The sequence below is a fragment of the Pseudokineococcus sp. 5B2Z-1 genome (assembly GCF_037482305.1).
Lineage (GTDB): Bacteria > Actinomycetota > Actinomycetes > Actinomycetales > Quadrisphaeraceae > Pseudokineococcus.
Genome location: NZ_JBBHZG010000002.1, coordinates 327,534 through 385,204, shown reverse-complemented (window position 1 = coordinate 385,204; position 57,671 = coordinate 327,534). Strand labels below are relative to the sequence as shown.

48 protein-coding genes (1 of these 48 only partly in view) are annotated in these 57,671 nt (G+C 77.4%); 24 read left to right on the top strand and 24 right to left on the bottom strand.

Features of this window, described 5'->3' with window-relative positions; all coding sequences use genetic code 11:
• Positions 1 to 172: the 3' portion of a rhodanese-like domain-containing protein gene (locus WDV85_RS05945; RefSeq protein ID WP_171204053.1), read on the top strand. Its footprint begins 155 nt before the window's first position; 172 of the gene's 327 nt are visible here — the last part of the coding sequence; its start codon lies beyond the left edge, outside the window; it ends in the stop codon at positions 170 to 172.
• Positions 173 to 391: 219 nt separating this feature from the next.
• The gene (locus tag WDV85_RS05940; protein WP_339569767.1) at positions 392 to 1,624 is read left to right on the top strand and encodes an ATP-binding protein; all 1,233 of its coding nucleotides are present in this window, start codon (positions 392 to 394) and stop codon (positions 1,622 to 1,624) included.
• A gap of 10 nt (positions 1,625 to 1,634) precedes the next feature.
• On the opposite strand, the gene WDV85_RS05935 is transcribed toward WDV85_RS05940, so the two are convergent.
• The 8 genes from WDV85_RS05935 to WDV85_RS05900 all read right to left on the bottom strand — a co-directional run bounded on the left by WDV85_RS05935 (position 1,635) and on the right by WDV85_RS05900 (position 13,367).
• Entirely contained in the window at positions 1,635 to 1,916 is a 282-nt protein-coding gene (locus tag WDV85_RS05935) for a hypothetical protein (protein ID WP_339569766.1), read from the bottom strand.
• Positions 1,917 to 2,015: 99 nt separating this feature from the next.
• On the bottom strand, positions 2,016 to 5,534 hold the full coding sequence (locus tag WDV85_RS05930) for a GH36-type glycosyl hydrolase domain-containing protein (RefSeq protein ID WP_339569765.1): 3,519 nt from the start codon (positions 5,532 to 5,534) through the stop codon (positions 2,016 to 2,018).
• A gap of 202 nt (positions 5,535 to 5,736) precedes the next feature.
• Positions 5,737 to 6,708, bottom strand: a complete 972-nt coding sequence (locus WDV85_RS05925; RefSeq protein WP_339569764.1) for an alpha/beta fold hydrolase — start codon at positions 6,706 to 6,708, stop codon at positions 5,737 to 5,739.
• The gene (locus tag WDV85_RS05920) at positions 6,705 to 8,405 is read right to left on the bottom strand and encodes an ABC transporter ATP-binding protein (protein WP_339569763.1); all 1,701 of its coding nucleotides are present in this window, start codon (positions 8,403 to 8,405) and stop codon (positions 6,705 to 6,707) included. Before WDV85_RS05920 ends, WDV85_RS05925 begins: the two co-directional genes overlap by 4 nt.
• The gene (locus WDV85_RS05915; RefSeq protein WP_339569762.1) at positions 8,402 to 9,367 is read right to left on the bottom strand and encodes an ABC transporter permease; all 966 of its coding nucleotides are present in this window, start codon (positions 9,365 to 9,367) and stop codon (positions 8,402 to 8,404) included. The genes WDV85_RS05920 and WDV85_RS05915 overlap by 4 nt, the downstream gene beginning before the upstream one ends.
• A complete protein-coding gene (locus WDV85_RS05910; protein WP_298802528.1) occupies positions 9,364 to 10,344 on the bottom strand; it encodes an ABC transporter permease in 981 nt (326 codons plus the stop codon). Before WDV85_RS05910 ends, WDV85_RS05915 begins: the two co-directional genes overlap by 4 nt.
• Before the next feature lie 94 nt (positions 10,345 to 10,438).
• The gene (locus WDV85_RS05905; RefSeq protein WP_339569761.1) at positions 10,439 to 12,097 is read right to left on the bottom strand and encodes an ABC transporter substrate-binding protein; all 1,659 of its coding nucleotides are present in this window, start codon (positions 12,095 to 12,097) and stop codon (positions 10,439 to 10,441) included.
• A 148-nt stretch (positions 12,098 to 12,245) separates the two neighbouring features.
• Positions 12,246 to 13,367 carry a LacI family DNA-binding transcriptional regulator gene (locus WDV85_RS05900; RefSeq protein ID WP_339569760.1) on the bottom strand — a complete coding sequence of 374 codons (1,122 nt, stop codon included), beginning with the start codon at positions 13,365 to 13,367 and terminating at the stop codon, positions 12,246 to 12,248.
• Between the two features lie 114 nt (positions 13,368 to 13,481).
• Here WDV85_RS05900 and WDV85_RS05895 point away from each other — a divergent pair, with 114 nt between their 5' ends.
• Both WDV85_RS05895 and WDV85_RS05890 read left to right on the top strand, forming a co-directional pair.
• Complete coding sequence (locus WDV85_RS05895) at positions 13,482 to 14,972, top strand: sulfatase family protein (RefSeq protein WP_339569759.1); 1,491 nt, start codon at positions 13,482 to 13,484, stop codon at positions 14,970 to 14,972.
• Between the two features lies 1 nt (position 14,973).
• A complete protein-coding gene (locus tag WDV85_RS05890; RefSeq protein WP_339569758.1) occupies positions 14,974 to 16,050 on the top strand; it encodes a glycoside hydrolase family 172 protein in 1,077 nt (358 codons plus the stop codon).
• Positions 16,051 to 16,137: 87 nt separating this feature from the next.
• On the opposite strand, the gene WDV85_RS05885 is transcribed toward WDV85_RS05890, so the two are convergent.
• From WDV85_RS05885 to WDV85_RS05875, 3 genes are all read right to left on the bottom strand, one after another.
• A complete protein-coding gene (locus WDV85_RS05885; protein ID WP_339569757.1) occupies positions 16,138 to 16,461 on the bottom strand; it encodes a hypothetical protein in 324 nt (107 codons plus the stop codon).
• Between the two features lie 251 nt (positions 16,462 to 16,712).
• Positions 16,713 to 17,357, bottom strand: coding sequence for a methylated-DNA--[protein]-cysteine S-methyltransferase (locus tag WDV85_RS05880; protein WP_339569756.1), 645 nt, complete (start codon positions 17,355 to 17,357; stop codon positions 16,713 to 16,715).
• 14 nt (positions 17,358 to 17,371) lie between these two features.
• Positions 17,372 to 17,884 (bottom strand): RNA polymerase sigma factor, encoded by a 513-nt coding sequence (locus tag WDV85_RS05875; protein ID WP_339569755.1) that lies wholly within the window; start codon positions 17,882 to 17,884, stop codon positions 17,372 to 17,374.
• Between the two features lie 254 nt (positions 17,885 to 18,138).
• Here WDV85_RS05875 and WDV85_RS05870 point away from each other — a divergent pair, with 254 nt between their 5' ends.
• Positions 18,139 to 18,606 carry an ATP-binding protein gene (locus WDV85_RS05870; protein ID WP_445263206.1) on the top strand — a complete coding sequence of 156 codons (468 nt, stop codon included), beginning with the start codon at positions 18,139 to 18,141 and terminating at the stop codon, positions 18,604 to 18,606.
• Between the two features lie 89 nt (positions 18,607 to 18,695).
• Positions 18,696 to 19,652, top strand: a complete 957-nt coding sequence (locus WDV85_RS05865; protein WP_339569753.1) for a DUF5926 family protein — start codon at positions 18,696 to 18,698, stop codon at positions 19,650 to 19,652.
• A gap of 178 nt (positions 19,653 to 19,830) precedes the next feature.
• Here the strand turns inward: WDV85_RS05865 and WDV85_RS05860 are convergent, their stop codons facing one another.
• From WDV85_RS05860 to WDV85_RS05850, 3 genes are read right to left on the bottom strand one after another with little or no spacing between them, the layout of a single operon-like run.
• Positions 19,831 to 21,075: an arginine deiminase gene (locus tag WDV85_RS05860; protein WP_339569752.1), complete on the bottom strand. Its 1,245-nt coding sequence runs from the start codon at positions 21,073 to 21,075 to the stop codon at positions 19,831 to 19,833.
• A gap of 37 nt (positions 21,076 to 21,112) precedes the next feature.
• Complete coding sequence (locus WDV85_RS05855) at positions 21,113 to 22,459, bottom strand: MFS transporter (RefSeq protein WP_339569751.1); 1,347 nt, start codon at positions 22,457 to 22,459, stop codon at positions 21,113 to 21,115.
• On the bottom strand, positions 22,456 to 23,187 hold the full coding sequence (locus tag WDV85_RS05850) for a siderophore-interacting protein (RefSeq protein WP_339569750.1): 732 nt from the start codon (positions 23,185 to 23,187) through the stop codon (positions 22,456 to 22,458). The genes WDV85_RS05855 and WDV85_RS05850 overlap by 4 nt, the downstream gene beginning before the upstream one ends.
• A 267-nt stretch (positions 23,188 to 23,454) precedes the next feature.
• On the opposite strand from WDV85_RS05850, the gene WDV85_RS05845 reads away from it, so the two are divergent.
• From WDV85_RS05845 to WDV85_RS05815, 7 genes are read left to right on the top strand one after another with little or no spacing between them, the layout of a single operon-like run.
• On the top strand, positions 23,455 to 24,909 hold the full coding sequence (locus tag WDV85_RS05845; RefSeq protein WP_445263238.1) for a pyridoxal phosphate-dependent decarboxylase family protein: 1,455 nt from the start codon (positions 23,455 to 23,457) through the stop codon (positions 24,907 to 24,909).
• Complete coding sequence (locus WDV85_RS05840; protein WP_339569748.1) at positions 24,906 to 26,309, top strand: lysine N(6)-hydroxylase/L-ornithine N(5)-oxygenase family protein; 1,404 nt, start codon at positions 24,906 to 24,908, stop codon at positions 26,307 to 26,309. Before WDV85_RS05845 ends, WDV85_RS05840 begins: the two co-directional genes overlap by 4 nt.
• A complete protein-coding gene (locus WDV85_RS05835; RefSeq protein ID WP_339569747.1) occupies positions 26,306 to 26,932 on the top strand; it encodes a GNAT family N-acetyltransferase in 627 nt (208 codons plus the stop codon). Before WDV85_RS05840 ends, WDV85_RS05835 begins: the two co-directional genes overlap by 4 nt.
• Entirely contained in the window at positions 26,929 to 28,872 is a 1,944-nt protein-coding gene (locus WDV85_RS05830; RefSeq protein WP_339569746.1) for an IucA/IucC family protein, read from the top strand. The genes WDV85_RS05835 and WDV85_RS05830 overlap by 4 nt, the downstream gene beginning before the upstream one ends.
• The gene (locus tag WDV85_RS05825; protein WP_339569745.1) at positions 28,869 to 31,175 is read left to right on the top strand and encodes a penicillin acylase family protein; all 2,307 of its coding nucleotides are present in this window, start codon (positions 28,869 to 28,871) and stop codon (positions 31,173 to 31,175) included. The genes WDV85_RS05830 and WDV85_RS05825 overlap by 4 nt, the downstream gene beginning before the upstream one ends.
• Entirely contained in the window at positions 31,172 to 31,807 is a 636-nt protein-coding gene (locus WDV85_RS05820; RefSeq protein ID WP_339569744.1) for a GNAT family N-acetyltransferase, read from the top strand. Before WDV85_RS05825 ends, WDV85_RS05820 begins: the two co-directional genes overlap by 4 nt.
• Positions 31,808 to 31,855: 48 nt before the next feature.
• Positions 31,856 to 32,614: a glycosyltransferase gene (locus WDV85_RS05815; RefSeq protein ID WP_339569743.1), complete on the top strand. Its 759-nt coding sequence runs from the start codon at positions 31,856 to 31,858 to the stop codon at positions 32,612 to 32,614.
• Between the two features lie 13 nt (positions 32,615 to 32,627).
• Here WDV85_RS05815 and WDV85_RS05810 read toward each other — a convergent pair whose 3' ends face one another.
• Positions 32,628 to 34,949 carry a hypothetical protein gene (locus WDV85_RS05810; protein ID WP_339569742.1) on the bottom strand — a complete coding sequence of 774 codons (2,322 nt, stop codon included), beginning with the start codon at positions 34,947 to 34,949 and terminating at the stop codon, positions 32,628 to 32,630.
• Between the two features lie 278 nt (positions 34,950 to 35,227).
• On the opposite strand from WDV85_RS05810, the gene WDV85_RS05805 reads away from it, so the two are divergent.
• Entirely contained in the window at positions 35,228 to 35,824 is a 597-nt protein-coding gene (locus WDV85_RS05805) for a TMEM165/GDT1 family protein (protein ID WP_339569741.1), read from the top strand.
• Between the two features lie 16 nt (positions 35,825 to 35,840).
• On the opposite strand, the gene WDV85_RS05800 is transcribed toward WDV85_RS05805, so the two are convergent.
• Entirely contained in the window at positions 35,841 to 36,611 is a 771-nt protein-coding gene (locus WDV85_RS05800; protein ID WP_339569740.1) for a tryptophan-rich sensory protein, read from the bottom strand.
• 93 nt (positions 36,612 to 36,704) lie between these two features.
• Between WDV85_RS05800 and WDV85_RS05795 the strand changes: the two genes are divergently transcribed.
• The 4 genes from WDV85_RS05795 to WDV85_RS05780 all read left to right on the top strand — a co-directional run bounded on the left by WDV85_RS05795 (position 36,705) and on the right by WDV85_RS05780 (position 42,182).
• Positions 36,705 to 37,190, top strand: a complete 486-nt coding sequence (locus WDV85_RS05795; protein WP_339569739.1) for a MarR family winged helix-turn-helix transcriptional regulator — start codon at positions 36,705 to 36,707, stop codon at positions 37,188 to 37,190.
• A 171-nt stretch (positions 37,191 to 37,361) separates the two neighbouring features.
• Positions 37,362 to 38,969 carry a flotillin family protein gene (locus WDV85_RS05790; RefSeq protein ID WP_339569738.1) on the top strand — a complete coding sequence of 536 codons (1,608 nt, stop codon included), beginning with the start codon at positions 37,362 to 37,364 and terminating at the stop codon, positions 38,967 to 38,969.
• On the top strand, positions 38,966 to 39,943 hold the full coding sequence (gene pheA / locus WDV85_RS05785; protein WP_339569737.1) for a prephenate dehydratase: 978 nt from the start codon (positions 38,966 to 38,968) through the stop codon (positions 39,941 to 39,943). The genes WDV85_RS05790 and pheA overlap by 4 nt, the downstream gene beginning before the upstream one ends.
• Positions 39,944 to 40,052: 109 nt before the next feature.
• On the top strand, positions 40,053 to 42,182 hold the full coding sequence (locus tag WDV85_RS05780) for a SpoIIE family protein phosphatase (protein WP_339569736.1): 2,130 nt from the start codon (positions 40,053 to 40,055) through the stop codon (positions 42,180 to 42,182).
• Between the two features lie 60 nt (positions 42,183 to 42,242).
• Here the strand turns inward: WDV85_RS05780 and WDV85_RS05775 are convergent, their stop codons facing one another.
• Together WDV85_RS05775 and WDV85_RS05770 are read right to left on the bottom strand one after the other, a co-directional pair.
• Positions 42,243 to 43,985 (bottom strand): putative bifunctional diguanylate cyclase/phosphodiesterase, encoded by a 1,743-nt coding sequence (locus tag WDV85_RS05775; RefSeq protein WP_339569735.1) that lies wholly within the window; start codon positions 43,983 to 43,985, stop codon positions 42,243 to 42,245.
• A gap of 448 nt (positions 43,986 to 44,433) precedes the next feature.
• Positions 44,434 to 45,231, bottom strand: a complete 798-nt coding sequence (locus WDV85_RS05770; protein ID WP_339569734.1) for a CPBP family intramembrane glutamic endopeptidase — start codon at positions 45,229 to 45,231, stop codon at positions 44,434 to 44,436.
• Between the two features lie 204 nt (positions 45,232 to 45,435).
• On the opposite strand from WDV85_RS05770, the gene WDV85_RS05765 reads away from it, so the two are divergent.
• Complete coding sequence (locus tag WDV85_RS05765; protein WP_339569733.1) at positions 45,436 to 47,088, top strand: gluconokinase; 1,653 nt, start codon at positions 45,436 to 45,438, stop codon at positions 47,086 to 47,088.
• Positions 47,089 to 47,101: 13 nt separating this feature from the next.
• On the opposite strand, the gene WDV85_RS05760 is transcribed toward WDV85_RS05765, so the two are convergent.
• Positions 47,102 to 48,259: a 3-dehydroquinate synthase family protein gene (locus WDV85_RS05760; protein ID WP_339569732.1), complete on the bottom strand. Its 1,158-nt coding sequence runs from the start codon at positions 48,257 to 48,259 to the stop codon at positions 47,102 to 47,104.
• Positions 48,260 to 48,387: 128 nt separating this feature from the next.
• On the bottom strand, positions 48,388 to 49,161 hold the full coding sequence (gene ddaH / locus WDV85_RS05755; protein WP_445263237.1) for a dimethylargininase: 774 nt from the start codon (positions 49,159 to 49,161) through the stop codon (positions 48,388 to 48,390).
• A 366-nt stretch (positions 49,162 to 49,527) separates the two neighbouring features.
• Here ddaH and WDV85_RS05750 point away from each other — a divergent pair, with 366 nt between their 5' ends.
• The 3 genes from WDV85_RS05750 (at position 49,528) to WDV85_RS05740 (ending at position 51,287) form a co-directional block, all read left to right on the top strand.
• Entirely contained in the window at positions 49,528 to 49,983 is a 456-nt protein-coding gene (locus WDV85_RS05750) for an Lrp/AsnC family transcriptional regulator (RefSeq protein ID WP_339569730.1), read from the top strand.
• Between the two features lie 45 nt (positions 49,984 to 50,028).
• Positions 50,029 to 50,610 carry a hypothetical protein gene (locus WDV85_RS05745; RefSeq protein ID WP_339569729.1) on the top strand — a complete coding sequence of 194 codons (582 nt, stop codon included), beginning with the start codon at positions 50,029 to 50,031 and terminating at the stop codon, positions 50,608 to 50,610.
• Positions 50,611 to 50,693: 83 nt separating this feature from the next.
• A complete protein-coding gene (locus WDV85_RS05740; protein WP_339569728.1) occupies positions 50,694 to 51,287 on the top strand; it encodes a GNAT family N-acetyltransferase in 594 nt (197 codons plus the stop codon).
• Here WDV85_RS05740 and WDV85_RS05735 read toward each other — a convergent pair.
• Both WDV85_RS05735 and WDV85_RS05730 read right to left on the bottom strand, forming a co-directional pair.
• The gene (locus WDV85_RS05735) at positions 51,268 to 51,732 is read right to left on the bottom strand and encodes an acyl-CoA thioesterase (protein WP_339569727.1); all 465 of its coding nucleotides are present in this window, start codon (positions 51,730 to 51,732) and stop codon (positions 51,268 to 51,270) included. The genes WDV85_RS05740 and WDV85_RS05735 overlap by 20 nt on opposite strands.
• 270 nt (positions 51,733 to 52,002) lie before the next feature.
• Positions 52,003 to 53,439: a cation:dicarboxylate symporter family transporter gene (locus WDV85_RS05730; protein ID WP_339569726.1), complete on the bottom strand. Its 1,437-nt coding sequence runs from the start codon at positions 53,437 to 53,439 to the stop codon at positions 52,003 to 52,005.
• Positions 53,440 to 53,575: 136 nt separating this feature from the next.
• On the opposite strand from WDV85_RS05730, the gene WDV85_RS05725 reads away from it, so the two are divergent.
• Positions 53,576 to 55,345, top strand: a complete 1,770-nt coding sequence (locus WDV85_RS05725; RefSeq protein ID WP_339569725.1) for a sensor histidine kinase — start codon at positions 53,576 to 53,578, stop codon at positions 55,343 to 55,345.
• Positions 55,342 to 56,076: a response regulator gene (locus tag WDV85_RS05720; RefSeq protein WP_339569724.1), complete on the top strand. Its 735-nt coding sequence runs from the start codon at positions 55,342 to 55,344 to the stop codon at positions 56,074 to 56,076. Before WDV85_RS05725 ends, WDV85_RS05720 begins: the two co-directional genes overlap by 4 nt.
• Before the next feature lie 88 nt (positions 56,077 to 56,164).
• Here WDV85_RS05720 and WDV85_RS05715 read toward each other — a convergent pair whose 3' ends face one another.
• The gene (locus tag WDV85_RS05715) at positions 56,165 to 56,545 is read right to left on the bottom strand and encodes a hypothetical protein (RefSeq protein ID WP_339569723.1); all 381 of its coding nucleotides are present in this window, start codon (positions 56,543 to 56,545) and stop codon (positions 56,165 to 56,167) included.
• A 62-nt stretch (positions 56,546 to 56,607) separates the two neighbouring features.
• Positions 56,608 to 57,645 carry a PfkB family carbohydrate kinase gene (locus tag WDV85_RS05710; RefSeq protein ID WP_339569722.1) on the bottom strand — a complete coding sequence of 346 codons (1,038 nt, stop codon included), beginning with the start codon at positions 57,643 to 57,645 and terminating at the stop codon, positions 56,608 to 56,610.
• Positions 57,646 to 57,671: the final 26 nt, after the last annotated feature.

Below are 57,671 nucleotides of genomic sequence, written 5' to 3'. Positions count from 1 at the left end.
CGAGGGCGACGTCCACGTCGTCTGCCGCTCCGGCGGGCGCTCCGCCCGCGCCGCGGCGTGGCTGCAGCAGAACGGCGTCGACGCCGTCGACGTCGCCGGCGGCATGGGCGCCTGGTACGAGGCCGAGCGCCCGATGGTCAGCGAGTCCGGCCAGGAGCCCCGCGTCCTCTGACCTCTCCCCCGGCGGTGGAGGTGACGCCTCCTCCACCTCCGCGGGCCTCACCCGCGGAGGTGACGCCCCCTTCACGTCCGGGGACCTCCTCCGCGCGAAGGGGGCGTCACCTCCGCGTCGGAGACGGGGTCGGGGAGGGCGTCTGGCCCCGTCTGGCGACACGCCTAGACGGGTCCAGACGTCCCGGGGGCGGCCGCGCGGCGCGGCTACCGTCCGCCCGTGGACCCCGTGCGCAACCCCTACGCCCCCGGCGCCGGGCAGCGCCCGCCCGAGCTCGCCGGACGCGACCGCGAGCTCGAGTCCTTCGACGTCGTCCTCGAGCGGCTCGCGCGGGGGCGCCCGGAGCGCTCCGTCGTCCTCACCGGGCTGCGCGGCGTCGGCAAGACCGTGCTGCTCGGAGCCCTGCGCTCGGCGGCCGTCCGACGCGGGTGGGGCACCGGGAAGCTCGAGGCCCGCCCCGACCAGCCGCTGCGCCGCCCCCTGGCCGCCGCGCTGCACCAGGCCGTCCGCGAGCTCTCGGGGCGCAACCCCGACGAGGCCGCCGAGGTGCTCGGCGTCGTCAAGGCCTTCGCGCTGCGCGCCACCGCCGAGCCCGTCACCGCGGGCAGCGGAGCCCGCTCGGCCCGCAGCGCGCCGAAGATGCGCGACCGCTGGCAGCCGGGGATCGACGTCCCGGCCGCGGTGGGTCGCGCCGACTCGGGCGACATCGAGATCGACCTCGTCGAGCTCCTCACCGACGTCGCCGGCCTGGCCGCCAGCACGGGCCGCGGCATCGCCGTCTGCATCGACGAGATGCAGGACCTCGGCCCCGAGGACGTCTCCGGGCTCTGCGCCGCCTGCCACGAGCTGAGCCAGCAGGGGCTGCCGCTCCTCGTCGTCGGCGCCGGGCTGCCGCACCTCCCGGCTGTGCTGTCGGCGTCGAAGTCCTACAGCGAGAGGCTCTTCCGCTACGTCCGCATCGGGGCGCTCGAGCGCGAGCAGGCTGACCGCGCGCTGCGGACGCCCGCGCAGGAGGAGGACGCCGACTTCACGCCCGAGGCCCTCGAGGCGCTGCACGTGGCCACCGACGGCTACCCGTACTTCGTGCAGTCCTACGGCAAGGCCGTCTGGGACGTGGCGACGGCGTCGCCCATCACGGCCGAGGACGTCGCCGTCGCCGCCCCGCAGGCGGAGGCCGAGCTCGCCGTCGGCTTCTTCGGCTCGCGCTACGAGCGGGCGACGCCGGCCGAGCGCGAGTACATGCGCGCGATGGCCGACCTCGGCGCCGAGGCGGGTGACGGCGCCGTCGCGACCTCGGAGGTCGCCGCCCGGCTCGGCCGCAAGCCGCAGTCCCTCTCCCCCGCCCGCGACGCCCTGATGAAGAAGGGCCTCGTCTGGAGCGCTGAGCGGGGCCGGATCGCCTTCACCGTCCCCCACTTCGGCCGGTACCTGCGCCAGCACGCCGGGGACTGAGGGGACCTCCTCAGCGCGGCAGGCGGCGCCCGAGGCGCACACCGAGCCCGACACCGGCGACGACGAGCCCGAGCACCACGAGCCCGGCGCCCACGAGCTGCTGCCCGCCGAGCAGCAGCGGCAGGGGGACCAGCGGGGCGCCGTCCGCCAGCGACGGCGGCTCGTAGACCTCCTCCGACAGCGGGGCGTGGGCGAACCAGCCGAAGGAGGCGGTGGGGGCCGTGGCGGCGACCGACGACCCCGCCACCACGAGCAGGACCGCCACCACGACCAGCACCCGCACCACCGCCACCTCCACATCCTGCGGGCTCGCCGCGGGCCGGCGCAGGAGACCGGGGACGTCGGGCCGGGCGACCACCCGCCCGGCGCACGGCCCGGCGTCCCCGGTCGCTCAGCGGCGAGCCGCCACCGCCGTGTCAGGCGTCCCGCCCCGCCCGGCGGGCAGCACGACCTCCAGCACCCGGGCCCCCGCGATCGCCGCCCCGTCGACGAGCAGCCCCCCGCGCCGGTAGGGGTTGTCGAGCTCGGCGCCGGCCACCTCGCGGCCGTCGGCGAGCAGGCGCACCGGGCCCGCGGGAGCCTCCGCCGGGCCGACGACGCGGTAGCGCAGCTCCCTCGGCTCCCCGAGCACGTCGAGCTCGACGACGAGGCCGTCGTCCTCGCGCGCCAGCACCGGGTCGAGCACGACGGCGCCCGCCCGCTCGACGACGCCGAGCACGCCCTGCACGAGCTGGCGCACGAAGATGCCGGGACCGCTGGAGTAGACGCGCCAGCCGCCCCGCACCGGCACCCGCCCGGTCCGCAGCTCCTCGAAGCGCTCGGCCGCCTCGTAGCGGTCGTCGAAGGCCGCGTCGGAGGAGGAGTAGTAGCAGTTGCGCTGCTTGGGCTCCGCCGCGGGCAGCCGGCGGCGCTGCTCGACGGGGCTGGTGCGCAGCAGCTCCTCGACGACGCGCTCGCGGCCGAGGACGGCGAGCGCCTCGACGTACCGCAGGTGCGCGTGCGTGTACATGAGCCCGACCTCGCGGCCGAAGAACGCCGACTGCTCGGCCCGTCGGAAGACGTGCGTGACGCCGTCGTCGTACGGCGCCGGGGCGTCCATGAGGCGCACGCCGTCGGGGAAGTGCAGGTGCCGCTCGACGAGCGTCTCGTGCGCCACCGCCTGCTCCGGCGTCAGCAGTCCCGCGAGGACCGCCTGCGTCATGGGGATGAGCCGGTGGGAGGCGGGCGAGACGTCGTCGCGCGGGTGGAGCACGGGGCGCGGGCGCTCGCCGGAGCCCGGGGGCGGCACGACGAGGTAGCCGGCGAGCTCCCCGTCGAGGAGCAGGTGCTCGGCGAGCTCCGCGGCGACGAGGTCGGCCTCGCGGCCGAGCTCCGCGCCGAGGTCGGCGTGCGACGTCCCCGCGAGGAGGCGGGAGGCGCCCCGGGCCGCCTGGTGCCAGAGCGCCACCGTCCACGACGACGTCATCCGCTCCCGCATCGACGCCTCGGCGGGCTGGAGCGTGTCGTCCCAGTCGCCGTGGCCGTAGGCGAGCAGCTGCGTGCCGGGCGCGCGGTGGGCGCGGGCGTGCTCGAGGGTGCGGCGGACGTGGTCGGCGACCGTCGCGGGCTCGTCCGCCGGACGGCGGCGGGCGGTGTCCCAGAAGGGCACCACCTCGTCGAGGACGGCGAGGTCGCCCGAGGCCCCGAGGTACTCCACGAGCGCCACGAGCGGCCAGACGGGCACGTCGCCGTGCGCGTCGTCCGCCGACCGCTCCGCGTAGGCGTCCGGCATGAACCACTGCGGCAGCTCGCCCGCCGCGTCCTGGCGCGCGAGGACGGCGAGGACGAGGTGGCGCGCGACGTCGTGCCGGCCGACCGCGAGCATGAGCTCGAGCGGGCCCTGGCAGACGTCGCGCGTGCCCCACGCGGCGCCCGTGTACTGCTCGAGGCCGTGCGGCACGTGCAGGTGCACCATCGCGTTCTGGGCGTACCAGGGCACGAGCAGGTCGAGCTCGGCGAACCGCCCGCCGCTGCGCACGCGCAGGTGGTTGACGAGGGACGCCAGGTGCTCGCGGTGTCGCGCGAGGTGGTCCTCGACGTCCAGGCCCGCCATCTGCTCGCGCGCCAGGCCCAGCGCCCGCTCGCGCTCGTGGAGGTCGGCCGTGACGAGGAGCGCACCGCTCGTCCCCCCGCCCGGCCCGGAGCCCGCCTCCAGGGCGGCCGTGAGCACGCGCGTGCCGCGGGAGACCCCGTCGGCGAGGAGGGGGGCGTCGTCGCCGAGCCGGCCGGTGGTGGCGACGACGTGCGCGAGCCCCGGGCAGTGGTCGGCCACGTCGCTGCCGGCGGACGGCGTCACCAGGAGCGCCCGGCCCGCCAGCCCCTCGTCGTCCTCGACCGGCGCGAGGTCCCACGCCCCGTCGAGGTCGGCCGTCAGCAGCACCTCGAGGGGGCGCTCGGCGTCCACGCGCACCTCGAGGCCGGCCGCGTCGGCCCGCACGGTCGTGCGCACGTCGACGAGCCCGAGGTCCGAGGCGTACCGCCACCGCACGCCGCCGAGGTCGAGGACGAGCGCCGAGGGCACGCCGAGGAGCCGCCAGCCGCCGCCGGGCTCGCGCACGAGGGCCCGCACGCCGGCGGAGCGCAGCAGGCCGAGGGCCGAGCGGTGCACCGACACGAGCGTGTTGGCCGCGGTGTTGCCCATGACGACGTGCGAGGCGAGCACGCCCGCGGCGTACGCGGTCGCCGAGAGGACGCCCTCGGTCGGCGCCACGTCGTCCCCCGCCCGCAGCACGAGCCCGTGCGGGCGCTCGACCTCGAGCTCGGCCGCGCGGGAGACCACGTAGGCGGCCGTGCCGGTGAAGTAGGAGCGCAGCGCCCCGTCGTCGCCCCGCTCGGGCGAGCGCGCCGAGGACGCGTCGACCCCGCCGAGGGCGAGCAGCTCCGCCTCGGTGAGGTCGCGCGCGGCGAGCAGCGGGGCCGTGGCCAGCAGGGAGCGCACGGGCTGCTCGCCCGCCGGGGCGTCCGCGAGGGCCTCGTGCGTGCGCGCCGCCAGGGCCACGGCGTCGTCGAGCAGGCCGGGGACGGCGGCCGGCGCGCCTCGCAGGTCGCCGCGGTGGTCGGGGACGAGCGCCGTCACGGCGTGGACGGCGCGCGGCTCGGCGAGGTCCAGCAGGGGCCCGAGCAGCGTCGGCATCGCCGTCTCGTGCTGCCGGGCACCGCTGGCCCACTCGGGCGCGTCCAGCGCGGCGGACCGTCCCCCGCCCCGGGCGGCCGGCCCGTGGACGGCCACGGCGTCGACGTGGTGGCCGCGGGCGCCCTCGACGAGCGCGGTGAGGGCCAGGGGCAGCACCGGCGCGCACGCCATGGTCTGGCGGCTCGCGACGACGACCCCGGCGCGGGCGTCCGGGACCACCCGGTGGGCCACGTAGTGGGAGGTGTAGGCCTCGTTGGCCCGGACGACGCCCTCGGGCGCCAGCGCCAGGTCCTGCGCCACGACGACGTCGTAGCGGTCCTCCGGCTCCGGGCCGTCGCCCTCGGCCGCCGCCAGGTCCACCCGCCACACGAACGAGCGCCCGTCCTCCGCCAGGGAGAGCACCGCCGTCCAGCGCGCCCCGAGCGCCTCGCCCGCCCACCGGGCCCATGTCGGCCCCGTCGCCAGGGCGGACGGCGAGGCGGAGCCCGCGAGGGCCACCCGCTCCACCTGCCCGGCGCGGTGGCGGCGCAGGACGACGCCCGCGACGGCGGCGTCGTGCCGCGAGGGCAGGTGGAGGTTGACGAGCAGGTCACCGCTGCGGATCGCGCGGACGTCCCCCGCGCCGGTGAGGTGGACGCGCAGGTCGCCCGCCGCCAGGACGGCGCCGCCGTCGCGGTCGGGGGCGGCGGGCCCGGCGGCGGGACCGGGGGTCGCGGTGGCGGGGGCGGTGGTGGTCACGGGGTCCTCCGGGAGGGCGGTGCGGTGGGGCGGCGACCGGGTCGGTCGGCGGGTCGGTCGGCCGGGTGGGCACGGCGGGACGCGGTGGGGACGGTGGGACGCGGTGGGGACGGTGGCGGGGCGTCGGCCGGCGGCGGGCGGCGCCCGGCGGCGCCGACGGCGCGGGAGGAGCTGCTCGCGGGCGGGTCGCCCGGCCGGCGGCTCAGGGCGTGCCGGCGCCCCAGAAGTCGTCGAGCAGGGCGGCCGTGGCACCGGGGTTCTCGGCGTTCGGCAGGTGCCCGGCGCCGGGGACGACCTCGTGGCGGGCGCTGAGCCGTGCGGCCATGGCGCGCTGCCAGGCCTGCGGCCAGGCGTCGTCGTCCTCCCCGTGGGCGACGAGCACAGGGAGCCCCGTCCCCGCGAGTTCCTCGGTGGGGTCGGCCGTGTCGGCCAGGACGGCGACCGCGCCCAGCAGCGCGGCGGTCGACGTGCGCTCCGAGCGCTCCCGCAGGAAGGCGTCGAGCGGATCGAGGTCGCGCGGGTCCTGCTCGGCGAGCCCGGGGTTGTCGAGGGCCCACAGGCTGCGGCCGCCCGCCGCGGCGAGCCGCGGTGGCAGGTCGGCCTTGCGGCCCAGCCAGCCGTGCGGTCCCGAGCACAGCAGCACGAGGTCGGCCAGCAGCTCGGGGGCCGCCAGCGCGGCCGCCCGCGCCACGACACCGCCGAAGCTGTGGCCGAGCAGGTGGACGCCGGGGCGGGCTCCGCCCGGCGCCCCGGCGCCCTCGGGCGGTCGGGCGCCACCGACGAGGCGGACCACCTCGACGGCGTCGGCCGCGAGGTCGGCGAGCAGGTAACCGGTGCCCCGGCCCGCCCCCGCGTCGTCGGGGCTGCGCGCCGAGTCGGCCTGGCCGCGCTGGGAGTACGCCCACGCGTCCCAGCCGCGGGCCGCGAGCAGCGGCAGCAGCGCGAGGAAGTCCTCCTTCGAGCCGGTGAAGCCGGGCACGAGCACCGCCGTCCCCCGCGCCGGCGCCGGGCGGCCGTCCTCGTCCCGCGGCCGGGCGCGCAGCGCCGTGAGCCGGCCGACGGCGACCTCGAGGACGAGCGGCTCGACGCCGTCCGGCAGGGGCAGCCCCCCGAAGGGCGCGCCGGGGCCGACGCCGTCGGGCAGGTCCGCAGACCCGCCGCCGGGCGCGCTCACGCCGCCCCCTCCGCGCGGCTCGGCTGCGGCACGGCGTCCAGCAGCTCGACCGTGTACGGGTCCTGCGGGAAGCGGAGCACCTGCGAGGTCTCGCCCCGCTCGACGACCCGCCCGTCGTGCAGGACGAGGATCTGGTCGGTCACCACGCGCGCCGACAGCAGGTCGTGGGTGATGTAGAGCATCGACACCCCGTGCTGGGCCCTCAGGTCCTCCAGCAGCGCGAGGACGCCCGCGCGCAGCGACACGTCCAGCATCGAGACGGGCTCGTCGGCGACGATGATCTGCGGGTCGCTCGCCAGCGCCCGGGCGATGACGACGCGCTGGCGCTGGCCGCCCGAGAGCTGGTGCGGGAGCTTGGCCGCGAACTGCTCGACGGGGGTCAGGCCCACCGTGTCCAGGAGCTCGAGCACCCGTGCCCGCGCCTCGCGGCGGCTGCGGCCGGTGTAGTTCACGACCGGCCGCGTGAGCGTGTACTCCACGGTGTGCAGCGGGTTGAGGGCCGCGTACGGGTCCTGGAAGACCATCTGCACGTCGCGGCGCAGCTCGCGCAGGCCGCGCCGCCGCAGCCGGTCGACCCGCACGTCGCCGACGGAGACCGTGCCGGCGGTGGGCCGCACGACGCCCGTGATGAGCTGCGCCAGCGTCGACTTCCCCGACCCGCTGGCCCCCACGAGCGCGAGGGACTGCCCGGGCTCGAGGCGCATCGAGACGTCGTCGAGGGCCGTGACCGGGGCGGCGCCCCGTCGCGGCGGCGGGTAGACCTTGCTGACCCCCTCGACGACGACCGGCGCGGTGGCCCGGCGGCCGGCGCCGGGCGAGCCGCCGGAGCCGCGGGCGCTGCGCTCGGCGGCCGTGCCCGACGACGTCACGAGCTCTCCGCCGCGGGCCGCGAGGCCGGGCAGCTCGACGACCTCCGCGCGCGGGTCGCCGTAGTGGCTCAGCAGCATCTTCGTGTAGTCGTCCTGCGGGTCGCGCAGCACGTCCCGGCTCGGGGCGTCCTCGACGACGACGCCCTCGTGCATGACCATCACGCGGGACGTCGACTCGAGCACGACGCCCAGGTCGTGGCTGATGAGCAGGGCTGTGAACCCCTCCGAGGCCTGCAGCTCCCGGATGGTGCCCATGACGGCGTGCTGGACGAGGACGTCGAGGGCCGTCGTCGGCTCGTCGAAGACCATGAGCTGCGGCTCGAGCGCCAGGGCCAGCGCGATGGACACGCGCTGGCGCATGCCGCCGGACAGCTCGCCGGGGTAGCGCCCCAGCACCGTGGGCGCGAGCTCGACCTTCTCGACGAGCTCGCGCGCCCGCGCGGCGCGCCGCTCGCGCGGCACGTGGCCGTGGGCGGCGAAGACGTCGTCGAAGTGGTGGCCCACCGTGCGCACCGGGTTGAGGGCGTTCATCCCCGACTGCAGGACCATGGCGAAGCCGCCGCGCCGCTGCGCCCGCAGCTCCTCGTCCTCCAGGGCCGCGACGTCCGCGCCGTCGAAGAGGATGCGCCCCGACGAGATCCGGGCCGGCGGCTTGGACAGGCGCGTCAGCGCGAAGCCGAGCGTCGACTTCCCGGAGCCCGACTCGCCGACGAGGCCGACGAACTCGCCCCTCTCGAGGGTGAAGGAGACGTCGCGCACGGCGTGCGTCGCGGGCGCGTCCGACGGCTCGTAGACGACGGACAGGTCCTGGACCTCGAGCAGGCTCATCGACCGCTCCCCTCGCGCAGGCGGGGGTTGGACAGTCCGTCCACCCCGAAGTTGACGAGGCTGAGAGACGTCGCCAGCAGGGCGATGCACAGGCCGGGCGCCAGCAGCAGGACCCACTGGCCCGTGAGCAGCGCGTTGGAGTTCTGCGCCCAGAACAGCATGGTCCCCCAGCTCACCTGGGTCGTGTCGCCGAGGCCCAGGAAGGACAGGCCGGACTCGGCGATGATCGCCGCCGTCGCCGCGCCGAAGAAGCTGCTGGCGATGATCGACGTCATGTTCGGGAGGACCTCCCGGAAGACGACGCGCCAGGAGCGCTCGCCGGAGAACTGCGCGGCGGTGACGAAGTCGCGCCCCCGCAGGGACTGGGTCTGCGAGCGCAGCACCCGCGCGCCCCAGGCCCAGCCGGTGAGGACGACGACGAAGATGATCATGCCGAGCCCGCTGTTCTGCAGGTACGCGGCGATGACGATCATCAGCGGCAGGCCGGGGATGACGAGGAAGAGGTTGGTGACGAAGTTGACGACCTCCGCCAGCGGCCCCCGGACGTAGCCCCACGAGAGGCCGACGAGCACGGCCACGAGCGTGGAGAGCGCACCCGCGACGAAGCCGACGAGCAGCGAGATGCGGGCGCCGAAGATGACCTGCGAGAGCACGTCCTCCCCCGCCGCCGTCGTGCCGAAGGGGTGGGCAGCGCTCGGCCCGGCCCCGCGCGCGAAGTCGTTGGCGGTGGGCCCGTAGGGCGCGATGAGCGGCGCGAGCACCGCGACGAGGACGAAGAAGGCCAGCACGAGCAGGCCCAGGCGGGCCTTGCGGTTGGCCCACACCGTGCCGGCCCCGCGGGTGACCACGCGCCAGCGCGGCGGCGCCGCCGTCGGCAGGTCCGGGGGCGCGGCGTCCGGTGCGCCGGCGGGGTGCTCGGACTCCGAGCCGCCGGGGTCGGGGAGCGTCGTGGGCGTGGTCATCGGCGAGTCCTCGGGTCGAGGATCCCGTAGAGCGTGTCGACGACGAAGTTGGCGACGAGGACGCTCAACGTGATCATCAGGAACAGGGCCTGCATGAGCGGGTAGTCCTGGTTCGTCACGGCGTTGTAGAGCAGGTAGCCCACGCCGGGGTAGGCGAAGACCTGCTCGACGAGGAGCGACCCGCCGACGACGCCGCCGAGCGCGAGCCCGAAGCCGGTCAGGTTGGGCAGGATCGCGTTGCGGGCGGCGTAGCGGAGCGCGACGGTGCGCGAGCGCAGGCCGTTCGCCTCGGCGAAGGTCACGTAGTCCTCGCCGAGCGTGCCGATCATCGCGTTGCGCATGCCGAGGATCCACCCGCCGAGGGAGGTGAGGAGGATCGTCACGGCCGGCAGCACGGCGTGGGCGACGGCGTCCGCGAGGAAGGGCCCGTTGAGCCCGGGCGTCGTGTACGGGCTGTAGGCGCCGGACGTGGGGAAGAGCCGGAAGGTGTAGCCGAGGAAGAACAGGAGCAGCAGCGCCGTCCAGAAGTACGGGAAGGCGGCGAGGAAGCTCCCGGTCAGCGTCGGGAGCGCGTCGAGCCTCGTCCCCCGGCGCCAGGCCGCGAGGACCCCGACGAGCGTCCCGATGACGAAGGCCGCGACGGTGACGAGCCCCACGAGCACCAGCGTGAACGGCAGGGCGCTGCCCACGAGCGAGGCCACCGTCGACGGGAAGAACGTGTAGGAGACGCCGAAGTCCAGGGTCACGACGTTGCCCAGGTAGTCCCAGTACTGGCTGAGCACGCTGCCGGTGGGGACGCCGAGCTGGGCCTCCACGGCGGCGCGCGTCGCGGCGTCGACGGGGCCGTTCTGGGAGAGCCGCGCGATGGCGGCGTCGGCGGGCGAGCCGGGCATGAGCCGCGGCAGGAGGAAGTTCAGCGTGATCGCGGCCCACGCGGTGAGCGCGAAGAGGCCGAGGCGGCGCAGGAAGTAGCGCACACGGACCACCTCTCTCGGTGAGGACCTCCCGCAGGAGGGGTCGGGAGGGCCCGCGCGGACGGCCGGTCGTGGCCGGCCGCGCGGGCCGGGGTGGTCAGCTGCCCGCGCGCTCGAGGTTGGTGTCGATGAGCAGGACGTTGGAGTCGTAGGTGATCGGCGTCGCGTAGGGGTCGTCCTCGGAGGGCCACCCGGTGAACTTCGCGTCGCTGAACAGGCCCCACAGCCCGCCGTAGTACATGGAGATGACGGGCACCTGCTCGTACATCACCTGCTGCAGCTGGCCGGCCAGCTCCTCCTGCTCGGCGGGGTCCGTGGCGGCCTGGTACCGGGCGAGGAGCTCGTCCACCGCCGGGTCCGAGAAGCGCTGGTAGTTCGACGACGCGGCGGTGCCGACCGGGACGGCGAACTCGCTGTTCAGCAGCTGGTTCATGTCGCGGTAGAAGGAGCCCGTGCCGCCGAAGCCGCCCATCGCGAGCTGGAAGTCGCCGTTGTTGACGGCCTGCTGGTAGGCGGCCGGCTGCGGCTGCTCGATGGTCACGGCGATGCCGACGGCCTGCAGCTGGCGCTGCACCTCCTGCACGCCCCGCAGCCAGTCGGTGTAGCCGTTGGCCGTGGTGATCGAGAGGGTCGCCTGCTGGCCGTCGGGGCCCACGAGCTGGTCCCCCTGCTGGGTGTAGCCCGCCTGGGCGAAGGCGGCGAGCGCCGCGTCGACGTCCTGCGCCACCTCGCCGCCCTCGGGCACGTCCTCGTCCAGCAGCTCCTCCTGACCCGGGAGGATGAGCCCCGACTGCGGCGCGGCGTCGGTGTAGCCGCGCGTCGCGGCCTCCGAGACCGCCTCGCGGTCCAGCGCGAGCGACAGGCCGCGCCGGAAGTCCACGCTGTCGAAGGGCGCCTCGGTGAGGTTGGGCAGCAGGGAGATGGTGCCGCCCGGCGGGAACCAGTACGTGTTGCCCTCGTTCGCCGTGACCCAGGTGTCCTCGACGTCCTCGATGTAGGCGTAGGCCCAGTCGTAGCCGTTGTTCACGAGGTCGAGCTGCTCGTTGGAGGCGGGGATGACGAGCTCGTCCGCCGCCACCGCGTCGGCCTGCCAGTAGTCGGGGTTCTTCTCGAGCGTGTACTGGGTGTCCGTGTACGTGCCCAGGGTGAAGGGCCCGGTGCCCACCGGGTCCTCGTCCGCGTAGGACACCGGGTCGTCGACGTCGGCCCACAGGTGCTCGGGGACGATGACGGTCCCGCCCACGATCTCCGTGGCCGGGACGTCGGGCTCGCTGAAGCGCACGGTCACGTCCATGCCGTCCGCCTCCACCGAGTCCAGGCGCTGCCAGACGCCGTCGAGGTCGAGCGCCGGGTTGTCCTTCAGCATCTGGAAGGTGAAGGTCACGTCGTCGGCGGTGAAGGGCTCGCCGTCGGTCCACGTGACGCCCTCGCGCAGCGTGAACACCGCCGTCTGCGGGTCCACCTGCTCGACCGACTCGGCGAGGAAGGGCGTCGACTCGCCGTCCACCGTGTTGAGCACCGTGAGGGGCTCGTAGATGTGGAAGGCGCCCTTGCGCCCCGTGGGGTTGTAGGGGTTGAAGTTCCGGGTGAAGCCGGGCGAGCCGTTGTCGCCGGCGAACAGCATGGTCCCCGCGGCGTCGCCGCCCTCGGCGCCCTGCGGCGCCTGCGCGCCCGTGCAGCCGCTCACCACCAGCGCCGCGGCGAGGCAGACGCCGGTCGCCGTCGCGACCCGTCCCCGACGGTCGGTCGTCCTCATGGCTGTCTCCTCCGTGTCGTCGTCGTCACGCGGGCCGGGATGCCCTCGTCGGCGTCCCCGGGCGTAGCCTGAATGTATGCGCTTACATCGTCGGGGTGCAACAACGGGTCGGGGCGGGCCGCCCGCTCGCCGGGACGGATCGGGCGTCTCAGGCGCGGCCGCAGCCGCAGCTCTCCCTCAGGAGCACCTGGACGGGCAGGACGCGCGTGGTCGGCGGCGCGCCGGGCTCCGCCAGCCGCTGCAGCAGCACGTCGACGGAGACGCGCCCGAGCTCGACCATCGGCTGGTGCACCGTCGTGAGGCGGGGCCGGGAGCGGCCGGCGGCGTCGATGCCGTCGAAGCCGGTGAGCACGAGGTCCTCCGGCACCCGGACGCCGGCTCCGAGGAGCACGTCGAGGACGCCGAGCGCGGTCTGGTCGTTGGCGCAGACGAGCGCCCCGGGCAGGTCTCCGGCGTCGACCAGACGGCGCGCCAGGTCCCGGCCCCGGGCCTGGGTGAAGTCGCCGCGCAGCAAGGGGGCCTCGGGCGCCGGCAGCCCGGCCGCGCGCAGCGCCGCGCGGAAGCCGTCGAAGCGGTCGCGGTCGTCCGAGACGTCGGCGGCGCCGCCCGCGAAGGCCAGGTCGCGCAGGCCGTGGACGTGCAGCAGGTGCTCGGTGAGCACCCGCATGCCCGGGCCGTTCGCCGTGCCCACGTGGTCGTGGTCGTCGCCGTCGCGGTGCCCCGCGACGACCACCACGGGCGTGCTCCGGCCGATGCGGGCCAGCACGTCCGCCGGGACGGTGCCGCCGAGGACGACGAGGCCGTCGACCCGACCGGCGAGGTCGTCGAGGACGGCCTCCTTGCGGGCGCCGCGGGCGACGGCCACCGTCACGGAGAGGCTGTGGCGCCACGCCTCGATCTCGACGCCGCGCATCACCTCGCCCATGTAGAGGTTGGTGACGGGCTCGGCGCCGCCCGGTGGGTCCGGGCGCACGGTGACGGGCTCGTCCGACAGGCAGACGGGGTCGATCTCCTCGACGTCGTCGAAGTCGGGGAAGACGAGCCCCACGGCCCCCGAGCGACGAGCGGCGAGGCCGCGCGCGCTACCGCTCGGGACGTACCCCAGCTCCCGGACGGCGTCGAGGACGCGCTGGGTCGTCGCCCGCGACACGGCCTCGGGGCGGCGCAGCACGCGCGAGACGGTCGCGATGGAGACGCCGGCGCGCTCGGCCACGTCGTAGACCGTCGCCCGGGAGCGCTCCGGGACGCCGGTCGGGGAGACCACCACCACGTCGGCCTCCTCCCGCTCTCGGCGTCCGTCCGCCAGGGAGTGTGCCGCGCCGCCCCGGCGCGCGCGCCACCGGGCCGCCCGTCCCCGCCCCACCCGTCTCGACGAGGAGATGCCATGACCGAGCCCGACCGTCCCACCCGCGGCGCTCCGCCGCACCGCCCGAACGTCGTCCTGGTCCTCACCGACGACCACGCCTCGCACGCCGTCGGCGCGTACGGCTCCGTGGTGAACACGACCCCCCGGATCGACGAGATCGCCCGCGCCGGAGCGCTGCTCGAGAACTGCTTCTGCACGAACTCGATCTGCACGCCGAGCCGAGCCTCGATCCTCACCGGCACCTACAGCCACGTGAACGGCGTCACGACGCTGTCGACGCCGATCGACGCGAGCCAGCCCACCTTCGTCTCCCGGCTGCGCGCCGCCGGGTACCGCACCGCGGTGTTCGGCAAGTGGCACCTCGGCCACGGCGAGGGCCACGACCCCCAGGGCTTCGACCGCTGGGAGGTGCTCGTCGACCAGGGCGAGTACTTCGACCCCCGCTTCCTCACGCCCGAGGGCCTGGTCACCCGACCCGGGTACGCCACCGACGTCATCACGGACCTCGCGCTCGAGTGGCTGGAGGGTCTCGAGGGCGACGCGCCCTGGTGCGTGCTGGTGCACCACAAGGCCCCGCACCGCTCGTGGTTCCCGGACGAGGGGCACGCCGGCATGTACGCCGACCCGATCCCGGTGCCCTCGACGTTCCACGACGGCGACACGGGCTGGGCGACGAGGTCCCTCGCGGCGCGCCACCAGGCCATGACGATCGCCGACCACCTGCACCCCGTGGACCTCAAGCAGGACCCGCCGGAGGGCCTGGAGGGCGAGGAGCTCGCCCTCTGGAAGTACCAGCGCTACATGGAGGACTACCTGGCGTGCGTCGCGTCCGTCGACGACAACGTCGGGCGCGTCACGGACTGGCTGCGCGAGCGCGACCTCTTCGACGACACGCTGCTGGTGTACACCTCCGACCAGGGCTTCTTCCTCGGCGACCACGGCTGGTACGACAAGCGCTTCATGTACGAGGAGTCCCTGCGGATGCCGTTCGTGCTGAGCTACCCGCGCGCGGTCCCGGCGGGGACGGTGCACCCGGGCACGGTCACGAACGTCGACCTCGCGCAGACGATCCTCGCGGCGGCGGGCGTGGACGCCCACCCCCGGATGCACGGGCGCAGCTTCTGGCCCGACCTCACCGGCGGCACCCCCGAGCCCGAGGTCGACGGCATGTACTACCGCTACTACGAGAACGACGACCCGATCCACCACGCGCTGGCGCACTACGGGTTCCGCACCGAGCGCTACAAGCTCATCTACTTCTACAACGACGGCATGGGCCTGCCCGGCAGCGGCCCGGGGACCTTCCCGCCCGAGTGGGAGCTCTACGACCTCGCCGAGGACCCCGACGAGGTGCGCAACGTGGCCGACGACCCGGCCTACGCCGAGGTCCGCCGCGACCTCGAGGTCCGCATGTGGCGGCGCCAGCACGAGCTGGGCGACGTCCCCCACCCCAGCCAGCCCGCCCCCGCCGGGATCGCCGACGGGCGCACCGACGAGAGGAGCAGCTGACATGACGACCGCACACGGAGGCTACGGGGACTTCGGGAGCAGCCTGCGCGACCTGCCGCGGCTGCGGACCTCGCGCCGTCGCCGCGCGTCGAGCTGGGACCGCACCGGCGGCAACGACGACCGCGTGACCGTGCGCCCCGGCGAGACCGTCACGCTCGCCGACATCGCCGGCGCCGGATCGATCCACCACATCTGGATGACCGTCGCCCCCGCCGGGTTCGACGCCGGCACGGACGCCGACCACCTGCGCCGTCTCGTGCTGCGCATCACGTGGGACGGCGCGGAGCACCCCAGCGTGCTGGTGCCGCTCGGCGACTTCTTCGGCGTCGGGCACGCCCGGACGACGAACTTCGTCTCGGCGCCGTTGCAGATGAGCCCGCAGGACGGCAAGGGCTTCAACTCCTGGTTCCACATGCCCTTCTCCGACGGCGCCCGCGTCGAGCTCCTCAGCGAGTGCGAGCAACGGGACATGTGGGTCTACTACTACGTCGACTACGACGAGCTGGACCACCTCGAGGAGGGGCTGGGCCGCTTCCACGCGCAGTTCCGGCGGGTCAACCCCACCCCCGGGATCTCCGAGGACGGGCTGAGCAACGACGAGTTCCAGTTCGGCGGGACCAACCTCACCGGCGCGGAGAACTACACGGTCCTCGAGGCGTCCGGGCGCGGCCACTACGTGGGATGCGTGCTCAGCATCACGAACCTGCGCGAGACCGACGAGGGCAACTGGTACGGCGAGGGCGACGACATGATCTTCGTCGACGACGAGCCCTTCCCGCCGTCCCTGCACGGCACGGGCACCGAGGACTACGTGAACACGGCCTGGTGCCCCTCGGAGCCCTACAGCGCGCCGTACCACGGCATCACGCTGCCCGGCGGGCCCAACTGGGCGGGGCAGGTCTCGGTCTACCGGTTCCACGTCGAGGACCCGGTGCCCTTCACCCGCTCGATCCGGGTGAGCATCGAGCACGGCCACGCCAACCGCCGCAGCGACGACCTGTCGTCCGTGGCGTACTGGTACCAGGAGCTGCCGCACGCGCCCTTCGGCATCCCGCCGGTGGCCGAGCGCCTGCCCTGACCGACGGGGGACGCGGGGCCGTGCGAGGGGCCGTCCCGCGCACGGCCGCGCGTCCCCGGTCGTGGCCGGCCGGCGCTGCCGGGGGCGTCAGCGGGCCCCCGGCACGCCCCCGTCGTCGCCCCCGCGGCGGGTCGTCACCGAGAAGCTCGTCGCGCCGCTCGCCTCGGCGCGGCTGCGCGCCTCCTCGTAGGCGTCCACGCCGTCGTCCGCCCGCTGCGTCGACTCGTCCTGCCCGACGTGCTGGGTGATGCCGGGGGCGTCCTCGTCGACGGGGCGCTCGCCCGGGTCCGACGCCTCGGGCGGCGGGTCGGCGCTCGCGCCGGGGGTGCGGGCGGCCGACGGCTCCGCGTCCGGGTCGGGCCGCACGTCGGGCTGGTCGTCGGGCTGCTCGTCCTGGGGCTGGTGGCTCACGCTCGTCTCCTCGTCGCCGGCGGGTGCTCCCGCACGCTAGGCAGGCCGCCCCCGTCCCGCCGCTCGGGCCGGGTGAACATCGGGTGGACGCCTCCTGGCGCGGACGACCGTGGCTCGGGGCGCCGGCGCCCGGGTGCCGGCTCGCGGACGGGCTGCCGCCGGGGAGGACGAAGGTCCGGTCTCGCCGTCCGTCGCGCCGCTGACCTGCGACGACGCGACCGCGGGACGAGCTCGTCCTCCCCGTCCGCCGCTCACCCGGCCTCGTCGGCGGCGCTCTCCAGGTCGAGCAGGCGCCGCTTGGCCTCGAGGCCGCCCGCGTAGCCGGTGAGGGCACCGCTGCCCGCGACGACGCGGTGGCACGGCAGGACGACGCACACCGGGTTCGCGCCCAGCGCCGCCCCGACGGCCCGTGACGCGCTGGCGCGCCCGAGCTCGCGGGCGAGCGCGCCGTAGGTCGTCCGCCGGCCGTACCCGACGGCGGCGAGCCGCCGGAGCACCTCCCGCTGGAAGGGCGTCGCGAGCGCCAGGTCGACCGGGACGTCGAAGGCGCGCCGCTGCCCGGCGAGGTACTCCTCCAGCTCGTCGGCCGCGCGCGCCGTGCGCCCCGGGGCCTCGACGACGCGCGGCGACACCCCCGCGGCCAGGCGCCGCAGGACCTGCTCGAGGGCGGCGTCGTCCGGCACGAAGGTCGACGCGACGAGCGCGCCGCCCGGCCCGTCCGCGAGCAGCACGCGGCCGATCGTGGTCTCCCGCACGGAGAAGGCGACGTCGGCCCCGGCCTCCGCGGTCGTCGGCACGACGGGGCGGCGCAGCCCCTCCGTCGTCGCGGCCCGCAGGCGACCCAGCGCCGCGCCCTCGTCCCCGCTCCGCTCGTCCGCGACCACCTGGTCGTCCACGACCCGCCTCCTCGTCATCGCCCGTCTCCCTCGTCGCCGTCCTCGCCCGCCGCGAGCTCGCGGCGCAGCGCCGCGAGGGCGTCGCTGACGAGCCGCCGCGTGGCGCCGGGCGTCGTGCCCAGGGCGCGCGCCACCGTCGCGTGGTCGGCGTCGACGACGTACCGCAGGGCCAGCGCCGTCCGCTGCCGCTCGGGCAGCGCCCGCACGGCCGCCCACAGGGCCGGGTCCGCGCCGGGCAGCTCGCCGTCGGCCGGGTCTCCGCCCGCCGGGGCCTCCGGCACCTCCTCGACCGGCACGGGCCGCCGCGCCCGCGCCCGGTGCACGTCGGCGGCGCACCGGCTCGTGACGACGAGCAGCCAGGCGCGCGGGTCGCGCAGCCCGCCGGGCGGCGGGTAGGCGGCCAGCGCCTGCGCCCACGCCTGCTGGGCGACGTCGTCGCCGTCCACCGGGCCGGCGAGGGCGCGCGCCAGCCGGGCGACGTCGCGCCAGTGCTCCTCGACGAGGAGGGCGAAGGGGGGTGCGCTCACGGGAGGAGGACGCGCGGGGTCGCCCGCGTGTGAGGGCGGCCCGTCCGGGGACGGCCGGGAGGACCCGCGGAGGGGCCGGCAGAGGGGGGCGCCGAGGGGTGCGCCGGGCGCCGGGCGCGGGGCTGCGGCGCCCGGGGGCTGGACCCGCGCGGGCACGGGGGTCCAGGCTGTGCCCCGGGGGACGGGGCGTGCGCCGGAGCACCGAGGTCCCCGGCGGGGCGCTGCCCCGTGCGTGCAGGACGTCTGGAGGAGCGATGCAGGTGGCCACGACCGCGACGGCACCCGAGGTGGTCGACTCCCGCCAGCGCGGGGACGCCCGGGCGGTGGCGGTGGCGCACCGGCCCGGGGCCGTGCCCGTGGCGCGGCGGACGATCACCGCCGACGTCGCCGAGCGGGTCGACGACGAGCTGGTCCACGAGGTCAGCGTGGTCGTCAGCGAGCTGCTCGGCAACGCCCTGCGCCACGCGCGCCCCGACGACTCCGGGCGCGTGCTGCTGCGCTGGCAGGTCCGCGGCGACGTCGTCGACGTCGAGGTGACCGACGGCGGGTCCCCCGGCGAGGTCCGGCCCCAGCGGCCGGCGCCGATGGCGACCTCCGGGCGCGGGCTGCGCATCGTGCGCGCGCTGGCGCACGAGTGGGGCGTCGTCGAGGAGGACGACGGCCGGCGCACCGTGTGGGCCGCGCTCGGCGGGCCGACGCGCCGCCGCCGACCGGTCGCCTGACGCCTCCGCCGGTCGCCCGTCGCCCCGACGGGGCTCGTGGGCGCGGCGGTCGGACGCGGCGGGCCGCGGCGGCTGCGTAGGGTCGCGCCATGGCGAAGAGGTCCCCCGCACGTCGTCCCGCCGCCACCGCCGGGCAGGACGTGCCCGTCGTCGGCCCGCGCGAGCCCTGCCCCTGCGGCTCCGGCAAGCGCTACAAGGTGTGCCACGGGCGCGCCGCCCGCGCGGCGGCCACCGAGATCGTGCGCCGCCCCTTCGCCGGGCTGCCCGGCGAGGCCGACTGGGTCTGCCTGCGCGAGGTCGTACCGGCGGCCACCGCCTCCGTGCGGACGACGCCCGAGCACGGGGGCGTCGACGTCACCGTCGCCACCGTCCTCCCCCTGGCGTGGCCGGGGCTGCACCGCGCGGACGGCGAGCGCCTCGTCGGCCTGCAGGCGCCCGGCTCCAGCGGCGACCCGAGCCGGGACCTGGCCGCGGCGCTCCTCGCCGTCGTCGCCAGCGAGCCCGGGCAGCCGCTCGAGCAGCGCCCCGCGGTCACCCCCGCCACCCCGCGGCTGCAGGACGTCCTCGACGTCGAGCGGCCCTTCGAGGTGCGCGTGCACGAGGGCTTCGACTTCTGGCTGCCCGAGGGCGCCGAGGCCGACGCCGAGGTGGCCGCCTCCCTCGAGCGCGCCGACGAGGCCGTCGTGCCCACCGAGCGCCTGCGCACCGTGGACGGCGCCTACTGGTGCCGCATCGGGGAGCGCACGCACCTGCGGTGGGCGATGGTCGAGGACGAGGAGCCCCTGCTCGACGCCCTCGCGCGCCTCCACGCGGCCGGCCGGGCGGGCCTGGGCGAGGGCACCAAGTACGTCGGCGCCTTCCGCGCCCAGGGCCTCGTCGTCCCCGTCTGGGACCTCGCGGAGGACGCCGTCGCCGACGACGTCGAGGAGCCCGCGGCCGCCTTCCGCGCCGCGCTCGACGAGGCGCTCGCGACGACGGACCCGCTGACGGCCGACGAGCGGCGAGCCCGCGCCGGCGTCGTGTCCCGCCAGGTGACCCTGCGCTGACCCGGCCCGCCCTCACCCCGCACTTCGTCGTCAGATCGCCGTCCGAGGCCGGCCCTCCACGGCACTCTGACGACGAAGTGCGCTGGAGGACGTCCCCACCTCGTCACTCTGACGACGACGTGCGGGAGAGGGCGCCGTCGTGCGACGTCCTGTCGACGACGTGCGGACGAGGGGTGCGTCAGCGTGCGGGGAGCGGGTCCCGGGAGACGGGGCAGCTCATGCACCGCGGGCCGCCGCGGCCCGACCCCAGCTCGGAGCCGCTGATGGGCAGCACCTCGACGCCGTGGGCCTCGAGGCGGGCGTTGGTCCGGGTGTTGCGCTCGTAGGCGACGACGACGCCGGGCGCGAGGGCGAGGGTGTTGTTGCCGTCGTCCCACTGCTCGCGCTCGGCCGTGACCTCGTCGAGGCCGGTGTCGACGACGCGGAGCTCGTCGATGCCCATGGCCTCGGCGGCCGCGGCGAGGAAGGGCCGCGCCCCGCCGACGTGCACGCCGGCGTCCGGGTCGGCCGCGTCGACGGGCGTGAGCGCGTACGCCGTCAGCGAGTGGGCGATCGAGGGGTACATGACGACCTGGTCGACGTCGACCATCGTGCAGACCGTGTCGAGGTGCATCGTCGCCCGCTCCTGCGCCACGGGCACCGCCAGGACGGTGTGCGCGCGGCCGCTGCGGAAGGCCCTCTCGGCCAGGCGCTCCACGCCGGCGGGCGTGGTCCGCTCCCCCGTGCCGACGGCGAGGACGCCGTCGGAGAGCACGAGGACGTCGCCGCCCTCGACGTGCTCGAGGCCGGGCTCGTAGAGCAGCTCGGTGCCGGCGAAGCGGGGGTGGTGGGCGTAGACGACCCGCGTCAGCGACGTCTCCCGGTGCCGCGCGGGCATCGCCAGCGACGACACGACGACGGCGCTCCCCACCCAGGCCGACGAGTCGCGCGTGAAGAGGAGGTTGGGCAGCGGCTCGACGACGAAGTCGCCGGCCTCCCGCAGCGCGGCCACGAGGCCCGGCTCGCGCGCCGGGCGCGCCAGGTCGAGCTCGTCGAGCCGCAGGCCGGCCACGAGCACGTCGGCGAGGTCCTTCGGCGCGAGCCCGTGGAGGTGCTCCGCGACGCGCGCCCCGAGCACCTGCCCGAGGGAGGGGTCGGCGAGGACGGCGGCGACGGACTCCTCGCGGGCGGCGGGCGCCTCGAGGGCCTCGGCGATGAGCTCGGCGAGCTCGAGCACCTCCACCCCCCGGCCGCGCAGCAGCTCGGCGAAGGCGTCGTGCTCGTCCTGCGCGCGCGCCACCCACGGGATCGCGTCGAAGAGCAGGCGGTCGTTGTTGCGCGGGGTGAGCCGCGCGAGCTCGGCGCCGGGGCGGTGCAGGACGACCGAGCGCAGCGGCCCGACCTCGCTCGTGACGCCGTGGGGCGCGGGGGGCTGGCTCGGCATGGGCGGAGGCTAGCCGCGGGGTCCTCCCTCGCGGCGCTCAGGCGGCCGGGACGCCGGACGCCGCGGCGCGGCCGGCGGGCGAGCGCAGCCACCGGACCCCCAGCGCGACGCCGGTGAGGCCGACGGCCGCGAAGACGACCGCCGACAGCACGTAGCCCCCGAGCCCCGCGACGAGCAGCGCGAGCGAGCCCGCCGCGAAGGAGACGAGCAGCGCGACGGTCGTGAGGGCCGTGAAGTCGCTGCCGCCGGTGGCCGGGCGCGAGAGGTCCATGCTCACCGTGTAGATCACGACGTTGAGGGCCGTGTAGGCGACGAGGAACCCCGACAGCGCCGTCACCGTCCAGGCCAGCGGCGCCGCGCCGCGCAGCAGCGGGACCACCCCGGCGGTCGAGACGACGAGCACCGCTCCTCCGGCCACGAGCACGGCGGACCGGCCGAGGCGCCGCACGAGCCACCCGGAGACGAGCCCGGCGACGAGCGCCGGGACGCTGACGACCACGCCGGTGACGACGCCGATGCGGGCCAGCGACCACCCGGCGTCGACGAGCGCGGGGCTCGTCAGCGACCAGACGCCCGCGACGCCGCCGTAGAGCAGCGGGACGACGACGAGCGCCCACGCCGGCACGCCCGGGCGCCGGAACACCGACACGACCGCGCCCCAGGGCACGCCTCCCCCCGACCCGGCCGCACCGCCGTCGTCCCGCGAGGGCTCGCGGAAGGCGGCGACGACGCCGAGCGCGACGAGCGTGAGCGCCGCGAGCAGCAGGACGGCGGCGTGCCAGCCCCACCGGTCGTAGACGAGGACGCAGACGCCGCCGCCGAGCACCGTGCCGAGGTAGCTGGCGGCCACCTGCACGCCGCCGGCGACCCCGCGGTCGGCCGGGCGCAGCAGCCGCACCGAGAGCGCGTCGGCCGCGACGTCCTGCGTCGCCGAGAGCAGGACGAAGACGGCGGCGAGGGCCGCCAGCGGGCCGAGCCGGGCGGCCGGGTCGTCGAGCGGCAGCATCGCCAGCAGGGCCAGGACCATGCCGGTCTGCAGCACGAGCAGCCACGAGCGGTAGTGGCCCAGCCGGCGGGAGCCGAAGCGGTCGAGCAGCGGCGCCCACAGCACCTTGAGGGGCCACACGAGCCCGAGCAGCGAGAGCAGCGCGAGGGTGTCGAGCGAGGTGCCGGCGTCGCGCAGGACGGCGACGAGCCCGACGGTGAGGAACCCGATGCCGATGTACTGGGTGACCCACAGCGAGCCGAGCAGCAGCCACGGCGGGCGCGACGGCGCACCCGCGGCGCCGGGGGGCGCGACGACGGGGTCGGCCGGCGTCGCGGCGACGACGGCGTGCCCGGTGGTCGCCGCGGTCGTGGACCCGGACGCCGGGGCGCGGCTCACGCCTCGTCCCGCCAGTACCCGAGCGCGGAGACGCGCTCCTTCGGGACGCCCAGGTCGCGGCGCAGGTGGCGCGAGAGCGCGCGGGTGCTCGCGGCCTCGCAGCCCAGCCAGAACCAGTCGGCGCGGGCGTCCGCCCCGGCGGCCCACCCGGAGCGCACGTGCTCGACCAGCGCCGTCCCGGCCGCAGGACCCTCGCCGCGCGGCACCCACGTGACGTCGTGGCCGGCCCGCGCGCGCACGGGCAGGGCGCGGTCGTCAGGGTGCCCCTGCTCGAGGACGACGGTCGCCGGCGTCCCGGGGTGGGCGTCGAGCACGGAGTTCACCGCGGGCAACGACGCCGGGTCGCCGACGAGGTGCAGGCGGCGGACCGGGTCCGGCAGCGGGTCGAAGCGCGTCCCGTAGACCGTGGCGTCGAGGCGGTCGCCCGGCTGCGCCGAAAGCGACCAGGCCGCGGCGACGCCGTCGTGGAGGGCGAACTCGAGGTCGAAGGAGCCGGCGACCGGATCGGGGTCGACGACGGTGAAGGCGCGCTGGTGGGGGCGCCCGCCACCCGTGAACCACAGCCGCACCCACATCGTCGGGTGCGGCGGGCAGGCCGCCAGCAGGCCGCCGTCGCGCACCCGCACCCGCCGGTAGCGGCCGCCCACGTCCTGCGCCGAGACCACCTCGAGGGTGAAGTCCCGTCCGCGCAGCGCCTTGATCACCGCGCCCTGCCAGCCGTGCTGCACGTGCTCCTCCTCGGGACGTCGGCCCGGTGGCGGTCCCACCCGGCGCGGGCCCGCACCTGCCGCGCGGGCCCGGGAGATGTGTACCGTACTCGCGCTGAGGGCAGCCTTACCTACACATCACCTCAGCCCTGCCCGCGTGGTACCCGCCCCCCGTCCGACCGCCGCGTCCGCCGACGCCTCCTCCCCGTGGGAGATCCCGTGCCGCCCACCGCCCCCGCCGCGGACCCGTTCCTGCGCGAGACCACCGCCGACGCCTACGTGACGGCGATGTCCGCAGCGGTCGACGTGCTCAGCCGCTCGGTCCGCGGGGCACGGCGCCCGCACACCGGAGCGCCGCAGCAGGAGCTGCAGGCGCTCGTCGACGCCGTCGACCTGGACGCCGCGCTCGGCGACACCCCCGCGGCCCTCGAGGAGCTCTCGCGGGTGTGGCTCGACCACGCCGTGTGGTTCCACGCGCCCGGCTACGTCGCGCACCTCAACTGCCCCGTGGCGCTGCCGGCGCTCGCGGCGGACCTGCTGGCCTCCGCGGTGAACACCTCGATGGACACCTACGACCAGTCCCGGGTGGCCACCCTCCTCGAGCGGCGCCTGCTCGACTGGGCCGCCGGGCGGGCCGGCCTGGGGCCGGGCGCGCGCGGCGTCTTCACGAGCGGCGGCACGCAGTCCAACACCCACGCGCTGCTGCTCGCCCGGGAGGCCGCGCTGGCGGCGCGCGGCCTCGCCCGGCCCGACGAGCTCCTGCCCGGCCGCCTGCGCGTGCTGGCGAGCGACCAGGCCCACTTCAGCGTCACGCGCGCCGCGCGGCTCCTCGGCCTGGGCGCCGACGCGGTCGTGCGCGTGCCCACCGACGCCCGCCACCGCCTCGACCCCGCCGCGCTGGCCCGCACCGCCGACGAGGTGCGGGCGGCCGGCGACGTCGTCGCCGCGGTCGTCGCCACCGCCGGGACGACGGACCTCGGCCGCGTCGACCCCCTCGCCGCCGTCGCCGACGTCTGCGACGAGCGCGGCCTGTGGCTGCACGTCGACGCCGCGTACGGCGGGGGCCTCCTCGTCTCCCGCCGTCGGCGGCACCTGCTCGACGGCGTCGAGCGGGCGTCGTCGGTGACCGTCGACTTCCACAAGACCTTCTTCCAGCCGGTCGCCTCCTCGGCGGTGCTCGTGCGCGACGGCGCCGCGATGGACCTCGTGGCCCACCACGCCGCCTACCTCAACCCGCGCGAGGAGGGCGTGCCCAACCACGTCGACACGAGCCTGCAGACGACGCGGCGCTTCGACGCCGTGAAGCTCTGGCTGACGCTGCGGGTGATGGGCGCCGACGCGGTCGGCGACGCCGTCGACGCCTGCGTCGACCTCGCGGCCGACGTCGCCGAGGACCTCGCCCGCGAGCCCGACGTCGAGCTCCACAGCGCGCCGGAGCTGAGCACCGTGCTCTTCCGGCTGCGCCCGCTGGTGGCCGGGCCGGACGGCGTCCCGGCGCCGGTCGACGACGGCACCGCCGACGCGCTCGTCGGCGGGGTGCGCGACCGGCTGGCCGCCGACGGCGCGGCCGCCGTGGCCCGCACGGTCCTCGACGGGCGGCCCTGGCTGAAGATGACCTTCCTCGACCCCGCGACGACGCGCGCCGACGTCGCCGACGTCCTGCGGCTCGTCCGCGAGGCCGGCGAGGACCTGCTCGCGCCGCTGCCCGCCCCGGTGACGGAGGCCGCGGGGAGCGCGGCGTGAGCGCCCCGGCCGGCGCGGGCGCGCCCGAGGGCCCCGTCCACGACTTCGTCGCCGTCGGGATCGGCCCCTTCGGCCTCGGGCTGGCGGCGCTCGTCGCCCCGGTGCCCGACCTCTCCGGCGTCTTCCTCGACGCCAAGGAGGAGTTCTCCTGGCACCCCGGGATGATGCTCGAGGGCGCGACGACGCAGGTGCCCTTCCTGGCCGACCTCGTGACGATGGCCGACCCGACGTCGGAGTTCTCGTTCCTCGCCTGGCTCAAGGCGACGGGGCGCCTGTACCCCTTCTACATCCGCGAGTCCTTCTACCCGCTGCGCTCGGACGTCGACGCCTACTGCCGCTGGGTCGCGGGCCGCGTGCCGGGCCTGCGCTTCGGCCGCGAGGTCGTCCGGGTCGACCACGAGGACGACGGGGCCGGCGGCCGCTACGTCGTCACCGCCCGCTGCACCCGCACGGGCGCCACCGAGACCCACCGCGGGCGCCGGCTCGTCCTCGGCGTCGGCACGCGGCCGACGGTCCCCGAGGTCGCCCGCGACCTGCCCGGGCCCGCGCTGCACAGCGCCTCCTACCTCGACCGCAGGGACGAGCTGCAGCGCCTGGGCTCGGTCACCGTCGTCGGCAGCGGCCAGAGCGCCGCGGAGGTCTACCTCGACCTGCTCACCGACGCCCGCCGGTACGGCTACCGGGTGGACTGGGTGACGCGCTCGCCCCGCTTCTTCCCCATGGAGTACACGAAGCTCACGCTCGAGATGACGTCGCCGGAGTACGTGCGCTACCACCACGCGCTCCCGCCGCGCCGCCGCGACGAGCTGGCCCGCGAGCAGCGCCAGCTGCACAAGGGCATCAGCGCCGACCTCGTCGACGCGATCTACGACACGCTCTACCGGCTCGGCGCCCGTGGCGAGGTGCCCACCGAGCTGCTCACCGGCGTCGAGCTCACGGGCGCGCGCTGGGACGCCGAGCGGCGCACGTACGCCCTCGACCTGCACCACGCCGAGACGGGCGGCCGCACGACCCGGGAGACGCAGGGCCTCGTCCTCGCCACCGGGTACCGCGCCGAGGTGCCCGCCTTCCTCGAGCCCGTGCGCCACCGCGTCCGGTGGGACGCGCAGGGCCGCTACGACGTCGCCCTCGGCTACACCGTCGACCACGACGACCTGGAGGTCTTCGTGCTCAACGGCGAGGAACATACGCACGGCATCGCGGCCCCCGACCTCGGCATGGGCGCCTTCCGCGCCTCGGTGGTGATCAACGCGATGTGCGGGCGCGAGGTCTACCCCGTCGAGGAGCACATCGCCTACCAGCAGTTCGGCGTGGGGGGCCCCGCGGCCGGCCCTCTCGGCGACCGTGCTCGCGGTGGGGCCCCGGCGTCCGAGCCGGCGCCCGCGGGGGCCGCGCGATGAGCGCCGCGGGCCCGACGACGGCACCGGTCACCGCCGTGACGGCGCGCTCCGCGCTGGGCACGTGGACGTTCGCGCCGCTGCCCGTCGACGGCACGACGCCCCTGGACGACCCGTCGCTGGTGCGGCTGCACGCGTGGGTCACCGCGCCCCGCTCGGTGTTCTGGCAGATGCAGGGCGCCACGCCGGAGGACGTCCGGGCCGAGCACGCCACCATCGCCGGTGACCCCTGCCACCACGCGTGGCTGGGCCACCTCGACGGCCGCCCGCTCGTGCTGGCGGAGACCTACGACCCGCGCGAGCGCGTGCTCGCCGGCCACTGGGACGCCGAGGCGGGCGACGTCGGCATGCACGTGCTCGTCGCGCCGCCCGAGCCCGGCGCTCCCCCGGTGCACGGGCTGACGTCGACGGCCGTGGCCGCCGTCGTCCGCCTCGCGCTCGCGCAGCCGGGGGCGCGGCGCGTCGTCGTCGAGCCCGACGAGCAGAACACGGCGGTGCGCGCCAAGAACCGCGCCGCCGGCTTCGTCGAGCACGGCCTGCTCGCGCTGCCCGGCAAGACGGCGGTGCTCTCGACCTGCACGCGGGAGGCCTTCGCGCGCAGCGAGCTCGGGAGGCTCGTGTGGTGACGGCCAGCGCCGGGCTCGACCCGGCCGACCTCGCCGACCTCGCCGACCCGGCCGACCCCGCCGACCTCGCCGTCCGGGGCGCCGAGCACCTCGAGCCCGCGGCCATGGCGGCGGCGCAGCGCCACCTCGTCACCAAGGCGCTCTCGGAGCTCGCGCACGAGCGGCTCCTGCGCCCCGAGCCCCTCGACGACGCCCCGGTGGACGAGGTCCCGACCGACGGCACGGGGACCGACGGTCCGGGGACGGCGGACGGACGCAGCCCGTGGCGCACGTGGTCGCTGCGCACGCCCGGCACCGCGCAGTACCGCTACCGCGCCCGGGTGCTCCCCCTGGAGCACTGGGACGTCGACGCGGCGTCGGTCACCCGCACGGTCGACGGCGCGCCGGCCGACCTCGACGTGCAGGACCTCGTCGTCGAGCTCGCCCCGTGGCTCGGCGTGCCGGACGCCCTGCTGCACACCTACCTCGAGGAGCTGGCGGCGACGCTCGCCGGCGCCGCGTGGAAGCTCCACCACCGCCGCGCCGACGCCCGGGTCCTGGCGCGCGCCGACCTGCAGACCGTCGAGCGGTCGATGACCGAGGGCCACCCGGGCTTCCTCGCCAACAACGGCCGCATCGGCTTCGGCCTCGACGACGCCGCCCGCTACGCCCCCGAGGCGGGGCAGCCGTCCCGCCTCGTGTGGGTGGCCGCCCGGCGCGACCGCGCCGTCCTCGCGCTCGGCGCGGGCGTCGACGAGGAGGGGCTGCTCGACGGCCAGCTCGGGCCCGAGGTCCGGGAAGCCTTCGCGCAGCGGCTGCGCGACCTCGGCGGCGACCCCGCGGCCTACGTCCTCCTGCCGCTCCACCCGTGGCAGTGGGACGCCAAGGTCGCCGTCACCTTCGCGCCCGACCTCGCCCGCCGGGACCTCGTCCTCCTCGGCCGCGGGCCCGACCGGTACGTGCCGCAGCAGTCGATCCGCACCTTCTTCGACGTCGACCGCCCCGAGCGCCACTACGTCAAGACGGCGCTGGCGGTGCAGAACATGGGCTTCGTCCGCGGCCTGTCCCCCGCCTACATGGCCGCGACGCCGGCCGTGAACGACTGGGTGGCCGACGTCGTCGCGGGCGACCCCGAGCTCGGCGGCTCGGGCTTCGGCGTCCTGCGCGAGCTCGCCGCGGTGGGGTACACCGGCGACGCCTACCACCGCTCCGCGCGCCCGGGCCCCCGCTCGGCGCACCAGCGGATGGTCGCGGCGCTGTGGCGCGAGAGCCCCGTGCCGCGGCTGGCGGACGGCGAGCGCGCCATGACCATGGCGGCGCTCCTGCACCGCGACCACGAGGGCCGCTCCCTCGCAGGGGCCCTCGTCGAGGGGTCCGGCCTCGGGGCGCGGGCGTGGCTCGAGCGCTACCTGCGCGCGTACGTGCGCCCGCTCGTGCACTGCCTGCTCGTGCACGACCTGGCCTTCATGCCCCACGGGGAGAACGTCCTCGTCGTGCTGCGCGGCGACGTCGTCGAGCGGGTCCTCGTCAAGGACATCGGCGAGGAGGTCGCCGTCTTCGGCGACCGGCCGCTGCCCGACGGCGTCGAGCGCGTGCGCGTGGCCGACGACCCGGGCGTGCGGCTGCTCTCGCTCTTCACCGACGTCGTCGACGGGGTGCTGCGCCACCTCGTCGCGATCCTCGACCGCGACGGGCTGCTGCCCGCGGAGGAGTCCTGGCGGGTGCTCGCCGAGGTCCTCGACGCCCACCGCCGCGACCACCCGGCCGCGCACGAGCGCTTCGACGTCTTCACCCCGACCTTCGCGCACTCCTGCCTCAACCGGCTGCAGCTGCGCAACACCCTCCAGATGGTCGACCTCGCCGACCAGGTCTCCTCCCTGCTCATGGCGGGCGAGCTGGACAACCCGGTGGCGCCGCACGACCCGCGCCGGACCGCTGCGGACCCCGGGACGACCTCGTGACCGCCAGCGTGCGGCGCGACGCCCACGGCGTGCCGACGGTCGAGGCCGGCTCGCTGGAGGAGCTGGCGCACGCCCAGGGCCGGGTGACGGCGCACGACCGGGCCTGGCAGCTGGAGTCCGAGCGCTGGCGCGCCGAGGGAGCGCTCGCCGCGCACGTCGGCCCGAGCGGGCTGGCGTGGGACGTGCTCGCCCGCCGGGTGCGCCTGCCGGACACCGCCCGCCGCTGCTACGCCGCGCTGGAGGAGCCCGTCCGCCGCTTCGTCGCGGCGTACGCCGAGGGCGTCGCCGCGGGGCTTCCCGAGGGCGCGGCGCGGTCGCCGGAGCTGCGCGCCCTCGGGCTCGCGGGCACCGACGACGGCGGACCTGCCGACGGCGGCGGGCCCGGCGAGGACGGGGGCTGGCAGCCGTGGACGCCCCTCGCCGTCCTGCTGTCGCACCACCTCCTGTTCGGGTCGGTCGGCACGAAGCTCTGGCGCGAGCACGTGGTGGCCGCCATGGGGCCGGAGCTGGGCCCCGACCTCGCCGCCGCCTTCGCTGTCGGGCCGCCCGACGGCAGCAACGCGCTCGCCGTCGCGGGCTCCCGGACGGCGAGCGGCCTGCCGCTCGTCGCGGGCGACCCGCACCGCCTCCTCGAGCGGCCCGGCGTCTACCAGCAGGTGCACCTCGTGTGCGCCGCCGAGGGCGTCGACGTCGTCGGCCTCGCCTTCCCCGGCGTGCCGGGCGTCCCCCACTTCGGGCACGCCGGGTCCGTGGCGTGGGCGGTGACGAACGCGATGGCCGACTACCAGGACCTCCTCCTGGAGCGGCTGCGCGTCGACGGCCGGGACGAGGACGGCGGGCCGCGGCTCGTGGCCCACGGGGCGGGAGGGCGGGAGGAGATCGGGCCCGAGGGGTGGGAGCCGGTGGAGCGACGCACCGAGGTCGTCGCGGTCGCCGGGGCGGAGCCCGTGCGCGTCGACGTCGTCGAGACCGCCCGCGGGCCCCTCCTCGTGCTCGACCGGCGGCGCCCCGACGCCCCCGCCCCGGCCATGGCCGACGGCGAGGAGGTCGAGGGCCTGGCCCTGCGCGCGCCGAGCCGGGTGCTCGCCGACGCCGGCGCCGCGGCCCTGCCCGCCCTGCTGCGGGCCCGGACGGCCGACGACGTCGAGCGCGCCTGGGGCGCCTGGGTCGAGCCGGTCAACAGCGTGCTCGTCGCCGACACCTCCGGCGCCGTCCGCCGCCTCGTCGCCGGGCGCGTGCCGCGACGGGCGGAGCGGGCCCGCTGGCGGCCCGTCCCGGCCGACGACCCGGCGTGGGCGTGGACCGGCTGGGAGGAGCACCCCGCGCTGCGCGTGGCCGGCGACGGCGCGGGCGGCTCGCCCGAGGCGGACGCCGGCGTCGTCGTCACCGCGAACGACGAGCGGCCCGACGTCGCCCACCTCGGCACGGCCTTCGCGCCGCCGCACCGCGCCCGGCGGCTGCGCGCGCTCGTCGGCGACCGCACGGGCCTCGCCGTCGACGACCTCGCCGCGACGCTCGTCGACACCGCGCACGGGTCGGCGCCGGCGCTGCTGGCGCTCCTGCGGCGCGTGGCGCGGGCGGCGCCGACGGCGGGCCCGGCGCACGACCTGCTCGAGCGCGCCCTCGCCTGGGACGGGCGCGCGGACCCCGGCAGCACCGGCGCCGCGGCCGCCGCCGCGTGGCGGGCCGCGCTGGCGCGACGGGTCGTCGCCCTGCCGCTGCTGGCGCCCCTGCACCGGCCGCCCGCCGTGCCGGCGGCGCTGCTCCCGTGGCTCTCCCCCGTCGAGCGCGTCGGCGCGGCGCTCCCCCGCCTCCTCGACGTGCTGCCGGCCCACGGGGTCGACGTCGGGGCGCTGGCCCTCGCCGCGCTCGAGGACGCCGCCGCGGCCCCCGCCGGCGCCGCGGGCGCCACGTGGGGCGACCTCCACCGCCTGCGCACGGTCCACGGCCTCGACGGCACGCCGTGGCACGACGCCACCCTTCGCCCCGGCGAGGGCTCGCCGCTGCCCGGCGACACCGACTGCGTCGTCGCGACGGCGAGCGTCCCGGGCCTGTCGCTGGACGGGCTCGGCGACACGGGCCTGCGCGGCCCCGTCGCCCGCTACGTGTGGGACCTCGCCGACCGCGGCGCGAGCCGCTGGGTCGTGCCGCTCGGCGCCGACGGCGTCCAGGGCGCCCTCCACGCCGCCGACCAGCTGCCGCTGTGGCTCGCGGGCCGACTCGCACCCGTGCCCCCGACCCGGCCGGACGACGCCGTCGACGACGGCCCGCCCGCCGCCCGCACCCCCGAGGAGACCGCATGACCACCGACGCCGCGACCACGAGCGAGGGGGCGCCCGCCGCCCCCGCGCTCGACGCCCGCCTGCCCGAGGGCCCGCGCCCGCTGCCCGACGGGCGCGTCCTCGACGTCCGCCGGCTCGATCCGGAGGCGGACGCCGCCCTCGTCCACGCCTGGGTCGTCGAGCCGCGGGCCCGCTACTGGGGCATGGCCGACCGCACGGTGGAGCAGGTGCGCGAGGTCTACGCGTACGTCGACTCCCTCAGCACCCACCACGCCTACCTCCTGCGCCTCGACGACCGGCCGGTCGCGCTGCTGCAGACGTACGACGCGCAGGCCGACCCGCTGGGCGAGGTGGACGCCGTCGAGCCCGGCGACCTCGGCATCCACCTGCTGCTCGCGCCGACCGAGGACCCGGAGCGCGGCTTCACCGCCCTGCTCGCCGCGGCCCTCGCGCCGCTGGCGGTGGGCAACACGGGCGTCCGCCGCGTCGTCGTCGAGCCCGACGCCCGCAACGAGGCGGCCGCCGAGCGCCTGCGCCGCACCGGCTTCGAGATCGGGCCCGTCGTCGACGTGGCCGGAAAGACCGCCCGCCTGGCCTTCCTGCCCCGCGCCGTCCTCGAGGCGCTCGCCGGGGCGGGCGCGCCCGGTCGCTGAGCCGCGGGCCGGGCCCGGCGCGCCCGGCCCGCTCGGTACCGTCCCCCCGTGCGCCTCGCCGTCGTCATCCCCGCCAAGGACGAGGAGGAGCGGATCGACGCCACGGTCCGCGCCGCCCTCGCGATCGAGGGCGTCGACGTCGTCGTCGTCGTGGACGACGGGAGCTCGGACCGCACCGCCGTCACCGCCCGCGCCGCCGGGGCCCGCGTCGTGCGCCACCACCGCAACCGCGGCAAGGCCGCGGCGCTGGAGAGCGGCGCCGCCCTCGTGCGCGACCTCGAGCAGCCGCCCGACGGCGTCGTCCACGACGCGGCCGGGCGGGCCCTCGCGACGGACGAGCCCCGCGCGCTCCTGCTCGTCGACGCCGACCTCGGGGCGACGGCGCGGGCGACGGCGGCCCTCGCCGTCCCCGTGCTCGCGGGCGAGGCCGACGCGAGCATCGCCGTCCTGCCGCCGCAGTCCTCCCCCGGCGGCGGCCGCGGGCTCGTCGTCGGCCTCGCCCGCCGCGGCATCCTCGCCGCGACGGGGTGGACGCCGACGCAGCCGCTCTCGGGCATGCGCTGCCTGACCCGCGAGGCCTTCGAGCGCGCCCGCCCCCTCGCGCCCGGCTGGGGCGTGGAGACGGCCATGACCGTCGACCTGCTGCGCGCCGGGATGCGCGTCGTCGAGGTCCCGTGCGACCTGCAGCACCGCGTCTCCGGCCGCGGCTGGCGGGCGCAGGCGCACCGCGCGGCGCAGTACCGCGACGTCGTCCGCGCCCTCGCCGCTCGCGGGCAGCTCGGCGCCGTCCTGCCGCCGCGCGGCTGAGCCCCCGTCGGGGCTAGCGGGACGACGCCGTCGCGGGCTCGCGCTCGCCCGGCACGGCCGCGGCGTCGTCCTCGAGCGCCCGGGCCCCCGCCGCCGTGAGCAGCGGCACCATGAGCGTCGCCGCCACGGCGGGGATCGAGGTGCCGGAGTCGTTGACGGCGAACCCGATGAGCACGAGCACGAGCCACGCGGCGAAGCCGGCGCGCAGGGCGGGCGCCCGGTCGAAGGCACGGGTGAGGGCCGGCGGCCCGGAAGCACCGGGGCGCAGGAGCACGAAGGCGACGAAGAGCGCGGCGATCGGCACGAGCAGGCCCTGCGGGTTGCCCGTCAGCACGCTGAGGTTCGCGCTGATCTTGCGCCCCACGACGTCGAGCGCGCCGCCGTCGAGCACCGTCTCGACGAAGCGCCCGAGGTGCGTGCGGTCCGCGGGCGCGCGCAGCCAGTCGAGCGTCGCCAGCAGGGCCATGACCACGGCCGTCCCGCCGCCGATGATCAGGACGCGCCGCCAGGTGATGCGCACGCCGGCCACGAGCAGCGCGAGGACGGCGAAGGCCGGGACGATCGCCGGCGGCCCGCCGAAGTCGCTGCCCAGGCCCGGCGTCCCGTCGAGGACGGCGCAGGCGACGCCGAGGACGGCGACGGCGGCGACGGCCGCGCCACGCCGGCCCCGCCCGACGAGGTGGGCGGCGAGCGCCGTCGCCAGCAGCAGGCACCCCGTCGAGAAGAGGGCGAAGGGCGGGTTGCCGAGGCCGTAGAAGCGCCCCGCGACGATGGGGTTGGGGCCCATGAGGCTGGACAGCTGCAGCGTCGAGCCCCCGACGACGTCGACGGCGAGCACGAGCGCCGTCGTCGCGGCGACGGCGCCGAGCGGGCCGACCACGCTGCGGCGCCAGGGGCCCAGCAGGGCCACCGCGGCGACGACGGCCGTCCACCCGGCCACGGCCGCCACGAGCGCGAGCGCCGAGGGCTCCGCCCGCCACCACGGCACGAGCCCGGCGAGGAAGGTCGCCACCGGCACCGACGCCCCGACGACCGAGACGCGGCGCAGCCAGGCGAGGACGCGGCGGCGCCCGCGGGGCCCGCCCGAGCGGCGGCGCAGCGCGACGATCGCCGCCCCGTAGAGGAGGAGCTGGGAGCCGTAGAGCGCGTAGAAGAAGGGACCGACGACGGGCCGCACCTCGAGGGCCGCGCGGGCCAGGTCGAGGACGACGGCCCGCCGCTCGGCGGCGTCGAGGGAGTCGTCGACGGGCAGCACCGGGGCACCGACGAGGCCGGCGGGGGCGTCGACGCCCAGGGTCGCCAGCAGCGTCGGCGCGAGGTCCGTGGTCTGCAGGAGGCCGTCCTGCCGGGTGCTGAGGGAGCCGACGAGGGTGGCCCCGTAGGCGTCGGCGACACCGCCCGCGGCCGGGCCGACGGCGGCGAAGGCGCCCAGGTGGGCCGTGCTCGTGGCGTCGGCCAGGCTGGCGACGAGCACGGTGGCGTCCTCGTCCTCCACCGCCGCGAGGACGGCGCCGACGCGGGCGTCGAGCTGCTCGACGGTGCTGGCGGAGGCCTCCTCGGGCACCTCGCCGTCCGGGTCGACGTCGGCGAGCAGGCTGCCGGCGTCGACGACGACGAGCTCCGCGCCGTCCGCGACGAGCCCGCCCACGGCCTCGCCGAGCGCCTCCGGCTCGCGGGGCCGTGGCACGTGGGGCCCGGTGAGCGCGCCGTCCGACGTGGCGAGGGCCACGGCGGCGCCGGGGCCGACCGACGCCGTCGCCGTGCCCGCGTCGGCGAGGGCGTCGCCGAGCAGGCCGAGGCGGGCGTCGTAGGGCTGCCCGGCCGCCGCCGCCTCGTACACGGGCCAGCGCGGCAGGGCGCCGTCCACCGGCTCGCGCACCGTCGTGCAGCGGGTGAGCACCTCCTGCGGGTCCGGCTCGGCGGCCTCGCCGTCGGCGGCGGCGACCTCCATGCCGGGCCGCGGGTCGAGCACGCGCGAGCCCGAGCTGACGGCGAGCCAGCCGTCGGCGGGGCACGCGCTGGCCGTCACCGACCGGACGGCGACGTCGCCGACGCCCGCGTCGCGCAGGAGCGCGCCCAGCACCGGCGTCCGCGCGGCGTCCTGCGGCTCGCCGCCCGGCCCGTCGCCCTCCTCGGCCTCCTCGACGAGGGGCGTGCCGCCGCCGTCGACGGGCGTGACGTCGCCCCACCGCAGGCCGGGGACGCCGACGAGGACCACGGGCCCGGGCACGCCCGCACCGGCCGACCGCTCCTCCGCGGCGTCGGCCGCCCGGGCGGCCGGAGCGCCGGCGAGCCCCGCGAGGACGGCGAGGACGAGCGCGAGGAGGGCCGGCACGGGCCCGAGGGTAGGGGCCGCGCCTGGACCGCCCCTGGAGGCGGCCGAGGAGCGCCGGGCTCCGCTGGTAGCCTTCTCCGCGTTCACGAAGGGGAGTAGCCCCCAACCGCGGCGTCGACACACTGGCCGCCCCGCTCGCGCGGGTGCACCCGGTGCCGCGGACCGGACGTCGCGCCCGGCGCGCGCCCGGTGGGCGAGACCTTCGGCCGCGCACACCTGTGCGCCCGGCCGGAGGCGTCCCCGCTCCCGGTCGGGCGCGCACGAGCCCCCGAGGACCCGTGGAACCCTTCTTCGTCTCGACCGCCGTCGGCTTCGGCGTCATCTTCGCCGCCGAGCTGGGCGACAAGTCCCAGCTCATGGCGCTGACCTTCGCCACGCGCTACCGCCCGTGGCCGATCATCGCCGCGATCACCGCCGCGACCGCCCTCGTGCACCTCGCCTCCGTCCTGCTCGGCGCCGCCGTCGGCGCGGCCCTGCCGACGACGGCCATCGCGGTGGTCGCGGGCCTCGCCTTCATCGGCTTCGGCGTCTGGACCTTCCGGGGCGACTCCCTCGACGAGGACGAGGAGCAGAAGGCCGAGCGCGCCGGCCGGTCGGTCTTCCTCACGGTCGCCGTCGCCTTCCTCCTCGCCGAGCTCGGCGACAAGACGATGCTCGCGACCATCACCCTCGCCGCGCGCGACGACGGCCTCGCCGAGATCGCCGGCACGTGGCTCGGGTCGACGGTCGGCATGGTCGCGGCCGACGCCCTCGCGATCGTCCTCGGCTACCACCTCGGCAAGCGTCTCCCCGAGCGCGCCGTCGCCGTCGGGGCCGGCGTCCTGTTCGTGCTCATCGGGGTGTGGCTGCTCGTGGACGCCCTGCTGATCGGCTGAGCGCCGGGCCACCCGGTCAGACGACCCGGGCGGGGCGCGCCGGTGCCGTCCGGCGGGCCCGGACCCCAGCCGTGACGCCCGCCGCGAGCACGACCACGGCCGCGAGCGCGGCGACGACGACCACGACGCCGGAGGTGTCCTCGCCGCTCGATCGCCCGACGGCGACCCAGGCGAGGCCCCAGCCGAGGGAGAGGGCCGGCGCGACCCGCCCGGAGGCCAGCGACAGCCACGCGCCGACCGCCGCGGCGACGACGAGCACGACGACGGCCCAGGCGCTCTCCCCCAGCCCGAGGCCGCCGACGCCGAGGCCGGACAGCCAGGCCGACACGTTCGCCACCGTGGCGATGAGGACCCAGCCGAGGTAGAGGCCCGCGACGCCGTCGACGAGCAGCGCCTCCGCCCACCCCGACGGCGCCGAGCGCGCCAGCCGCGCCAGGACCACGCCGAGCACGGCGACGAGCGCGACGATGACGAGCACGCTGAACGTCACCGAGCCCGCCTGCACCACGACGATCCACGCGGCGTTGAGGAGCATCGACGCCGCCAGCAGCCACCCCACGGCCCGCTGCCGCGGGTCGGCGGGCCGCGCCGCGACGAGCTGCCAGACGCCGTAGGCCACCAGGCCCGCGTAGATGACGCCCCAGATCGAGAAGGCGGGGCCCGCCGGGGCGACGAGGGTGGCCGTCGCCGACAGCGTCCCGTCCGCGGCCTCGTCGATCGGCGTGCCGCCGAGGGCCCCGGACCCGATCGTCGAGACGACGAGCGCGAGCACCGCGCTCCCGAGCACGACTCGCTGCCGCGTGCGGTCCCGGCCCGTCGCGCGAGCCCTGCTCTCTCCACCAGCGAACCTCTCCATGGCGGAGAGAGTACGGTCGGCGGCGTGAGCGCGCACTCCCCGGACGGGGCCGACGACGCCGCACGGGCCGCGGTCCTGCACGGCCTGCAGCGCGTGGTGCAGGAGACCGACCGCTACGTCGACGAGGTCGGCGCCCGGCACGGCTCCGCCCGCACCGACCTCGAGGCCGTCGCCGCCGTCGTCGAGGCCGACCGCCGCGGCGAGGAGCACAGCCCCGGCACGCTCTCGCGCCACCTCGGCCTCAGCTCGCCCGCGACGACGGCGCTGCTCGACCGGCTCGAGCGGTCCGGGCACGTGCGACGGGCCCGCAGCGGCAGCGACCGCCGCCGCGTCGTCGTCGAGGTCACCGACGTCGCGCGCGACCTCGGCCGCGACGTCTTCTCGCCCCTGGCCGCCGAGCTGCGCGCCGTGCTCGCGCGCTACGACGGCGAGGAGCTGGCGCTGCTCGGGCGCTTCCTCGACGAGGCGGCCGACGCCGTCGCGCGCGGACGCCGCCCGCCCGGCGCCTGAGGCCGCCGACGGGACGGCCCCGGTCGCCCCGTCCGTCCCCGGACGGGTGCCATGTGCGCACCCGGCCCCGCGGCGAGCGCCGCTCCGCCACACTGTCGCCCGCGCGCCGGCACCGGCGCGGGCCCCCGCCGCGGCGGGGCGACGACGACGTGACGGGGAGCCCGGTCAGGCATGGACATCGCAGTCGGAACGCTCATCGCCCTGGTGCTCGTGGGGGTGGTCGTCCTCGTCCTCCTGGTCCTGGGCGTCTCCGCGGTGCGGCGCTACAAGATCGCCAACCCGTCCGAGGCGCTCGTCGTCGTCGGGCGCAAGGGCGGCAAGCCCGTGCTCAACCCCGAGACGGGCGAGTCCTCGATGGACCTGTCCGGCCAGCGCGTCGTCATGGGCGGCGGCGTCTTCGTCAAGCCCTTCGTCGAGCAGGCCTACGCGCTGTCCCTGGCGTCGCGCTCGATCCGCGTGCAGATCCGCGGCGCGGTGTCGCAGCAGGGCATCCGCCTCAACCTCGACGCCGTCGCGATCGTCAAGGTGGGCGGCACGGAGAACAACGTGCGCGCGGCCGCGCAGCGCTTCCTGCACCAGCAGGACGAGATCGAGTCCTTCACGCAGGAGGTCCTCGCCGGCTCGCTGCGCTCCATCGTCGGCACGCTGACGGTCGACGAGATCATCCGCGACCGCGCCGCCTTCGCGCGCCAGGTCGCCGACGAGTCGGTCTCCTCGCTCAACAACCAGGGCCTCGTCCTCGACACCTTCCAGATCCAGGACGTCTCCGACGACAGCAACTACCTGCGCGACCTCGGCCGCCCCGAGGCCGCCGCGGCCGCCCGCAACGCGGCCATCGCCGAGGCCGACGCCCAGCGCGAGTCCTCCCAGCGCGAGGCCGCGGCGCAGCAGCTCGTCGCCGAGGCCGAGCGCGACCTAGCCCTGCGCCAGGCCACCTTCCGCGCCGACACCGACCGGGCGCAGGCCGAGGCCGAGGCGGCGGGCGCGCTCGCCAAGGCCGCCCAGGACCAGGAGGTCCTCACCGTCCAGGAGCGGGTGGCCCAGCGCCAGGCCACGCTGACCGAGACCCAGCTCGACACCGACGTCCGCAAGCCCGCCGACGCCGCCCGGTACAAGACCGAGCAGGAGGCGCAGGCGCGCCGCAGCGCCGTCCAGTACGAGGCCGAGGGCCGCGCGGCGTCGTCCGTCGCCGACGCCAAGGCCGCCGCCGAGCGCACCCGACTGTCGGCCGACGCCGACGCGCAGCGCCTGCGCATCAGCGCCGAGGCCGAGGCCCGCGCCGTCCGCCTCGCCGCCGAGGCCGAGCTGGCCCGGCGCACCGCGCAGGCCGACGCCCGCCGCCTGGAGGGCGAGTCCGAGGCCGCCGCGATCGAGGCCAAGGGCCGCGCGGAGGCCGCCGCGCGGCGCGAGCTCGCCGAGGCCTTCGCCGGGTACGGCGACGCCGCCCGCCTGCAGATGGTCGTCGACGTCCTGCCCGAGATGGCCCGGGCCCTCGCCGAGCCGCTCGGCTCGATCGACGACCTCACGGTCATCTCCAACGACGGCGCCGGAGCGCTCTCCCGCTCGGTCGCCGGCAACCTCCACGAGACCCTCGAGACGGTGCGCCGCACGACGGGCGTCGACCTCACGTCGCTGCTCGGCGGCTCCGGCTCCGGCTCCGGCTCGGGCGGCAGCGCGGCGGTGCGCCCGGTGCGCACCACCGCGCCCGCGCCCGGCGGCACCGCCCCGGGCGGGTTCGGCTCCGGCGACGAGGACGGCAGCGGGACCGACGGCTCGTGAGCCCCGAGGAGCAGGGGCACCCGGGGGCCCGCCGCTACGGCTACCTCGGGCCCGAGGGCACCTTCACCGAAGCCGCCCTCGCCGGCGCCCTCGCGGCGCGCGGCGAGGGCGGCGCCGAGAAGGTGGCCACGCCGAGCGTCGACGCCGCCCTGGCGGCGGTCCGCGCCGGCGACCTCGACGCCGCCATGGTGCCGATGGAGAACTCCGTCGAGGGCGGCGTCGCCGCCACGCTCGACGGGCTCGCCGGCGGCGACCCGCTCGTCGTCCTCGCCGAGGCGCTCGTGCCGGTCTCCTTCATGGTCGCCGTCCGGCCCGGCACCCGCGCGGAGGACGTGCGGGTCGTGAGCACGCACACGCACGCCCACGCCCAGTGCCGGGGCTGGCTCGCGGCGCACCTGCCCGCGGCCGGCTACGTGCCGAGCGCGTCGACGGCGGCGGCCGCGGCCGGGCTGGCCGCCGGCTCGCCCGCCCCGGGCTACGAGGCCGCCCTGTGCGCGGAGGTCGCCGCCGAGCGCTACGGCCTGCAGGTGCTCGCCCGGGACGTCGGCGACACGGCGGGCGCCGTCACGCGCTTCGTGCTCGTCGGCCGCCCCGCCGCCCCGCCGCCGCGGACGGGCGCCGACCGCACGAGCGTCGTCGCCTTCCAGCCGGAGGACCACCCCGGGATGCTGCTCGAGATCCTCGAGCAGTTCGCCTCCCGCGGGGTCAACCTCACGCGCATCGAGTCGCGCCCCACGGGCGACGCCCTCGGGCGCTACTGCTTCGCCATCGACGCCGAGGGCCACGTCGAGGACGCCCGGGTCGCCGAGGCGCTCCTCGGCCTGCACCGCTTCTGCCCCCAGGTGCGCTTCCTCGGCTCCTACCCCCGGGCGGACGCCCGGCCGGTGCCCGTGCGCCCCGGCACCGGCGACGGCGACTTCGCCGCCGCGCGCGCGTGGCTCGACGCCGTCCGCACGGGCGCGCCGCCGCCCTGAGGCCCCGAGGCGCCCCGGCCGCCGCACGGTCGACGGGGTGTCGACACGTCGACGACGGGCACCGCCGTCCGGCGGTGCGCGCTCGCGCCCCCTCCGTACTATCGACGCCGTGACGGACATCGACGGGCTCACGGCCGTGCAGCCGCTGGCGGGCTCCGTGCTCCCGTCCGTCGTCCGCGACACCCCGGCCGCCGTCCTGCTCGTCGACCTCGACGAGGGCGAGGTCGTCTTCGCCAACCACCTCGCCCGCCAGCTGGCACCCGGCACGGGCCTGCCCGTCGGCATCCCCGAGTGGTCCCGCGCGGCGGGCCTGCGCGACGCCACCGGCGAGGACATGGAGGACGGCCCCGCCCCGCTGCGCCGCGTGGCGTCGGGCGAGCCCGTCACCGGGGAGGCCGTGACCGCCGAGCGCGGGTCGGACGCCACCTCGGCCCGCGAGGCGCTGTGGGTGGTCGGCTTCCCCCTCACCGACGCCCCGCCGCCGCTGGCGCGCCAGGCCCTCGTCGTCATGCTGCCGCTGCGGGAGCAGGAGGCCGTCGCCGAGCTGCAGGACGGCGGGGACCTGCGCTACCGCGCCGTCGTCGCGAGCGACCTGTCCTTCACCATCAGCGACCCCCACGGCGACGACGACCCGCTCGTGTGGGTCAACCCCGCCTTCACCCGCACCACCGGGTACAGGTCCGAGGACGTCGTCGGCCGCAACTGCCGCTTCCTCCAGGGCCCCGGCACCGACCGGGAGGCCGTGGCCCGCATCTCCCGGGCGCTGCGCGCTGACGAGCCCGTCACCGAGGTGCTCCTCAACTTCCGGGCCGACGGCACCGCCTTCTGGAACGAGGTGGTCATCAGCCCGGTCTTCGACGCCGACGGCCGCCTCACCCACCACGTGGGCGTCCAGTCCGACGTGACGGCGCGCGTCGAGGCCGCCGCCGAGCGCGACCGGGCGCTCGAGGCCGCCCGCCGCGCCAACGCCCGCCTCGAGGCGCTCGCGCGGGTGAGCAGCGCCCTCTCCAGCCGCCTCGACAGCCACGAGGCCCTCGCCGTCCTGCCGGGGCTCGTCGTGCCCGACCTCGCCGTCTGGGCCTTCGTCATCGGCACCGACGAGGCGGGTCGGGCCGCGGCCTTCCACGTCGCCCACGGCGACCCGGCCATGGCCGAGCAGGCGCGGCTCCTGGCGACCGAGGACCCGCACCGGTACGCGCACGGCCCGCAGCTGGCCGAGCTGCTCTCCGGTGCCGTGACCGACCCGATCTCCTGGGAGCTGGACGTCGAGGACGCCGCCGGCCCCCTCGAGCGCGAGGAGAGCCGCGAGGCCCTGCGGGCCATGGGCATGACGCGGGTGGTGCTCGTGCCCCTGCGGGCCCGAGGCAGGACCACGGCCGTGCTCGGGCTCGTCGTCGTCGACGGCGGCGATCCCGGCCCCACGGACCTGGCGACCATGACGGACGTCGGCGTGCGCGCCGGCCTGGCCATCGACAACGCGCGCCTCTACGAGCGCGAGCACGCGGCCGCCCTGACGCTCCAGCGCAGCCTCCTGCCCGACCTGCCCGAGCTCGAGGACTTCGACGTCGCGGCCACCTACCTCCCGGCGGCCGTGGGCGCCGAGGTGGGCGGCGACTGGTACGACGTCCTCGACCTCCCCGACGGCGGCCTCGGCGTCGCCATCGGCGACGTCATGGGCCACGACCTCCAGGCCGCCGCCGCCATGGGCCAGCTGCGCTCGGTCCTGCGCTCCTACGCCTGGAGCGGCGACGAGCCCGGCGCCGTCCTGCGCCAGCTCGACCTGCTCGTGCGGGGCCTCGGCATGGCGGGCCTGGCGACATGCGTCTACGCCCGCGTCGCCTGCGCCGAGGACGGGAGCCGCTGCGCGGTCACCTACGCCAAGGCGGGCCACCCGCCGCCGATGCTGCTGCTGCCGGGGGGCGCGGTCGAGCGCCTCGACCAGGCGCTCACGACGCCCATCGGGGTCGCCGCCCCGCGCACGCTCGTCGACCAGGCCGAGGTGCCCATGCCCCCCGGCGCGGCGCTCGTGCTCTACACCGACGGCCTGCTCGAGCGGCGGGACCGGCCGCTTCGGCAGGGCATCGACGAGCTGGCGCAGGTCCTCTCGCAGGCGCCCGAGGGGTGCAGCGCGGCGGCGCTGCGCGACCTCGTCGTCGCCCGCTTCACCGACGGCGGCCTGGACCTCGAGGACGACACGTGCGTGCTCGTCGTGCGCCGCAGCCCCGACGCACCGGAGTGACCCCCGCCGCTCCTCCGGGCGCGCGCGGGCCGGGGAGGCAGCGGGTCGGGCGGGCGCGCCTCAGGCGGCCGAGCTCAGGCGGCTGAGCTCGACGTCCTCCAGCGGAACGGGACGCTGCAGGTGGTAGCCCTGCGCGGCGTCGCAGCCGGCGTCGCGCAGCGCGCTCACCTGCTCCGCCGTCTCGACGCCCTCGGCGGTGACCTCGAGGTCCAGGGCGCGCGCCATGGCCAGCACGGCGTCGACGACGGGCGTGCACCCCTCGCCGGGGACGACGCGGTCGACGAAGGACTTGTCGAGCTTGAGGACGTCGACGGGCAGCTGGTCCAGGCGCGAGAGCGTCGACCACCCGGTGCCGAAGTCGTCGACCGCCACCCGGACGCCGGCGCCACGCAGCGCGGTGAGGGACGCCGTCATCGTCGGCGCCTCCGCGAAGGCCGTCTCCGTCACCTCGAGGACGAGGTCGGAGGCGGGCAGCCCGCTGTCGGCGAGCGCCCGCAGCACCCGGCCGGGGTACGCCGGTGAGGCGAGCTCCGCGCCGGAGACGTTGACGGCGACCCCTGCCGTGGTGCCCGTGCGGCGCTGCCAGGCGCGCACCTCGTGGCAGGCGGCCCGCAGGACGCGCGCCCCCAGGAGGTCGACGACGCCCGTGGCCTCGGCCAGCGGCAGGAAGGTGCTGGGCGGCAGGAGCCCGCGCTCGGGGTGCTGCCACCGCACGAGGGCCTCGACCCCGGTCAGCGCGCCCGTGACGAGGTCCACGACGGGCTGGTAGCGCAGCACGAGCTCGCCGTCGGTGATGGCGCGGAGGAGCTCCTCGGCCTCCGGGGTGTCGAGGCTGGCGGGCAGCAGGCCGCGCCGGCGGCGCTTGGCGGCGTAGAGGTCCGCGTCGGCGCGCTGGCGCCACGTCGCCGCGGAGTCGCTCGCGTCGAGCACCGCGACGCCGAAGGACACCCGCTGCTCGTCCGGGACGTCGGCGGTCGCCTCCGCCAGGCGCTGGCGCGCCTCGTCCTCGTCGGCCTCGACGACCCAGACGAACTCGTCCCCGCCGATGCGCGCCAGGAGACCGTCCGCCAGCCGGCCCCGGAGGTGGCGGGCGACGGCGACGAGCCGGGCGTCCCCCGCGCCGTGGCCGTGGGTGTCGTTGACCTCCTTGAAGCCGTCGAGGTCCAGCATGGCGAGGCTCGTGGCCCCCGGCGGCGGGGCCGCCACGTGCGCGTCGAGGGCCCGGGCGAGCGCCCGCCGGTTGGGCAGCTGGGTGAGGTCGTCGACGTCCGCGCGCGCGACGGCCCGGCTCAGCACGACACCCAGCACGGCCACGGCGACGAGCGCGACCGCCACGTAGACGGCCTCGACGACGGTGCCGCCCCCCGGCGCGAGGAGCCGCAGCGCCACGGCGACGGCGACCACGACGCCGAGGTGCACCGCCGCGGGCCGCGGGCGCAGGAGCAGCGCCGACGGCAGCACGCCGAGGACGGCGAGGCCCGTGACGGCGACGAGCCGCGAGCGGTCCCCCGCCGCGTCGACGGCGGCGGCGACGAGCAGCAGCTCGCCGGCGATGACGGCGGCGTTGAGGACGGTCCAGGTGACCACGGCCCGCAGCAGCACGAGCGCCACCCCGCCGACCGCCGTGGCGGCCGCGATGGCGAGCAGGAGCGCGGGCGTCTGGCCGGCCGCCGGGAAGAGGGCCGACAGGACGGCGCAGAGGGAGCCGAGGAGGAGGACGGCCCCGGCCGACGCCCCGGCGACGGGGGTCGGACCGCCGTCGACGGCCCCGGTGGCCCGTGGTCCCCTCGCTCGTCCCTGCACGCGCGCACCCTCCCCCGTCCAGCCCAGTCCTGCTACCGCCAGTCACTCATGGTGCCTCAGCGTGGCGGGCGGCCGGGACGTGACCGGCGCGCCGGGGTCCCCCGGACGGAGCAGCCGCGCCCCAGGGGCCGGACTTCGCAGCCCTTCTCCGCCCCCGCACCCCCGGAGGGCGGGGTCCCTCTCCGCCCGCGTGGCGCACCTGCGCGTGGGCGACCGGGACGTCGTCCCGACGCCACCGGCGGCGGACGTCGAGGGCCGCCGCGCCGTCCGCCGCCCCTCGAGGTCCGCGCTCGTGCGCGCGCCGCGGCGTGCCGACCCGCGAAGTCCGCGGCCTGCTCGCTGGTCGCCCCTACGGGCCGGCGCACCTCCGTGGTGGACGGCGTGGGACGACACGCCGTCCCCCGCCCTACGAGGTCCACCCGCGCCGGCGGCGCCCCAGGCGGAGACGTCAGAGGAGCGGGCGCACCGCGGCGTAGCCGACGAAGGCGACGGCGTCGATGAGGAAGTGCGCGACGACGAGGGGCATGACCCGGCCGGTGCGCCGGTAGACGAGGGCGAAGACGACGCCCATGACGACGTTGCCGACGAAGGGGCCGACGCCCTGGTAGAGGTGGTAGCTGCCGCGCAGGAGGGCGCTCACCGCGACGGCGGCGACGGGGCCCCAGCGCAGGTCCTGCAGGCGCCGCAGCAGCCAGCCGACGACGACCACCTCCTCGAGCACCGCGTTCTTCACGGCCGCGAGCAGGAGCACCGGGACGGTCCACCAGTAGGTGTCGAGCGCCGCCGGGACGACGTCGGCCGTGACCCCGAGCGCCCGGCCGGCGAGGTAGAGCCCCAGCCCCGGGATCCCGATGAGGGCCGCCAGGCCGACACCCCGGAGGACGTCGCGGCCGGGCGCGCGCAGGTCGAACCCCATGGACAGGGCCGCCGAGCGCACCCCTCCCCCGGCGCTCCACCCCAGCAGGGCCAGGGCCAGCACCACCGGCACGAGCGCCGTCGCGTTCGCCAGCAGCTGGTAGGTGAGGTCCAGGTACGGCCGGTCGCTGCGGGAGGCGTTGAGCGTCGCCGTCGCCTCGCGCAGGGGCCCCCGCGTCCACGTCGCCACGAGGCTGACGACGGCGTAGACGGCCGAGGCGCCCAGGCTCAGGGCGAGGACGAGGAACACCTCGACGCGCAGGCGCCCCCGGTCGGGAGCTCCGGCGCTCGCCGTCCCGGGCGCGACCGGCGCGGCTGCGGGCTCGGACATGCCCGCAGGCTAGGCGCGCCCCCCGGACCGGCCCTGGACGTGCGCTGTGAGCGGCCCGTGACCGGCGGCTCCGCCACCCCTCCCGACCGGCGGCTCCGCCACCCCTCCCGAACGGCGGCTCCGCCACCCACCCCGACCGGCGGCTCCGCCACCCCTCCCGACCGGCGGCTCCGCCACCCGGGGGGCGTCCGTCAGGATGGCCCGGTGCCTGACGACGTCCCGACCCCCGACCCCACGACCAGCACGGCGGGCGGCCAGGACGTCGTCCTCGGCGTCGACCTGGGCACGACGGCGACGAAGGTCGCCGCCTTCACCCGGGGCGGCGACGCGGTGGCCGAGGCTGAGGTCGAGTACGCGCTCGACGAGCCGGAGCCAGGCTGGGCCGAGCAGGACCCGGCCGCCATCCTCGCCGCGGCGCGCGACGCCGCCCGCGCCGTCGTCCGCCACGCCCGCCGCGACGGCCACCGCGTCCTCGGCATCGGGGTCAGCGGCGCCATGCACAGCGTCATCGGCGTCGACGAGCACGACGAGCCCCTCACCGCCGTCGTCACCTGGGCCGACCGGCGCGCGACGCCGCAGGCCGACCGCATCCGCCGCGGGCCCGGCCCCGGCGTCCACCGGCGCACCGGGACGCCGGTCCACCCCATGTCACCCCTCGTGAAGCTGGCCTGGTTCGCGGAGGAGCGCCCCGACGTCGCCGCCCGCGCCGCGCACTGGGTGGGCGTCAAGGAGCTGCTCCTGCACGACTGGTCCGGCGAGTGGGTCGTCGACCACTCGATGGCGTCCGGCAACGGCCTGCTCGACCTCGAGGCCCTCGACTGGGACGAGGAGGCCCTCGAGCTCGCCCGCGTGCGCGCCGACCAGCTGCCCCGGCCCGTGCCCGTCACCCACCGCCTGCGGCTGCAGCCGGAGGTGGCGGCCGACCTGGGCCTGTCCGAGGACGTCGCGCTCGTCGTCGGCGGCGGCGACGGGCCGCTCGCCAACCTCGGGGTCGGCGCGGTGCGACCGGGGGTGGCGAGCGTGTCCATCGGCACGAGCGGCGCGCTGCGCGTCGTCGTCGACCGCCCCGGCGTCGACCCCGCCGGGCGGACCTTCTGCTACGCCCTGACGGACGACCTGTGGGCCGTCGGCGGCGCCATCACCAACGGTGGGGTCGTGCTGCGGTGGGCCGGCGACGCGCTGGCGCCCGACCTGGAGGTGCTGGCGGACGAGATGGGCGACGAGCCCGAGGAGTCGCTCACCGACCTCGCCTCCCAGGCCCCCGCGGGGTCCGAGGGCCTCCTCATGCTGCCGTACCTGCTGAGCGAGCGGGCGCCGTACTGGACCTCCCTGCCGCGGGGCGCCTACGTGGGGCTGCAGCGCCACCACACCCGGGCGCACCTCCTGCGGGCGGCCCTCGAGGGCGTGTGCCAGCAGCTGGCCCTCGTGCTGGCGTCGCTGCGCGAGGCGGGCCACGAGATCCACGAGATGCGGGCGACCGGCGGCTTCGCCCGGTCCGCCGTCTGGCGGCAGATGCTCGCCGACGTCCTCGGCATGCCCGTGTCCTTCCCCAGCGGCACGCAGGGGTCCGGCTACGGCGCGGCGGTCGTCGCGATGACGGCGCTCGGCCTCGTCCCCAGCGTCGAGGTGGCGGCCGACCGCGTCGAGGTGGACCACGTCGTCGAGCCCGACCCGACGGCCTCGGCCGTCTACGCCCGGCTCCTGCCCGTGCACGCCGGGCTCTACGACGCGCTGGAGGGCGTTTTCGAGGCGCTGCGCGACCTCGACGACGACCTCCCGCGCGGAGAGCCCGGTGCTGCGTCGGGTGCGGGCGGACCGGTCGACGGCGAGCCCGGCGGGGGCCTGGCCGAGGACTGACCGGCCGGGCCGCTCAGACGGGGCGCAGGACCTCGTCGACGGCCGCGTGGACCACGTCCGTCGGCACGGGGACGAGCGGACGGCCGCCCTCCCCGCGCCGGGCGCTGCCGAGCCGGTCGAGCAGGACCATGGGCACGACGTCGTCGCCGATGCCCGCGAGGTAGCCGCGCTTGTTGTCGCGCAGCAGCAACCGGTGCACGAGGGCGCGGTCGAGGACGGGCGGGGCGTCGACGCGCACGCCGAGCGGCGCGAGGACGCGCGCGTGCGCGGCGACCGCCGCATCGTCGAGGAGGCCGAGCCGCGCGGCCACGTCCGCGGCGGCGAGCATCCCCCAGCCGACGGCCGCGCCGTGCGAGAGGGCGCCGCGCGAGGCGAGCTCGACGGCGTGGCCCACGGTGTGGCCGTACTCGAAGACGAGGGCCTCGGTGCGCTCGTGCGGGTCCACGCGCAGCGGCCCCGTCTTGGCGTCGACGCCGATCTGCAGCAGGCGCAGCAGGGCGTCCGAGCCCGGGTCGGCGAGGCCGTCGACGGCGGCGAGGTAGTCCTCCTCGCGCTCGGGCAGGACGGCGAGCACGTTCTTCGCCATCTCCGCGGTGCCGGTGAGGACCTGGCGGGCGTCGACGCCGCGCAGCCAGTCGAGGTCGCACCAGACCGACCGCGGGGTCCAGAAGGTGCCCACCATGTTCTTGCCGGCGGAGAGGTTGACGCCCTGCTTGGCCGACAGGACCGCGTCGAAGGCGGCCACGGGGGTCGTCGGCAGGTGGACGAGCGGCAGGCCGCGGAAGAGCGTGGCGGCCACCATGCCGGCGACGTTGCCGACGAGCCCGCCGCCGAGCGCCAGGACCACGGAGCCGCGGGTGACGCCCGCGGCGACGGCCTCCTCGGCGAGGTGCAGCACCGTCTCGAGGGTCTTGAGCTCCTCGCGGGCGCTCACCGGCAGCGGGTGCACGCTCGCGCGCGGGGAGAGCCCGTCGACGACCCGCTGGGCCAGGTCGGCGGCCACCGCGTCGTGGACGAGGAGCACGCGGTCGGCGCCCGCGACCTCCTCGGCGAGCAGGAGCAGCAGCTCGTCCGTGCACCCGTCGCCGTAGGCGTAGGGGACGACGTCCTCGCCGAGGGCGAAGCTCGTCCGGTGCACCCGGGCGGTGATCGGGTCGGCGGTCGCGCTCATGCAGCTCCTCCAGGTGCCGACGGCGGACCGCCGGCAGTGCGGCTCGGGACGCCCGAGGATACCGGCGGGTAGCCGCGCCCCCGTCGCCGTCACCCGCCCGGGACTCCCGCCGCCTCCCGGCGGGCGGCTCAGCCCCTCAGCTCCAGCGTGCAGCACTTCACCGAGCCGCCGCCCTTGAGCAGCTCGGACAGGTCGACGGGCACGGGGACGTAGCCGCGCGTGGCCAGCGCGTCGGCGGTGCGGCGCGCGGCCGCGGGCAGGACGACGTGGAGCCCGTCGGAGACGGCGTTGAGCGCGAGCACGGCGGCGTCGCCCTCGTCGACGAGCAGGGCGTCGGGGAAGAGCCGCGCCAGGGCCGCGCGCCCCTCGTCGTCGAAGGCCGAGGGCACGTAGGCGACGTCGTCGTCCGCGAGCACGGCGAGGGCCGTGTCGAGGTGGTAGTACCGCGGGTCGACGAGGCGCAGGCCCACGACCTCGGCGCCCAGCACGCGCGCGGCCTCCTCGTGCGCCGCCGGCGCCGTCCGGTAGCCCGTGCCGGCCAGGACGCGGTCGCCGACGACGAGGAAGTCGCCCTCGCCCTCGCCGACGTGCTCGGGGTCGTGGACGTCGACGCCCCGCGAGCGCAGCCAGGCGGCGAAGGCGGGCCCCTCGGCCGCGCGCTCGGGGTGGGCGAAGCGGGCCCCGAGCGCCCGGCCGCCGAGCACGACACCGCCGTTCGCCGCGAAGACCATGTCGGGCTGCCCCGGCAGCGGCGGCACGAGGTCGACCTCGTGCCCGAGGTCGAGGTAGGTGCGCCGCAGCGCCTCCCACTGCGCGACGGCGAGGTCGCGGTCGACCGGGACCCGGACGTCCATCCAGGGGTTGATGGCGTACCGCACCTCGAAGTGCTCGGGGCGGCACATCGCGTAGCGCCGCGGCGTGGCCCGCCGGGGCGGGAGGGCGGACGGCGCCGTCTCCGCACGAGGGGCGGGCACGGCGGCGACGGGCGGCGTCGTCGCGGCGGGCGGAGCGGTCGGGCGGGTGGCGGTGGTGTCGCTCACCGGACCTCCAGGGTCGGGGCACGAGGCGTGCGGGGAGGGGCGCCGGTGCGGCCGGGCACCCGCGGATCGTCGGCGGGCGGGGCGGCGCCGGCGCCGTCCCGTGCTGCGGACGCTACGAGCGGCGAGAGCGGCGGCCAAGGCCGTCCGCGTGCGCGTCAGTGGTGATCCGTTGCGCGTGCGTGCGACGATCGGCGATCTGCTGCGCGACACCGGGGAGGCTGACGAGGCGTGGACGGTCTGGACGAGGGCATCCTGCGGGCGCTGGTGGCCGACGCCCGCGCGACCTTCGCGGAGATCGGCGCCGAGGTCGGCCTGTCGGCCCCCGCCGTGAAGCGCCGGGTCGACCGGCTCGTGGCCACCGGCGCGGTGCGCGGCTTCACCGCCGTCGTCGACCCGGCGGCGCTGGGCTGGGGCACCGAGGCCTACGTCGAGGTGCGCTGCGAGGGTCCCGTCTCGCCCCGGGAGCTGCGACGGCGCCTCGTCGGCATCCCCGAGGTGGTCGAGGCGGTGACCGTCACGGGCCGGGCCGACGCGCTCCTGCACCTGCTGGCGCGCGACGTCCAGCACCTCGAGCGGGCGCTCGAGCGCGTGCGCGACGAGCTCGACGTCGCCGCCACCGAGTCCGTCATCGTCCTGTCACGGCTGCTCGACCGGGCCCGCCCCGGGCACGCGGGCGGGAGCTGACGCGGGAGCCCGCGCGAGGCGCCCGGCGCGCGCCACCATGGGCCCGTGCCCGCCGCGCGACGACGACGCCTCCTCGTGGCCGACCTGGCCGTCAAGGCGGTCGTCCTCGGCCTGCTGGCCCTCGCGCTCGCCGTCCCCGAGTGGGAGCGCTTCTCCGACAAGGCGATGGACGCCAGGGCCGTCGTCTACCCGGTCGGCCTGCTCCTCGTGCCCGCGGGCTGGCTGCTCGTCGGCCGCCCGCGCGGCGCGGCGTACCCGCTGCTCGCCGACCTGCTCGTCAGCCTCCCCTGGGCGGTCGACCTGCTCGGCAACGCCCTCGACCTCTTCGACGCCGTCGTGTGGTTCGACGACGCCGCCCACCTCGTCAACTGGGCGCTGCTCGCCGCCGCGCTGGCGCTCGTGCTGCCCCGCGGGCTGCCGCCCGGCGTCCGGGTGCTCCTCGTCGCCGGGTGCGGGTGCCTGGCGGCGCTCGTCTGGGAGGTGGGCGAGTACGCGACCTTCGTCCGCGGCGGCCCCGAGGAGGCGACGGCGTACGCCGACACCCTCGGCGACATGGTGCTCGGCACCCTCGGCGCGCTGCTGGCGGGCGCCGTCGTCACGCGGCGGCGGGCGCGCCTCCCGCGCTGAGCCGGACGGGCCGCGGACTCCGAGGGCCGGCACGCCGAGCAGCGGGCACGGGCATCGAGGGCGCCCTGCCAGGCTGTCCCGACGTGAGCCCCGACCGGCGGACGCCCCGCCTGCTCCTGCGCCGGTGGCGCCCCGAGGACCGTGAGCCCTTCGCCGCGATGGGCGCCGACCCGCGGGTCATGGAGCACTTCCCGGCCCTCCTCGACCGGGCGGCGAGCGACGCCCTCGTCGACCGCGCGGACGCCCACCTCGCCGAGCACGGGTGGGGCCTGTGGGCCCTCGAGGTGGCGGACCCGGCCGCGCCCGACGACGCCGGGCGCTTCGCCGGCTTCACCGGGCTGGCCCGGCCCCGCTTCGAGGCGCACTTCACGCCCTGCGTCGAGGTCGGCTGGCGCCTGCCGGCGTGGGCCTGGGGCCGGGGCTACGCCACCGAGGCGGCGCGCGCGGCGCTGCGCGCGGCCTTCGTCGACGTCGGGCTCGAGGAGGTCGTGTCCTTCACGGCCCGGACGAACACCCGCTCCCAGGCCGTCATGGCCCGGCTCGGGATGCGCCGCGACCCGGCCGAGGACTTCGAGCACCCGGCCCTCCCGCCCGGGCACCGCCTGCGGCCGCACGTCCTGCACCGCCTCGACGTCGCGACGTGGCGCGCGGGCGCCGTCACGCCGGCGGAGCGCTGATCCCGGCCAGCCGCGCCCGCAGAGGCTCGGGCACGGGCACCGGCTCGCCCGTCGCCGCGTCGACGGCGACGTGCACCCACGTGCCGCGCGCGACGAGGGCGCCGTCGCGCTGGCGGAAGAGGCCGAGGTCGTAGGTCATGCTCGAGCGTCCGACGCGGGTGGAGCGCAGCCCGACCTCGAGCACCTCGGGGTAGTGGGCCGAGCGCCGGTAGGTGCACGAGGACTGCACGACGACGGGCCGGAAGCCGCCCGCGAGCAGGCCGAGGTCGTCGCCGTCGAGCAGCCAGCCGGTGATGGTCGTGTCCATCGCCGAGTAGTAGACGGTGTTGTTGAGGTGGCCGAAGGCGTCCTCGTCGTTCCAGCGGGTGGGGAAGGCGCGCCGGTGCGGGTAGTCCTCCGGCGTCGGGTCGGGCGCGCGCGCCGCGACGGGCTCCTCGGCGCTCACGCGGACGCTCCCGCGCCGGGCCACCCGGCTCCCGCGAGCGCCACCGCGCCGCCACCGACCCTCGACATCCGCACCGCCCCGTCCTCCTCGACAGCTCCGCGGGCACCGTAGCCGCGACCCCGCCACCCTCGCCGGAGCGCCGCCGGAGGGCCGCCGTCGCCCGACGGCCTCGCACCCGGCGCACCGGGTGGGGCCCGCCGCGGGCGGGCGGGGTCACGCCCGCGGCGGGTGCTCGAGGCCGGGGGCTCGCAGCGGCCCCCCGGCGGAGGATCAGCGCCGGCCGCTGGACTCCAGGTCGGAGGGCGTGCCGGCCTCCGGCGTGCGGGCGTTCGTCACGGCGACGGGGTCGGCGCTGGGCGCCGTCGTCGTCGGGCCGTGGTCGTCGACCATGGTGCGCTCGTCGAAGGGGTCCTCCCCCGCCAACACCTGGCGGACGCGCTCGTGGTCGAGGGCGCGGGTCCAGTGGCCGATGAGGACGGTCGCGACGGCGTTGCCCGAGAAGTTCGTGAGGGCGCGCGCCTCGGACATGAAGCGGTCGATGCCGACGATGAGGCCGACGCCGTCGACGAGGTCGGGGCGGTGGCTCTGCAGGCCGCCGGCCAGCGTGGCGAGGCCGGCGCCGGTGACGCCCGCCGCGCCCTTCGAGGCGATGACCATGAAGACGAGCAGGGACACCTGCTGGCCGATGCTGAAGGGCGCCCCGGACGCCTCGGCGATGAAGAGCGAGGCCATCGTCAGGTAGATGGCCGTGCCGTCGAGGTTGAACGAGTAGCCGACCGGCACGGTGATGCCGACGACCGAGCGGTCGACGCCGGCGTGCTCCATCTTGGCGATGAGGCGCGGCAGCGCGGTCTCCGACGACGACGTCGAGACGATGAGGAGGAGCTCGCGGCCGAGGTAGCGCAGCAGCGAGAAGACGTTGAGGCCGGTGACCACGCGCAGCAGGGCCCCGAGGACGACGAAGATGAAGAGGGCGCACGTCGTGTAGAAGGCGAGCATCACGAGCAGGAGCCCGCGGATGGCGTCCCAGCCCGTCTCGCCGACGACCGCGGCGATGGCCCCGAAGGCGCCCACGGGGGCCACCCACATGATCATCGCGAGCACCTTGAAGACGACCTTCTGGAAGACCGCGACGCCGCGCAGCGCCGCCTGCCCCGTGGACCCGAGGGCCTGGACGGCGAAGCCGATGAGGATGGCGACGAAGAGGGTCGAGAGCACCGAGTCCCCGGTGAGCGGGGAGACGAGCGTCGTCGGGATGATGCCGAGGAGGAAGCCGACGGTCCCGCCGTCCTCCTCCTCGCCGCTGCTCGGCAGGTCGTAGCTGGACCCCGAGTAGTCGATGCCCGCACCCGGCTGGACGATGTTGCCGACGACGAGGCCGATGGCCAGCGCCAGGGTCGACATCCCGAGGAAGTACCCGAGCGCGAGGCCGCCGACGCGGCCCACCTGCGCGGCGGCGCGGATCGAGCCGATGCCGAGCACGATGGTGCAGAAGATGACCGGCGAGATCATCATCCTGACCAGGCTGACGAAGCCGGTCCCGAGCGGCTTGAGGGCCACGCCGGTGGCCGGCGAGAGCAGCCCGACCGTCGCGCCGAGCACGACGGCGACGATGACGGTGATGTAGAGCCAGTGGGTGCGGTCGCGCCCGGCCGGCGCGGCGGTGGGGGTCTGCTGCCGGTCCACCGGCGGCGGCTGCGTGGCCATGGGTCTCCTCGTCGAGAGCGTCGCCGGCACGCGTCGACGCGCGCCGAGCCGGGCGGCAGCCTGCGGCCCGGTGCGCGGCCGGCGCACCCTTGCGTGCCTTGCGTGCCTTGCGTCCGCGGCGGGCCACACTGGCGCCGTGCCGAGCAGCCGCCGGGGGCCCCGCAGCGTCGCGGCGCACCTCATGTGGTGGCAGGCCCTCGTCGTCCTCGTCGTCGTGGCCGTCGGCGCGGTGCTCGCGGGGGTGGACGCGCGCCGCGACGCCGAGAGGAGCGCGGGCGAGCGGGCGTCCGCGGTGGCGGAGACGGTCGCCGACGCCCCGGAGGTGCTGGCCGCGGCGACGGGCGACCTCGACGACGCCGCACGGACGGCGGCCCTGCAGCCCTTCGCCGAGCGCGTGCGGGCGGAGACCGGGACGTCGTTCGTCGTCGTCATGGCCCCCGACGGCACGCGCTGGACGCACCCCGACCCGGCGCAGGTCGGCCGCACCTACCTCGGCTCGCGCGCCGCGGCCCTGGCCGGCGGCCGGGTCCTCGAGACGTACACGGGGACGCTGGGCCCGTCGGTGCGCGCCGTCGTGCCCGTGCGCGCCGACGGCCCGGACGGCGCGGAGACCGGGCCCGTCGTCGCCCTCGTCTCGGCGGGCATCTCCGTGGCCGCGGTGGGCCGCGAGGTCGCCCGCGACGTGCACGTCGTCGCCCTCGCCGGCGGCGCCGTGCTCGTCCTCGCGCTCGGCGGCTCCTACCTCGTGGCCCGACGGGCGCGCCGGCTGACGCTGGGCCTGGCCGGGCCGGAGCTCGCACGGATGTTCACCTACTACGACACCGTGCTCCGGTCGGTGCGCGAAGGGCTCCTGCTCGTCGACGCCGGCGGGAGGGTGCAGCTGGTCAACGCCGAGGCCCGCCGGCTCCTCGACCTGCCGGACGCCGACGACGACGTCGTCGGGCGGCCGGTGGCGCAGCTGCCGCTCCCGGCGGCCCTCGTGCGCCTGCTGACGGCCGACGACGAGGCCGCCGACGAGCTCCTCCTCACCTCCCGGCGGGTGCTCGTCGCGTCCGTCCGCGCGGCGCGCGCCCCGGGAGCCGGCCCGGAAGGCGGCGGGGACGGCGGCGGGGTCGAGGGGGCGACGGCGGCGGGGACGTCGCACGCCGGCGCCGCGGCCGGGCGGGTCGTCACGCTGCGCGACCGCACCGACCTGCTGGCGCTGACCGACGAGCTCGAGACGACGCGCTCGCTGGCCGAGGCGCTCCGCAGCCAGGCCCACGAGTTCTCCAACCGGCTGCACACGGTCGTGCAGCTCGTCGAGATGGGGCGGGTGGACGAGGCGGTCGACCTCGCCGTCGACGAGCTGGCCGAGGCGCAGGCGCTCACCGACCACGTCGTCGGGGCCGTCGACGAGCCCGTCGTGGCGGCGCTGCTGCTGGGCGCCAGCGCCCGGGCGGGCGAGCGCGGGGTGGAGCTCGTCGTCGCCGCCGGCAGCGCCCTCGACGAGGGCGCGCTGGAGCGCACGGGCACGCCCGTGCGCGACGTGCTCACGGTGCTCGGCAACCTGCTCGACAACGCCGTCGACGCCGCCGCGACGGCGCGGGACGCCTCGGACGGGGACGGTGGCGGCGCCCTCGTCGAGGTGCTCCTCGGCCTGGACGCCGAGGGCCTCGCCGTGGAGGTGAGCGACTCCGGCCGCGGGCTGTCCGCCGAGGAGGCCGGGGCCGCCTTCCGGCGCGGCTGGTCCACCAAGGACGACGGGCGGCGCCTGCACGGCCGCGGCCTGGGCCTGGCGCTCGTCGGCCAGACGGTCGAGCGTCTCGGGGGCCGGGTCGAGGTCGACCGCTCGGTGCTCGGCGGCGCCCGCTTCCGCGTGCTGCTGCCGGCGCAGGTGGTCCTCGAGGGACGACGGGCGGCGCTGTGACGGCGGCCGGGGCCGTGACGACGGCCGGGGGGCCGCGCGACCGCGACCTCGTCGTCCTCGTGGTGGAGGACGAGCCGGTCGCCGCCGCCGCCCACCGGGGGCACGTGGACGCGGTCCCGGGCTTCCGCGCCCTGCCGCCCGCCGCCACGGCCGCCGAGGCGCTGATGCGGCTGCGCGGCGCGGAGGGCGCAGCCGTCGACCTCGTGCTCCTCGACATGCACCTGCCCGACCGGTCCGGGCTCGACGTCGTCCGCGCCCTGCGCGCGGCGGGCCGGTGGACGGACGTGCTCGCCGTCACCTCGGCGCGGGAGCTGTCGACGGTGCGGGCGGCGACCTCGCTCGGCGTCGTCGGGTACCTGCTCAAGCCCTTCGCCGGGGCGGCCCTGCGGGAGCGGCTGCGGCAGTACGCGGCGGCCCGCGGCCCCGCCGACGCCGACGGCGCGGCCCTGTCGCAGGCGGAGGTCGACCGGCTGCTGTCCGGGCACCTCGTGCCCGGGGAGGACCCGCCCGCCCGCGGGGGCGGGCTGTCGGAGGAGACCCTGGCGGCCGTGGCCGCCGTGCTGCGGGAGGCGCCGTCGTCGGCGGCGGAGGTGGCCACCCGGGTCGGCGTCGGGCGGGTGACGGCGCGCCGCTACCTCGAGCACCTCGTGGGCACGGGCGCCGCCGACCGGCGCCCCCGCTACGGCGGGGCGGGCCGCCCGGAGCTGGAGTACCGGTGGACGGCGTCCTGAGGCGACCGGCCGGGCGGGTGTCGGGCGGGGTGTCGGGCGGGGTGTCGGGCGGGGTGCCGACTCGGGCGTCGGGCGAGCCGCCGGGCCCTCAGGACGGGTAGCGGCGCAGGCAGCTCGCGGGCAGCCACCCCGTGACGACGCCCGCCGTCCCCGCGGCGCCCGCGCTGCCGTCGTCGCCGAGCGCGTAGGCGACCCGCGCCTCCCAGGCGCCGCCGTGGTCGCGGCGCCAGCCCGCGACCACGCCGGGCATGGGGTCGGCGTCGGGCATGAGCACCCAGCAGTGCGTGCCGCGCCCGCCGCGCGGCCGCCCCTCCTCCTGCCGCCCCTCGCCCCGGCGCTCGTCCACCACCTGCTCGGCGCTCCCCTCGTGCTCGGCCCCCTCGTGCTCGGCCCCCTCGTGGCCGTCGTGCCGGTCGGCCAGCGAACGGCGGAAGGCCGCCGCCCTGCTGCTCGACCACCCGCCGCCCACGCGAGCAGGTTCGCACAGGTGTTCGAGTGATCGCACGGGCGTCCCCCGGTCGGGGGGCGCCGCTACGGACGAGGGGTCGGCCGCCCCGCCAGCAGCGCCTCGACCTCCTCGCGCCGCGGCGCGGACGCCGACGCCCCCGGCCGCTGCACCGACAGCGCGGCGGCCGCCGTCGCGCGGCGCGCGGCGGCGACGAGCCGCTCCTCGTCCGGCGCCCCTCCCCCGTCAGCGCCCGTCCGGGCCTCCTCGAGCGCCGCGGCGAGCGCGCCGGCGACGACGTCGCCCGCGCCCGTCGTGTCGACCACGGGCACCGGCACACCGGGCACGTGGACGCCGCCCTCCGCCCCGCCCCGCACGACCACGAGGGCGCCCGCCGCGCCGAGGGTGACGACCACGCGGGGCACCACCTCGATCAGGCGGCGCGCCAGGGCGCGGGCGCGCGCGACGACGTCCGCGTCGTCGCCACCGGCCCCGCCCGCTCCCCCGTCGTCCGTCCTGTCGCCGTCCGCCGCGCCCGCTCCGTCCCCGGCGACGGCCGCGGCCTCGTGCTCGTTGACGAGCAGGACGTCGACGTCGGCGAGGAGCCCGGCGGGCAGGGGCTGCACCGGCGAGGGGTTGAGGACCACGACGACGCCGGCCGCCGAGGCCTCCGACGCCGCGGCGGCCACGGTGGCCGTCGGCACCTCGAGCTGGCACAGCAGGTGACCGGCGCCGCGCACGGCGGCGAGCTCGGCCGGCACGAGGTCGACGAGCCCCGCGTTCGCGCCCGGGTCGACGACGATGACGTTCTCGCCGCCGCCGGCGACGGTCACGAAGGCCGTGCCCGTGGGGCGCTCGAGCGCGCGGAGGCGGACCGCGACCCCCGCGGCGGTGAGCGCGTCCCGCAGGCGTCGCCCGGCCGCGTCGTCCCCGACCGCTCCGACGAAGGTCGTCGCCGCCCCGCACCGGGCGGCCGCGACGGCCTGGTTGAGCCCCTTGCCGCCGACGTGCTCGGCGCGGGAGCGGGCGAGGACCGTCTCCCCCGGCCGGGGGACGTCGTCGACCCCGAGGACGACGTCGAGGTTCGCGCTGCCCACCACCACGACGCCGCTGCGGTCCGCCACGACGGACCACCCTGCCGCACGCGCGC

What these genes read in the sequence shown, in the direction of transcription:
- WDV85_RS05920 (WP_339569763.1), bottom strand. Translation starts at nt 8,405, where the DNA reads ATGAGCCTGCTCGAGGTCCAGGACCTGTCCGTCGTCTACGAGCCGTCG.
- WDV85_RS05915 (WP_339569762.1), bottom strand. Translation starts at nt 9,367, where the DNA reads ATGACCACGCCCACGACGCTCCCCGACCCCGGCGGCTCGGAGTCCGAG.
- WDV85_RS05905 (WP_339569761.1), bottom strand. Translation starts at nt 12,097, where the DNA reads ATGAGGACGACCGACCGTCGGGGACGGGTCGCGACGGCGACCGGCGTC.
- WDV85_RS05895 (WP_339569759.1), top strand. Translation starts at nt 13,482, where the DNA reads ATGACCGAGCCCGACCGTCCCACCCGCGGCGCTCCGCCGCACCGCCCG.
- WDV85_RS05890 (WP_339569758.1), top strand. Translation starts at nt 14,974, where the DNA reads ATGACGACCGCACACGGAGGCTACGGGGACTTCGGGAGCAGCCTGCGC.
- WDV85_RS05870 (WP_445263206.1), top strand. Translation starts at nt 18,139, where the DNA reads ATGCAGGTGGCCACGACCGCGACGGCACCCGAGGTGGTCGACTCCCGC.
- WDV85_RS05865 (WP_339569753.1), top strand. Translation starts at nt 18,696, where the DNA reads ATGGCGAAGAGGTCCCCCGCACGTCGTCCCGCCGCCACCGCCGGGCAG.
- WDV85_RS05860 (WP_339569752.1), bottom strand. Translation starts at nt 21,075, where the DNA reads ATGCCGAGCCAGCCCCCCGCGCCCCACGGCGTCACGAGCGAGGTCGGG.
- WDV85_RS05845 (WP_445263238.1), top strand. Translation starts at nt 23,455, where the DNA reads ATGTCCGCAGCGGTCGACGTGCTCAGCCGCTCGGTCCGCGGGGCACGG.
- WDV85_RS05835 (WP_339569747.1), top strand. Translation starts at nt 26,306, where the DNA reads ATGAGCGCCGCGGGCCCGACGACGGCACCGGTCACCGCCGTGACGGCG.
- WDV85_RS05820 (WP_339569744.1), top strand. Translation starts at nt 31,172, where the DNA reads ATGACCACCGACGCCGCGACCACGAGCGAGGGGGCGCCCGCCGCCCCC.
- WDV85_RS05790 (WP_339569738.1), top strand. Translation starts at nt 37,362, where the DNA reads ATGGACATCGCAGTCGGAACGCTCATCGCCCTGGTGCTCGTGGGGGTG.
- WDV85_RS05770 (WP_339569734.1), bottom strand. Translation starts at nt 45,231, where the DNA reads ATGTCCGAGCCCGCAGCCGCGCCGGTCGCGCCCGGGACGGCGAGCGCC.
- WDV85_RS05760 (WP_339569732.1), bottom strand. Translation starts at nt 48,259, where the DNA reads ATGAGCGCGACCGCCGACCCGATCACCGCCCGGGTGCACCGGACGAGC.
- ddaH (WP_445263237.1), bottom strand. Translation starts at nt 49,161, where the DNA reads ATGTGCCGCCCCGAGCACTTCGAGGTGCGGTACGCCATCAACCCCTGG.
- WDV85_RS05730 (WP_339569726.1), bottom strand. Translation starts at nt 53,439, where the DNA reads ATGGCCACGCAGCCGCCGCCGGTGGACCGGCAGCAGACCCCCACCGCC.